This window comes from Acinetobacter sp. ACNIH3, from assembly GCF_002918965.1.
Lineage (GTDB): Bacteria > Pseudomonadota > Gammaproteobacteria > Pseudomonadales > Moraxellaceae > Acinetobacter > Acinetobacter schindleri.
The window spans coordinates 1-57,451 of the sequence record NZ_PQLP01000017.1 but is presented as its reverse complement, the minus strand read 5'-3'; the positions used below and the strand labels follow the sequence as shown (position 1 = coordinate 57,451).

General features: G+C 41.6%; 49 protein-coding genes and 5 pseudogenes. 20 read left to right on the top strand and 34 right to left on the bottom strand.

Translation table 11 applies throughout. The annotated features are described in order from the left end of the window. Positions 1-85 precede the first annotated feature (85 nt). Both C3420_RS09045 and C3420_RS09040 read right to left on the bottom strand, forming a co-directional pair. Entirely contained in the window at positions 86-628 is a 543-nt protein-coding gene (locus tag C3420_RS09045; protein WP_103801103.1) for a BapA/Bap/LapF family prefix-like domain-containing protein, read from the bottom strand. A gap of 536 nt (positions 629-1,164) precedes the next feature. Then, entirely contained in the window at positions 1,165-1,815 is a 651-nt protein-coding gene (locus C3420_RS09040) for an HAD-IA family hydrolase (protein ID WP_103801030.1), read from the bottom strand. Between the two features lie 93 nt (positions 1,816-1,908). Between C3420_RS09040 and C3420_RS09035 the strand changes: the two genes are divergently transcribed. Then, positions 1,909-2,679, top strand: a complete 771-nt coding sequence (locus C3420_RS09035) for a hydroxymethylpyrimidine/phosphomethylpyrimidine kinase (protein WP_103801031.1) — start codon at positions 1,909-1,911, stop codon at positions 2,677-2,679. 130 nt (positions 2,680-2,809) lie between these two features. On the opposite strand, the gene C3420_RS09030 is transcribed toward C3420_RS09035, so the two are convergent. From C3420_RS09030 to acnD, 15 genes and pseudogenes are all read right to left on the bottom strand, one after another. Next, a complete protein-coding gene (locus C3420_RS09030) occupies positions 2,810-3,259 on the bottom strand; it encodes a YybH family protein (protein ID WP_103801032.1) in 450 nt (149 codons plus the stop codon). Positions 3,260-3,586: 327 nt separating this feature from the next. Next, complete coding sequence (locus C3420_RS09025; RefSeq protein WP_103801033.1) at positions 3,587-3,949, bottom strand: 5-carboxymethyl-2-hydroxymuconate Delta-isomerase; 363 nt, start codon at positions 3,947-3,949, stop codon at positions 3,587-3,589. 140 nt (positions 3,950-4,089) lie between these two features. After that, positions 4,090-4,428, bottom strand: a complete 339-nt coding sequence (locus C3420_RS09020) for a zinc ribbon domain-containing protein YjdM (protein WP_004814566.1) — start codon at positions 4,426-4,428, stop codon at positions 4,090-4,092. A gap of 234 nt (positions 4,429-4,662) precedes the next feature. Next, entirely contained in the window at positions 4,663-5,046 is a 384-nt protein-coding gene (locus C3420_RS09015; RefSeq protein WP_004814565.1) for a ribonuclease E inhibitor RraB, read from the bottom strand. 238 nt (positions 5,047-5,284) lie between these two features. After that, positions 5,285-6,220, bottom strand: a complete 936-nt coding sequence (locus C3420_RS09010; RefSeq protein ID WP_004891626.1) for a DUF4041 domain-containing protein — start codon at positions 6,218-6,220, stop codon at positions 5,285-5,287. Between the two features lie 597 nt (positions 6,221-6,817). Continuing rightward, the gene (locus tag C3420_RS09005; RefSeq protein ID WP_103800946.1) at positions 6,818-7,483 is read right to left on the bottom strand and encodes an RluA family pseudouridine synthase; all 666 of its coding nucleotides are present in this window, start codon (positions 7,481-7,483) and stop codon (positions 6,818-6,820) included. A gap of 165 nt (positions 7,484-7,648) precedes the next feature. Then, complete coding sequence (locus C3420_RS09000) at positions 7,649-8,362, bottom strand: SIMPL domain-containing protein (protein ID WP_103800947.1); 714 nt, start codon at positions 8,360-8,362, stop codon at positions 7,649-7,651. Between the two features lie 139 nt (positions 8,363-8,501). Then, on the bottom strand, positions 8,502-8,741 hold the full coding sequence (locus C3420_RS08995) for a DUF6868 family protein (protein ID WP_076754135.1): 240 nt from the start codon (positions 8,739-8,741) through the stop codon (positions 8,502-8,504). A gap of 524 nt (positions 8,742-9,265) precedes the next feature. After that, positions 9,266-9,523, bottom strand: a complete 258-nt coding sequence (locus C3420_RS08990) for a hypothetical protein (RefSeq protein WP_071320928.1) — start codon at positions 9,521-9,523, stop codon at positions 9,266-9,268. Positions 9,524-9,652: 129 nt separating this feature from the next. Continuing rightward, a complete protein-coding gene (locus C3420_RS08985; protein WP_103800948.1) occupies positions 9,653-10,351 on the bottom strand; it encodes a hypothetical protein in 699 nt (232 codons plus the stop codon). 144 nt (positions 10,352-10,495) lie between these two features. Then, positions 10,496-10,708, bottom strand: a pseudogene (locus C3420_RS08980) (hypothetical protein). Between the two features lie 187 nt (positions 10,709-10,895). Then, positions 10,896-11,474, bottom strand: coding sequence for a DUF4126 domain-containing protein (locus tag C3420_RS08975; RefSeq protein ID WP_103800949.1), 579 nt, complete (start codon positions 11,472-11,474; stop codon positions 10,896-10,898). Between the two features lie 125 nt (positions 11,475-11,599). Further along, complete coding sequence (locus tag C3420_RS08970; protein ID WP_004814545.1) at positions 11,600-11,743, bottom strand: zinc ribbon-containing protein; 144 nt, start codon at positions 11,741-11,743, stop codon at positions 11,600-11,602. Positions 11,744-11,846: 103 nt separating this feature from the next. Further along, positions 11,847-13,607 carry an ATP-dependent nuclease gene (locus C3420_RS08965; RefSeq protein WP_103800950.1) on the bottom strand — a complete coding sequence of 587 codons (1,761 nt, stop codon included), beginning with the start codon at positions 13,605-13,607 and terminating at the stop codon, positions 11,847-11,849. A 135-nt stretch (positions 13,608-13,742) separates the two neighbouring features. Further along, positions 13,743-16,349 carry a Fe/S-dependent 2-methylisocitrate dehydratase AcnD gene (gene acnD / locus C3420_RS08960; protein ID WP_103800951.1) on the bottom strand — a complete coding sequence of 869 codons (2,607 nt, stop codon included), beginning with the start codon at positions 16,347-16,349 and terminating at the stop codon, positions 13,743-13,745. A 781-nt stretch (positions 16,350-17,130) separates the two neighbouring features. Here acnD and C3420_RS17845 point away from each other — a divergent pair. Together C3420_RS17845 and C3420_RS08945 are read left to right on the top strand one after the other, a co-directional pair. Then, a pseudogene (locus C3420_RS17845) lies at positions 17,131-19,269 on the top strand (multicopper oxidase family protein). Positions 19,270-19,385: 116 nt separating this feature from the next. Beyond that, positions 19,386-20,111 carry a YgfZ/GcvT domain-containing protein gene (locus C3420_RS08945; RefSeq protein WP_103800558.1) on the top strand — a complete coding sequence of 242 codons (726 nt, stop codon included), beginning with the start codon at positions 19,386-19,388 and terminating at the stop codon, positions 20,109-20,111. A gap of 42 nt (positions 20,112-20,153) precedes the next feature. On the opposite strand, the gene C3420_RS08940 is transcribed toward C3420_RS08945, so the two are convergent. Then, positions 20,154-20,405, bottom strand: coding sequence for a hypothetical protein (locus tag C3420_RS08940; protein ID WP_004814532.1), 252 nt, complete (start codon positions 20,403-20,405; stop codon positions 20,154-20,156). Positions 20,406-20,632: 227 nt separating this feature from the next. Between C3420_RS08940 and C3420_RS08935 the strand changes: the two genes are divergently transcribed. Continuing rightward, on the top strand, positions 20,633-21,451 hold the full coding sequence (locus tag C3420_RS08935) for a tetratricopeptide repeat protein (RefSeq protein ID WP_103800557.1): 819 nt from the start codon (positions 20,633-20,635) through the stop codon (positions 21,449-21,451). 47 nt (positions 21,452-21,498) lie between these two features. On the opposite strand, the pseudogene C3420_RS08930 reads toward C3420_RS08935, so the two are convergent. From C3420_RS08930 to C3420_RS08920, 3 genes and pseudogenes are all read right to left on the bottom strand, one after another. After that, positions 21,499-22,433: pseudogene (locus C3420_RS08930) on the bottom strand (AEC family transporter). Between the two features lie 81 nt (positions 22,434-22,514). Further along, positions 22,515-23,639 (bottom strand): NADH:flavin oxidoreductase/NADH oxidase, encoded by a 1,125-nt coding sequence (locus tag C3420_RS08925; RefSeq protein WP_103800556.1) that lies wholly within the window; start codon positions 23,637-23,639, stop codon positions 22,515-22,517. 91 nt (positions 23,640-23,730) lie between these two features. After that, complete coding sequence (locus C3420_RS08920) at positions 23,731-24,993, bottom strand: carbohydrate porin (RefSeq protein ID WP_103800555.1); 1,263 nt, start codon at positions 24,991-24,993, stop codon at positions 23,731-23,733. Between the two features lie 381 nt (positions 24,994-25,374). Between C3420_RS08920 and mutM the strand changes: the two genes are divergently transcribed. Beyond that, positions 25,375-26,232 (top strand): bifunctional DNA-formamidopyrimidine glycosylase/DNA-(apurinic or apyrimidinic site) lyase, encoded by an 858-nt coding sequence (gene mutM, locus C3420_RS08915; protein ID WP_103800554.1) that lies wholly within the window; start codon positions 25,375-25,377, stop codon positions 26,230-26,232. Beyond that, a complete protein-coding gene (locus tag C3420_RS08910; RefSeq protein WP_103800553.1) occupies positions 26,232-26,516 on the top strand; it encodes a peptidylprolyl isomerase in 285 nt (94 codons plus the stop codon). Before mutM ends, C3420_RS08910 begins: the two co-directional genes overlap by 1 nt. Before the next feature lie 112 nt (positions 26,517-26,628). Here the strand turns inward: C3420_RS08910 and mscL are convergent, their stop codons facing one another. Next, a complete protein-coding gene (mscL, locus tag C3420_RS08905) occupies positions 26,629-27,066 on the bottom strand; it encodes a large conductance mechanosensitive channel protein MscL (RefSeq protein WP_103800552.1) in 438 nt (145 codons plus the stop codon). A gap of 173 nt (positions 27,067-27,239) precedes the next feature. Continuing rightward, the gene (typA, locus tag C3420_RS08900) at positions 27,240-29,075 is read right to left on the bottom strand and encodes a translational GTPase TypA (RefSeq protein ID WP_004814517.1); all 1,836 of its coding nucleotides are present in this window, start codon (positions 29,073-29,075) and stop codon (positions 27,240-27,242) included. 162 nt (positions 29,076-29,237) lie between these two features. Here typA and C3420_RS08895 point away from each other — a divergent pair, with 162 nt between their 5' ends. From C3420_RS08895 to C3420_RS08885, 3 genes are all read left to right on the top strand, one after another. After that, positions 29,238-30,608 carry a uracil-xanthine permease family protein gene (locus C3420_RS08895; RefSeq protein ID WP_103800551.1) on the top strand — a complete coding sequence of 457 codons (1,371 nt, stop codon included), beginning with the start codon at positions 29,238-29,240 and terminating at the stop codon, positions 30,606-30,608. A gap of 65 nt (positions 30,609-30,673) precedes the next feature. Continuing rightward, positions 30,674-31,708 (top strand): methyltransferase, encoded by a 1,035-nt coding sequence (locus C3420_RS08890; protein ID WP_103800550.1) that lies wholly within the window; start codon positions 30,674-30,676, stop codon positions 31,706-31,708. Beyond that, positions 31,708-33,171, top strand: a complete 1,464-nt coding sequence (locus C3420_RS08885; protein WP_103800549.1) for an amino acid permease — start codon at positions 31,708-31,710, stop codon at positions 33,169-33,171. Before C3420_RS08890 ends, C3420_RS08885 begins: the two co-directional genes overlap by 1 nt. Before the next feature lie 50 nt (positions 33,172-33,221). Here C3420_RS08885 and C3420_RS08880 read toward each other — a convergent pair. From C3420_RS08880 to omp38, 3 genes and pseudogenes are all read right to left on the bottom strand, one after another. Next, positions 33,222-34,373, bottom strand: a pseudogene (locus C3420_RS08880) (IS4-like element ISAbe18 family transposase). 122 nt (positions 34,374-34,495) lie between these two features. Further along, on the bottom strand, positions 34,496-35,029 hold the full coding sequence (locus C3420_RS08875) for a cysteine peptidase family C39 domain-containing protein (protein WP_008304505.1): 534 nt from the start codon (positions 35,027-35,029) through the stop codon (positions 34,496-34,498). Between the two features lie 108 nt (positions 35,030-35,137). Then, complete coding sequence (omp38, locus tag C3420_RS08870) at positions 35,138-36,187, bottom strand: outer membrane protein Omp38 (RefSeq protein ID WP_004814506.1); 1,050 nt, start codon at positions 36,185-36,187, stop codon at positions 35,138-35,140. A gap of 372 nt (positions 36,188-36,559) precedes the next feature. Here omp38 and C3420_RS08865 point away from each other — a divergent pair, with 372 nt between their 5' ends. From C3420_RS08865 to C3420_RS08855, 3 genes are all read left to right on the top strand, one after another. Beyond that, positions 36,560-37,081, top strand: coding sequence for a GspH/FimT family pseudopilin (locus C3420_RS08865; RefSeq protein ID WP_103800548.1), 522 nt, complete (start codon positions 36,560-36,562; stop codon positions 37,079-37,081). Positions 37,082-37,192: 111 nt separating this feature from the next. Then, positions 37,193-38,368, top strand: a complete 1,176-nt coding sequence (locus tag C3420_RS08860) for a thiolase family protein (RefSeq protein WP_004891575.1) — start codon at positions 37,193-37,195, stop codon at positions 38,366-38,368. Between the two features lie 262 nt (positions 38,369-38,630). Next, entirely contained in the window at positions 38,631-39,092 is a 462-nt protein-coding gene (locus C3420_RS08855) for a VOC family protein (protein WP_004814501.1), read from the top strand. A 43-nt stretch (positions 39,093-39,135) separates the two neighbouring features. On the opposite strand, the gene C3420_RS08850 is transcribed toward C3420_RS08855, so the two are convergent. The 3 genes from C3420_RS08850 to C3420_RS08840 form a co-directional block, all read right to left on the bottom strand. After that, on the bottom strand, positions 39,136-39,621 hold the full coding sequence (locus C3420_RS08850) for a DUF934 domain-containing protein (protein ID WP_004814500.1): 486 nt from the start codon (positions 39,619-39,621) through the stop codon (positions 39,136-39,138). Beyond that, positions 39,614-41,257, bottom strand: a complete 1,644-nt coding sequence (locus C3420_RS08845) for a nitrite/sulfite reductase (RefSeq protein WP_103800547.1) — start codon at positions 41,255-41,257, stop codon at positions 39,614-39,616. The genes C3420_RS08850 and C3420_RS08845 overlap by 8 nt, the downstream gene beginning before the upstream one ends. 256 nt (positions 41,258-41,513) lie before the next feature. Then, a complete protein-coding gene (locus C3420_RS08840) occupies positions 41,514-42,635 on the bottom strand; it encodes a CaiB/BaiF CoA transferase family protein (RefSeq protein ID WP_103800546.1) in 1,122 nt (373 codons plus the stop codon). 212 nt (positions 42,636-42,847) lie between these two features. Here C3420_RS08840 and C3420_RS08835 point away from each other — a divergent pair, with 212 nt between their 5' ends. The 4 genes from C3420_RS08835 to C3420_RS08820 all read left to right on the top strand — a co-directional run bounded on the left by C3420_RS08835 (position 42,848) and on the right by C3420_RS08820 (position 47,924). Next, a complete protein-coding gene (locus tag C3420_RS08835; RefSeq protein ID WP_004814497.1) occupies positions 42,848-43,858 on the top strand; it encodes an AraC family transcriptional regulator in 1,011 nt (336 codons plus the stop codon). Positions 43,859-44,079: 221 nt separating this feature from the next. After that, positions 44,080-45,285: an acetyl-CoA C-acetyltransferase gene (locus tag C3420_RS08830; RefSeq protein WP_004891565.1), complete on the top strand. Its 1,206-nt coding sequence runs from the start codon at positions 44,080-44,082 to the stop codon at positions 45,283-45,285. Between the two features lie 10 nt (positions 45,286-45,295). Then, positions 45,296-47,428, top strand: coding sequence for a 3-hydroxyacyl-CoA dehydrogenase NAD-binding domain-containing protein (locus tag C3420_RS08825; protein WP_004891563.1), 2,133 nt, complete (start codon positions 45,296-45,298; stop codon positions 47,426-47,428). Positions 47,429-47,582: 154 nt separating this feature from the next. Next, positions 47,583-47,924 carry a hypothetical protein gene (locus C3420_RS08820; RefSeq protein WP_103800545.1) on the top strand — a complete coding sequence of 114 codons (342 nt, stop codon included), beginning with the start codon at positions 47,583-47,585 and terminating at the stop codon, positions 47,922-47,924. A 60-nt stretch (positions 47,925-47,984) separates the two neighbouring features. Here the strand turns inward: C3420_RS08820 and C3420_RS08815 are convergent, their stop codons facing one another. Then, entirely contained in the window at positions 47,985-48,416 is a 432-nt protein-coding gene (locus tag C3420_RS08815) for a GNAT family N-acetyltransferase (RefSeq protein WP_004891559.1), read from the bottom strand. Beyond that, on the bottom strand, positions 48,410-49,630 hold the full coding sequence (locus C3420_RS08810; RefSeq protein ID WP_103800544.1) for a class I SAM-dependent methyltransferase: 1,221 nt from the start codon (positions 49,628-49,630) through the stop codon (positions 48,410-48,412). The genes C3420_RS08815 and C3420_RS08810 overlap by 7 nt, the downstream gene beginning before the upstream one ends. Before the next feature lie 101 nt (positions 49,631-49,731). Between C3420_RS08810 and trhA the strand changes: the two genes are divergently transcribed. The 3 genes from trhA (at position 49,732) to C3420_RS08795 (ending at position 52,410) form a co-directional block, all read left to right on the top strand. After that, positions 49,732-50,376: a PAQR family membrane homeostasis protein TrhA gene (trhA, locus tag C3420_RS08805; protein WP_004814489.1), complete on the top strand. Its 645-nt coding sequence runs from the start codon at positions 49,732-49,734 to the stop codon at positions 50,374-50,376. 142 nt (positions 50,377-50,518) lie between these two features. Beyond that, positions 50,519-51,826, top strand: a complete 1,308-nt coding sequence (locus C3420_RS08800; RefSeq protein ID WP_004891555.1) for an MFS transporter — start codon at positions 50,519-50,521, stop codon at positions 51,824-51,826. 143 nt (positions 51,827-51,969) lie between these two features. Continuing rightward, positions 51,970-52,410, top strand: a complete 441-nt coding sequence (locus tag C3420_RS08795) for a hypothetical protein (protein ID WP_004891552.1) — start codon at positions 51,970-51,972, stop codon at positions 52,408-52,410. 22 nt (positions 52,411-52,432) lie between these two features. Here C3420_RS08795 and C3420_RS08790 read toward each other — a convergent pair whose 3' ends face one another. After that, positions 52,433-53,443, bottom strand: coding sequence for a metallophosphoesterase (locus C3420_RS08790; protein ID WP_004891549.1), 1,011 nt, complete (start codon positions 53,441-53,443; stop codon positions 52,433-52,435). Between the two features lie 101 nt (positions 53,444-53,544). On the opposite strand from C3420_RS08790, the gene C3420_RS08785 reads away from it, so the two are divergent. Further along, positions 53,545-55,179, top strand: a complete 1,635-nt coding sequence (locus C3420_RS08785; RefSeq protein WP_372510698.1) for a phospholipase D family protein — start codon at positions 53,545-53,547, stop codon at positions 55,177-55,179. A gap of 83 nt (positions 55,180-55,262) precedes the next feature. Here the strand turns inward: C3420_RS08785 and C3420_RS08780 are convergent, their stop codons facing one another. Together C3420_RS08780 and C3420_RS08775 are read right to left on the bottom strand one after the other, a co-directional pair. Further along, on the bottom strand, positions 55,263-57,206 hold the full coding sequence (locus tag C3420_RS08780) for a hypothetical protein (RefSeq protein ID WP_103800559.1): 1,944 nt from the start codon (positions 57,204-57,206) through the stop codon (positions 55,263-55,265). Between the two features lie 39 nt (positions 57,207-57,245). Continuing rightward, positions 57,246-57,451, bottom strand: a pseudogene (locus C3420_RS08775) (IS5/IS1182 family transposase); the annotation flags it as partial.

Below are 57,451 nucleotides of genomic sequence, written 5' to 3'. Positions count from 1 at the left end.
AGATTCATGCACGTGTGGCAGTATTAAATAAATTTATGGAATTAGGCCGAGCTCATACCCAAGTTGTCACTTAAATTTAAACAACTTAGGAAAGCTCTATCTTTAAAATCTTTATGCAACAAAGCCCTTGTATAGTAATACCATCAAAACTTGTAACTTCAGGTGCATTGGGTGGGATTCTGTCTATATTTCCTCCTGAAGATGATCCACCCGAACCACCCGATCCACCTACCGCTGCTGCAATTCCCCCAACAGCTAATGCTCCACCAATCCAAGGCAGTAAGTCAGTTGCCCCTCCTCCAAGGAGGGCCTCCTCAGTGATCGGGTTGTATTTAACTAGTAATTGACCTGAACTGTCGGTAAATTCTGCCCAGTACAGCTCGCCATTATTCCCTTCAAAAACAAGTAAACTTTCATTCACCGCGGGGTCGAAATAATTTTCTACAACAATTTTTTCACCGTTTTTAAGTGTGATAACTGCCGCATTTCCTTCTCTTAAAATATTGGCAACATCCTCTATTTTGACGCCAATTTTAACTACGGAATTTTGATTTAATATAACCGAATCGGCATTTAAACTTTGAATAATTTGTCCATTATTCTTAGCCAATATGTCAATGCTAGCCATGAGAGAAACTCCTGAATATTCTTATGATGAGTCGTGCCGTTTATAATTTCCAACCAGCTCTTCATAGCAGGAGTAAATCCAAGTTAAAACCATAAAATAAGTAAGATTTTATTATTATTATGTAGTAATTTTAAATTGAAGTTTAATTTTATTAATTAATATGATTTAAGCTATTGATTTATATTTATATACAATTTATTGATGAATTATATTAGAAAATTTATATTAATTTTATTATTATGTATTTCAATGATTTATATTAAATTATAAGCTTTTATATCTAGTTAATTGTATATTTGTAAATTAATTACACTTAACAACAAATAAGTTACTTGATTTAACACATGAATTACAAATTTATAAACAGGTTATTAATCCACTATTTAATAGCTTAAATTTAATATAATAAGTTTATAATTTAATTTACTCTTTATATAAATATGTTAATTAAATAACTGAAAAATAATCTCGATTCATAAAATATAAATCGAAATTATTTTAAATATCTAAAGCGAAGAAATTTTAAAATATAAAAATTATTTACCTAGACAATCAAAAATTTCATTAAAGCGTTGAATCTGAAATTTGGGCTCAGCTTGAGCAAATTCTTCTGGCGAACCATAGCCATAAGTAACTGCAATAGTTTCTATCCCATTATGTCTAGCACCAAAAATGTCATGCTCACGATCTCCAACCATAATACAAGTAGCTGGATCTAACTGCTCTTGCTGCAAGAGGTATTCGATCAGGTCACCTTTGTTGGTACGATCACCATTTAGCTCACTGCCATAAATGCCTTCAAAATATTGATCTAGCTCAAAGTGTTCAAGAATCTGTCGTGCATAAACGGTGGGTTTAGCAGTCGCAAGAAATAGTCGATATCCACGGCGTTTGAGTTCAGCTAAAGTTTCAGCTACCTCAGGAAAGACTTTATTTTCATACAGTCCAGTGACTGCAAAACGTTCCCGATAGGCTTCTAGTGCCTGCTCTGCCAGCACGTGATTGCTTGCAACGTTCAGAATTTTAGCGAGTGAGGCTTTAAGCGGTGGTCCAATAATCCAGTCAATATTGGTATCGGGACTAATAGGATGACCAATTTTTTCCAAGCCATAACGTGCTGAAGTAGTAATCCCTACTTTAGGATCAGTTAAGGTTCCATCCAGATCAATCAGGATATTCTGAATCACCACAGTCCTCCGGTTACTTCGATACAAATGGGTATCGAGTGTTCATGAAATTTTGCCTATACTAACGCAAATCTAGAGTTTAAGGACATCGTTTTGCGCCCTACCGTACTATGCTTTTCAGGTTTGGATCCTTCAGGTGGAGCAGGCCTCCAGGCTGATATTGAAGCTATTGGCCAAAGCGGGGCTCATGCTGCAATAGCCTGTACCGCCCTTACCATTCAGAACTCTCAACAGGTATTTGGCTTTGAAGCGACATCAAAAAGCCTGCTGCTTGCACAAGCTCATGCGGTAGTCGGTGACTTGCCCATCTGTGGTGTCAAATCCGGCATGCTTGGTACTACCGACAATATTGCAGCCCTAGCCGAGTTTCTTGCTGAGCATCCTGAATATTTTTATGTGCTTGATCCGGTACTTGTCGCGAACAGTGGTGGCTCATTGGGAGATCAGGCAACCTTGGTCAAGGCTTTTACCCAATTGATCCCTCATGCAACTATTATTACACCGAACACAGTGGAATTGCGTGCACTGACAGGTGAGCAGGATCTGGAACTTGCGACACAAAAACTGTTTGCCATGGGTGCCAAAGCTATACTGGTTAAAGGTGGTCATGAAGATACTCCTGATTATATCCAGAACAGTTTATATATTCAGGGTGAACTGGGGAACCAGACCCGTTGTGCTCGTCTGGAGGGTGAATATCATGGTTCAGGCTGTTCACTGGCCAGTTTCATTGCCGGTCGTTTAGCATTAGGCGATCAGCTCAAGACCGCCGTGCAGCATGCTGAAACCTGGTTATTCGGTGTATTAAAAAATGCTGAAACCCCTATACCTAATGGACAGAAAATTCCAAAACGCTTTGGTTAATACTCATTCTGCAAATAAAAAGAGCCTAAATCATTCAGGTTCTTTTTTTTATTGGAATTCAACTGAACATTGCCCTATAGTAGAGAACTTAAATAGCGAATGAATTCATATAAATAATGTCATTATAGATTTAAATGGTTAGCTCTAATACTTTCATGCTATGTGTTTCAATCTCTACCGGTACCGAAATATGCTGATGCACCATTTTCCATTGCCCTTGTTCCTTTTTCAAACATAAGCTAGTACGACACCATTTCACGGATGGAAGCCATTTTACTTTTTCAGCACTTGCTGGTGTAAGTTTGAAATAACCATGAATCAAAGCTAAATGAGGCTCTACGTGGATTGTCACATCATGCCGCTGTATGGTCACTCCATGCAGCATATAAGGCTTGTAAAGATTCCATTTCTGTTCATAAGCTTCCAGACCATGAACTTCTGTACTTAAATCAAAAAACCTGACATCTGATACACACAACTTAAGCACATTCTGAATATCCAAGCCTGTTATTGCACTATCCCATTCATGTAATAAATCAACTATTTCTCTACCTAAAGATGCGTCCCCGAATATTTTCATCTCTATTCTCTTATATTTTTTAAATGGTTAAATAATCACTGCAATCTGCCCCGACAGAAGGGCATAGATTTTTTTTAGAATTACAGCAAAAAAACCTTAGCTAGTTAAAATCATCAAATATATTAAAAGCCCCATAAAGTTCATTTTTTAAAGATCATTTTATTGTTAGCTAAACACCTTTCATAAAACTTGAAAAGGAGTCCGGTTAATTTAAGCTTATTTAAGTTATTTTTCACTGTTTGCTAGATTTTAGTTTTGTCACAACATAACAATTCCGAAAAACAATACTTATAATTCCAACAACATACAAGTATTGTTAAACTAAAGTTAAATAAAGGCTTTACTATAACAGTCCTTTGGCATTTCTATGATTTCTACACAGAGCTGTATTGTCAAACCCTGCTGGGCTGGTACATGCTGTCGCAGCACTGCTAAGACACACTGGGAAATTGCCTGTTTCAATTCAGGACTACGCCCCGACAATAAGGATACTTTTGCATGCACATAGGCCTGAGTGGTATTCAAATCCAGTCCAATCACATAATTCTGCTGACAAATTGCCCGGCTTTTTAAATCATTCGGATCCTGAATATAATTTGCAGTATATAAGGCCTGGTGAATCCCGAGCAGCATCGGCTTGACCTCCAGATTCTGGATATTATCTGAATATTCAATATGAAGATGAGGCATGAGGTTTTATTTACTCAGTATTTTTTCTTGATTATGCCCCGTATGAAATAAAATGTAAGCCAAGGCAGGTGATGACGGCTTATTTTTTAAACCGCCATTCTGGTTCAAACTTTAATAGATTAAAACAGATCAGGACTGGATTATGCTTTTTTCACATATTCAGACTTGAGCTTCATTGCACCAATACCCTCAATTTTACAGTCAATATCATGACCATCTGCTGCATCTGGCAACAGGCGAATACTTTTTACTTTAGTTCCGACTTTCACCACAGATGATGAACCTTTAATTTTCAGGTCTTTGATCACTGTTACGCTATCACCATCAGCAAGAACATTACCATTGGCATCCTTAATGATTAGCTGCTCTTCTGTATCTTCACCCTCTTTCCATTCATGCGAACATTCAGGACAAATCAGTAAATCCCCATCTTCGTAGGTGTATTCAGACTGGCATTTTGGACAATGGGGTAGACTCATAAGAACCTCAAAAATAAAAATAAAAATAAAAATAAGAAATGAATAAATTAAAAAATCATTATAGCATTTTATACCTTATATTTTATATGGATTTAATTTCTACAATTCCTCTATTCGTTTTAAATAATATCAGTTTGAATTATTCATTAATAAACTATTGATTCACCATAAGAAAAAGCCCAGACGGGCTGGGCTTATACTCTTCATTCTGTGTTATAAAAATTTTGTTTAGCTTTAACTGGTCAAAGGCGTATCATCATCGTCGATGTCGTCATATACATAAGCCATACAGCCCCAACCATCATAAACGCCACCAAATTCACTCGCGATTTTGGTAAACCATTGCTCCAGATCAACAATATCTTCGTAGCTCGGTTCCATATAAACGAAAATCGTGATCACCCACTCGAGTGTATCGCTTTCTTCATCCTGGAACAGGCTGATTTTCTGTTCTTCTTTTAATAGATGCAAAGCACAGCGATCAGCCTGAGATTCTTCATTAAATGCAATCGAAAATTCAATTTCATGTGCTTCAGTCAGATCATCGCCATCCTGAAACATCTGCCAGAGTACATTGCCATTTTCATCATCCGGGAACTGCTGATAATCACGTGACATAGGGCTGTCCTTATTATGCTGCCGTTTTATTATACAAATTAGATTAGCTGATTTTTATACAGGATACGATAGGAAAAATAATATTTTTTACAGTTTTTAAATGACTGATTTTATATATCAAATCGAATTTTTATTTTTAAAGTATCTCTTTAGCTTTTAACTGGTAGAGATACTTTGCTGCTTATTTTGGAGATATTTTCATCCCCATTTTACACCTAATTTTTTTTGACTAAGTGGCTTAAGCCAGGTGAAGAACTTTTCCTGGTGTTTTCTTTAATTCCAGAAGCAAGGCTGCAAACTTGAGTTCTTGCAAACGTAAATCCAGATACGATTGCTGAATACGGGCCTGACTTAAATCCTGTCCTTTATGATTAATTAAATAAAAATCATCTTGTAGTGCCTGTAGCATCTGTCCCAGATTATCTGCAGTTAAACGAGACAGATACAGGTCGGCACGGCTGTTAAAGGCCAGACTGATCATATCCATGGTGGTATTACGGCGATCTTCATCGACATAGTTGCATTGCGCAACTTTTTTGTCTCGAATCGCCTGCTCAATCTGCTCACGAATATCCTGTAAATGTCTTGCAGTATCTTGCTCCTGATAACCCTCTATTAATTCAGTCAAAACATCTTTAGCTGCTAGCGAGAATCCATACTGATAACCATGAATTTTATGCTCTAAGGCAGTAACCACATCCTGCAAGCGATATTCTTCTTGTGCCTGTTTATAATAACGTTGCAGTTTTTCCCGTGCCTGCTGATCCACCTTTTGAATTGCCTTGGTCTGATAATCCTCTATAAATGCTTTCACCCGTTCGATATAGCCTTTAATGTCATCCACCATGATTGAAGCATCAACCTTGGTCATTTCTACAAAATTTTCAGCCTGTAAGGTACGGTTAATGACATATTGTTCAATTTCGCAGATCTCCTGGTATTTCTTATATTTTTCTAAAGTCGTGCGTAAACTACTGATCTGCACGCGTAGCTGAGACAACTCGTACTCACTATCTTCTACCTGTTGTTCATAATCTGTCAGTTTATGACGTGCATGATCCAGATTGTTTTGTAAAACATCGAGGTTTCCACGCAGGGATTTTAATTTGTTTAGTGTGACTGCAAGTACGCCAGATAGTATCCCCACCAGAACGAATAAAATAATACTTGACATCGTCCGTGCCCTAATTAAAAAAATACAATAAGAAAAATGCTTTAAATCAAATCAAAGAACTTATGAAAGATTCTTAGTTTGCACTGATTTTCTCAAAAATCCTATTACTAGAATTAGGTATAAATATTTAATAATATTGATATTTTTGTTGAATTTTACTGTTTTATCTCTTGAAATCTTGCCAGAATAAAAATATTAAAACTTTAATTATGAATTAACTTATAAGATAGACAGTAAGTTATTGAATTTAATTACATAAATATTATATTTCTTATTTTTTATAAAAATTACAAAATAATGTTATTTAATAACATATATTTAAATTTACCAAATTTTGATCTTTTTTAAAATTCAATTTTCCTCATAAGACAGTATTAAGATAGGTAAACTTATAAATTTACATAGTTCAACAAAGCACATAACTATATTTAAACTAATGCTTTTTAGATCAAAAAATAAGTAAATTTAGAGAATTAAAGAAAAATATGAAATATTTTCTCACACTTTATACAACGCAATAGATGAGTAAAGTGTTCTGCATTCATTCCACAAACTCAAATATTAATTAATAAAACATAGAGTTGAAAGTAGACAATATTAAAAAGGCACACTACCGTAAATTTCTACCGGTTGATCACTTAAGGGCTGGGTAAATGCAAGATAACTGGCATGCAGGGCCATGCGTTGCAACGGACTGCGCAGTGGTTCAGGGTGATAGATTTTATCGCCAGTAATCGGATGACCAATATGCATCATATGCACACGCAGTTGATGCGAACGCCCGGTAATCGGCGTTAATAAGACACGGCTAATATCTTGTGCCACATCATAATCCAACACTTGATACAGGGTTTTAGAGGGCTTGCCCAGTTCCGTATGTACCATCTGACGTGGCCGATTTTCCCAGTCAGTGATGAGTGGGGCATTGACTTCCCCTTCACCGACCAGTTTGCCTTGTACCAAAGCGATGTAATGCTTATTCACCGTACGCGCCTGAAACATTTTACTGACTGCTACTTCTGCATCACGATGCTTGGCAAACATCAGAATTCCGGAAGTAGCCATATCCAGGCGATGGGTAATTCGTGCTTCCGGAAATTGCTCGCACACACGTAAATAAGCGCTGTCATGATGCTCTGGCAGACGACCCGGCACCGACAACAACCCTGCCGGCTTTTCAATCACCACCAGATCATCATCTTCATAGAGAATTTTGAGTGGATCTTGAGGTGGGCAGTAAACAAAGTTATCGTTTAGTGGCATGGCGCAATTGCATGGGGAGAAAGATGCGCAAAATAACAATGTCAATCCAGTGTGTCAATCTGAACGTTTACAGGAAGTTGATTTAAGGAAATTATACTCAGTTTGTGACTTGGCCAGCCGGGTTCAAGCTGCTCAGATCGTACTGCTTAATTGCTTCCGGTCAATTTAATCTGCCAGATAGTAATCGACTGTAGATACGACACGAACTTTTTTAAGATAGGGTGTATTACTATCGCGATCTTCAATACTGAACAGACCCTGATTAGCAGTTTTGATTTTTCCTAGACGGCTTTGTGAATCAGCTGCAAATTTTTCTGCCACGCTCCGAGCATTTTGTGTGGCCTGTTCAATCATCGCTGGTTTAATGTCATTCAAGCCAGTAAACAGATACTCAGTTCGTTGTCCAGAATCATCACCACCAAAGGCAATGCCCTTTTTACCCAGTTCTGCTAAACGGGTTTGTGCTGCCCGTACTGCATCAATATTATGGGTATACACGGTAATCGTTTGATGTGCCGTATAACGCAGGGCGACATTGGCATCTCCGCCATACTGCTGTGCATATTTATCTGTGGTGACGGGTGCTCCCGTGGTAATTTCTTCGGCTTTAAAGCCTTCACCTTTCAGGAACGTCTGGATTTGCTGGATTTGTAGTTCCATCATGTCATAAAGCTGAGTCAAATCCTGACTGGCCGAACTAAAACGAATCGGCCAGACCGCGACATTTGCCCTAACTTCACGTTCAGACAGGCCTTTGACCGAAACAATTCGTTCATACTGTTTGATCTTGACGGCACTGTTCCCCAGAATCCATCCCGCTATAATCATTCCTAAGCCGATGAGTGCACCTAAAATCAGGGCGGGTTTAAACTGATTCATTTGCCTGAGCTCCTTTTTAGCGATGTTGTTGTTTTTAGTTGGACAATTTTAATAATTTGAACTAGGTCTTTGAGATTACTATTCGACCACAGGTTAAAATCACGTTAATGAAAGATTCAAATCTATTATTTCTCTATATTTACATCAGATATAAAGCCAATAAAGGCACTAGATTAAATAGAAAAATACCAATCTTATAGAGTGCCATACCCGCATAATGAATGGCATCAAAGGTTGAATCTGATAGCTTGAACCATTTTCCATGCAACTGTTTGACCCAGTCGCGGGCAAAGACAATGATCAGGAACCAGAATATTAATATGCTGTAATTAACGAACAATGCATACAGTAAAAATTGCCGCCAGAAATCAAGTTCCATCGCGATTCCCCTAAAGGATACGGTTCAATTTCTAGACTAGCATAAATTGAATGAATAAAAAGAAATGGCGGATATAACACTGTTAAGGGGATTTGAATAGAAGAGTTATTTTTATATTTTCTAATGGGTTTTACTGGAGAATTTTTAGGGTGTTGGGAAAACTCGCGATGGTTTACTTCAACTATCAATCTTTGTAAGAATTGATCTTATAGCCTACAAACTTGTGGTTCATAGCGTCCTAAGCCGGATCAAGACCTTTTGGGTAAGTACTGCTCTCGCGTTTTGCGCCGCTCACAGCATGCTACTCTTTCCGATCCCGTCACACCCTTGAGACATATATTAGCCTTGAGCGTACGGAATTAATTTCCTATGTTTTTATCATTTTTTTAATTTTTGAAAAATTATTCCGATTTAAAAGACAATTCAGAGAAATAAATCTCATTGGCTCATTTTTATGACGTTTTATTTTAAAAAAATGAGCTTTATTGGAATTTTATTTACCCCTTTTCTCCTTTTTTTTCACTTTAAAAAGTTCCCTGCAACCATTGTGCAGTAAACCACCAGCCACTCATGGCACACATCCCGGACATGATAATTGCCAGTACTTTATTCATTTTGCTTAATTCAGATGTCAGTACTTTCAGATTGATCAGATAAGCCAGCGCAAAATAGATCAGCCCAATTGCACCACAAAAAGGCACAAATATGAGCGACCAGGCCGCACAGACATGTGCAGAAAGCGGTAGTTTCGGGGATTCAGAAACGTGGTTGGTCATATCCATACTCATTTGCCCTCTTTATCGTGCATAAAAGTGCACTAAATTAAGTCAAAGCTCTGCGATTAGATGAAGCTTTGCATCCTCGTATTAAATAAATTGCAAAATGTGCGCCAATTTCAGGCAGTTAGATATTTAAAATGTGAGTTGATCAAAGTCTTTAATTTTAGATAAGTAAATAGGTGCCTGTTTATGCACTGAATGCGTTTCTTTATATTTGGGTCTGCGCTCCGGATCCGTGATTAAATTTTTACTATAAATTTTCTTGCCAGTCAGCAGATTAAAGCTGGTTTTCGACTCAAGCAAAGGACCATGATGAGAAAACTGGTCATAGCCAATCAGTCGCATATCCAGATTCTGAAGACGGAATTTATAGCTCCAATAGCCATAACGTCCATGCTGATACGTAAGCTGCAGTAGTCCTTTGTTAATTTCAGGCACCAGTTCAGGTGGATAGTACACCCCACCATCTTCCTGATCCGAGCTGAAACAGTTCAGGTTTTGCAGAAACTGTTTATAAGTGTTCTTGTCCTTTTGCCCCAAAAGAACAATGATACCTCGGCGGTTCCGGTCTAAGGTTCCACGATATTCATCTTTAATTAAAGCTTTAGGATCTGTAGCTTTGACAATCAGTACAGCATCCGGCACACCATCTTTATTCAAGTCACCTTTTACTACTTCAAAGAAAGAATAGTTTTTAGGGACATAGGCTTGAAAAGTTTTTTGATCTTGTTGTGACTGGCGCTGTTGGGGCTTTAAAGCTTGTTGCGCTACGGCTGCATTCGAGATCAATATGGTTGCACTGAAAAAAACTGCAAGTTTTGCTATTTTCATTTTCCTGATCTCATATGTATAGGCACATGTTGCTTATTATTTTTAACATAGAAAGATGAAAGCTGAAACAAAATGACCCTACACAATGGCAGGGTCAAAAATCTCAACATCATATTCATTTTTAATTACTGATTGATTCATGAGTTATGGCTTGCAGCATTTTTCACAACCGGTCACTTTCTCTCTAGGCCAGTTCATGCGCGCACGCTTATACGCCAGTTCATAATTGGCAAACTAACCAATCAGAATCTGAGCATTAGGATCAGGCAAGTCTTCACACCCCATCGTTGAATTATGGATCAGATGTGCACCATTGTCTGTCGTATGCTCATCAATCACAAACTTGATCATATCCATGCAAACTCCCCATATTCTTTTTTATAAAGGTAGGGATTAAAACCATAATAAAAGTATGTATTTATTAATCCCATACTAAAATTATGCCTTTGATAAGTAAAAATCAATCACTTTTTAGAGTTTTTTTAGTCCTTTCACATGAACTTACTATTTAGTTTTAGATTTATAAAACAGTGACTTAGAGGATTTATGCTATACCAGGATCAGCTTTATTTTTCTTGATCTGTTTAAACCAGCGTACGAACCAGATGGCAGCAATGATTAATACCACTACCAATATTACAGGTGCCAAGAAGGATAAAATTGAAATCAAGATCGCACTGACCCACTCCCCCGTAGAAATGACCGGATTTCCTACTCCACCGGTGGTGGTAGTTGATAAACCTCGCAAAGCCACCGTACCAAATTGTACTGCTCCGGCGGTGCTTCCACCTACAATTAATGCGGTTGCCCAAGCTATAAACTGCGACATTTCCCCACTACTTACTGCCATCGTAGATACGGTTCCAGCAATGACAGCTGCGGGGGTAGCAATAATATCAAGGATATTATCCACCCAGGGAATATAGTAAGCGATGATTTCACATAAGGTCGCGATGCTCAGTGTCAAACAAACCGAGGGTAAAGCCAGCCAGCCGAAGCCCTGGATCGGTTCAAACCAGTTCAGATTACAAGCGATACTCATGACCAGCAAAGGTGCGAATATACGGAAGCCACACGCTGCACTGAGTCCAATACCAATACATAAACCTAGGATCGTTTCCATACTGCACTCCAAACCTGTTTGTGGCGATTTGTGATTTTTTTATAAACCTAAAATAGCAAAAAGCCCTATGGGGTAATAGGGCTTTTATTTAAAACAGGTTTTTCTGTTTTATTTTTTGCTGTAGCTTAGGCAACCTTATCGTTATATTGGGTGCCTTGGCATTTGGTACACGGTGGTAAGCGGTCTGTACCAATTTCTAAGTAAACGCGATGTCCGCATTGAACACAAAAATAGAAACCTGTTCCCGGTTTAGAGCCAGCAATAACCATCTTTGTTCTCCGTTGTTTTAGAAAATGGTGAAACTAGTATAACTCTCTGGTGATGAATGTCTATTGTCCATTTTTGTAAATGATGGTGGCATTTGGGCGAAGATCAGCTTTGTAATGTACACCACGTTGCAAACTGTTTAATTACTAAAGGATCAGCAACAACATCCTCAAGTTCTTTATCCTGTAAATTTTTTCTAAATCTATACCATTCACCTGTTTGCTTAGCTTCTAAACAAAGATGCGGTTCAATAGCTCCTAATTTCCATAGCCAAATGGATTGAGTTTTAAAATGGTTTATTAAACTCTCAATAGGTTCGAGCGCTTGCTCATCTTGAGCCAACAATTCATATACTTGTGCACTCTTGTATCCATTCCCTCCTGTGGGATAACGACCTTGTAAGCTGAAACCATGTATAGGTTGTAATTTTCCAATAATTTCTAAACACTTTTCAATACATGGATGCCCACTCTCTATTAACTGAAACTTATGCGCTGTAAAAGCAAAATCTAAATCCGCCAATGCTTTAACAGGTATGTTCATTTCTTTTAATATCTTAATCATCCCAGGAATATTTTGTGAGCCAGTCGCTACCACGAGAGCTAACTTCAATTCACCTAGCGATTTACCCGTCACCTTTTTAATTAAATTTGGTAAAACATGTTTTTCTGTATCACCTTCGGCAATCAATACACTATCAGAAAATAATATTTGCCCTAAATTATAAGTTTCAAATAACAAGCGTGCTTGCGCCTCATTACTATTTAGAACTTTTATAATAGCCTCATTCAAACGAACTTCAACACGAGTACCTCTATTGTTTTTACGGACTATATTTGTATAAGGAATATCCTCTTGCTCAATCATAAAAGGGGAATGTGTTGTAAATATTACTTGATAACCTTTTTTAGATAAGGATTTGAGGGACGCTCTTAATAACTCAATTGCTTGTGGATGCAAAAATAATTCAGGCTCATCTATCAATAGCAAATTAGTTTTCCCATCTTTAGAAACATCTTTAGTTATTTCTGATAAATGACGTATTAGCGTCATCTGAATTGCTCTCTGTGCACCATGTCCCATATCGTTAAAATCTGTCACACGATCGCTACTATCCTCTGTTACTTTTAATCTACCTTGTTTAAATAGATCACTTATATCAGGTGTAGGTATATCGATATTTAATTTCAAACCGGGGAAAAAATCTGCTACCTTTTGACTAATTTCAATATCAAACTCTTCAAACTCTTTTAATCGTTCACTACCACTTAAATTTAATTTAGAACCAATTTCAGCTAGAGCACTATTTACTACGTCTACATTCGTTTCAACAATTTGCTTTTGCAAAATTGCAATTAACTTTCCTATAGTATTTCCAGCTTTGACCTTGAAAACATCTTCTGCTGAATCCTCCATTGAATTAATGAAGGTTGGTTCAGGAAAAAGCGTGGTTATAGCTTGTGGTAATCCATTAGGATTATTCCATTGATCATTATCTGAATTTGGTTTCTGAACTTCCATTTGAACCGCATTTCTACCTGTTCCTGGCTTTTTCTGTAGAAATCTAATTCTAGTAGAATTATTTTCAATATAAGGAACAAGACTTTCGCGCTGGGCTTCTGATAAATGACCTAATGCATTACCGTCCAATCCCTGCACCAAAGCAATTATCTCTAACTGTTCATCTTTATTATAAAAACTTGATTGCTCTTGCGCTTTACCCCTAACTAAAATATCAATACACTTTAAAATGTTAGATTTTCCAGCATTGTTATAACCGACTAATGCTGTAAAAGGTTCTAATTTCAATTGTGTATCTATACATGATTTGAAATTTTTTATAGTTATCTCACTTATTCTATGCATTTTTATTTTCCCCAAATTTAAAAAACGCCCCAATGAACATTAGAGCGTTTTTTAAACAAATTCAATAACTTTAATCCACCCCAACCTTCCTTTGAAAAAGGAGGGTTGGGGTGGATTAAAAAGAAGTAACTTAAATCAAGCCACATTCCCTTCCAAGAAATCCTGCGCAAAGCGTTGTAATACCCCTCCTGCTTCATACACAGATACTTCTTCTTCGGTATCCAGACGACAGGTCACAGGCACTTCAATCGTCTGTTCCTTACCATCTTCAGTTGCACGCTCAATCACAAGTGTCAAAGTCGAACGTGGTGCAATATTACCAATCACGCTATACAGCTCAGTACCATCCAGCTTTAAAGTCTTGCGGTCTGTACCCGGTTTAAACTCAAGTGGAAGAACCCCCATACCGACCAGATTGGTACGGTGAATACGCTCAAAACCTTCCGCCACAATAGCTTCTACACCTGCCAAACGCACACCTTTGGCTGCCCAGTCACGACTTGAACCCTGACCGTAGTCTTTACCAGCAATCACGATCAAAGGCTGCTTGCGGTTCATGTAGGTTTCAATCGCTTCCCACATCCGCATCACTTCGCCTTCCGGCTCCACACGCGCTTTAGAACCCTGCTTGATGGTGCCATCAGAACGGACCACCATTTCGTTATACAGCTTTGGATTCGCCAGGGTTGCACGCTGTGCAGTCAGGTGATCGCCACGGTGCGTCGCATAAGAGTTAAAGTCTTCCTCGGGCACACCCATTTTTGCTAAGTATTCACCCGCTGCTGAATCACGCACAATCGCATTTGAAGGTGATAAATGGTCAGTGGTAATGTTATCGCCAAGAATAGCCAGTGGACGCATGTTGGTGAGTGTACGCGGTGCAGCTAGTGCACCTTCCCAATATGGTGGACGGCGAATATAGGTACTTTGCGGACGCCAGTCATACAGCGGACTCGCTGCCTTCTCGCGCTCGCCCAGATCAAACATCGGGATATAAACTTTATTAAATTGCTCCGGCTTGACTGACTCTTTTACCAAAGCATCAATTTCTTCATCAGATGGCCAGATGTCTTTTAGATATATCGGATTGCCATCTTTGTCTGTGCCTAGTGCATCTTTTTCGATATCAAAACGAATCGTACCGGCAATTGCATAAGCCACGACTAATGGTGGAGATGCCAAGAAAGCCTGTTTTGCATAAGGATGAATACGACCATCGAAGTTACGGTTCCCTGAAAGTACCGCAGTCGCGTATAAATCACGGTCAATAATTTCTTGCTGAATCTTTGGATCAAGCGCACCTGACATGCCGTTACAGGTCGTACATGCATACGCTACGATACCAAAGCCCAGTTTTTCCAGATCTTCAAGTACACCTGCTTCTTCCAAGTACAGCGCAGCTGCTTTAGAACCAGGTGCAAAAGATGATTTCACCCATGGCTTACGCACTAAACCAAGCTCATTGGCTTTACGTGCCAATAAACCTGCTGCAACAGTATTACGTGGGTTGGAAGTATTGGTACATGAAGTGATTGCCGCGATGATGATCGCACCATCTGGCATCAGGCCATCGGTACGGTTTTCTACTACCCCGGCAATGCCTTTCTCTTTCAGGTCAGCAGTTGAAACACGCGCATGCGGATTCGATGGACCTGCAATATTACGCGTCACTGTAGATAAGTCGAAACGAAGTACACGTGGATATTCTGCTTGTGTCATTTCCGATGACCACAGACCAATTTCCTTGGCATAGCTTTCAACCAGTTTGACCTGTTCTGATTCACGACCTGTCAGGGTCAGATAATCAATGGTGTTTTGATCAATATAGAACATGGCAGCCGTTGCACCATATTCAGGCGTCATATTGGAGATGGTCGCACGATCCCCCACTGACATGCTGTCCGCACCTTCACCAAAGAATTCTAAATACGCACCCACAACACGTTCCTTACGTAGGAATTCAGTTAAGGCCAAAACGATATCTGTTGCGGTAATGCCCGGTTGACGCTGTCCAACTAACTCTACGCCGATAATATCTGGCAGACGCATCCAAGATGCACGGCCCAGCATCACGTTCTCAGCTTCCAGGCCACCAACACCCACCGAAATTACACCCAATGCATCAGTATGTGGCGTATGCGAATCTGTACCAACACAAGTGTCCGGGAATGCAACACCGTCACGGTTCTGAATCACCGGTGACATTTTTTCCAGATTGATCTGGTGCATGATGCCGTTACCGGCTGGAATCACATCAACATTTTCAAAAGCCGTTTTGGTCCATTCAATAAAATGGAAACGGTCTTCATTACGACGGTCTTCCACTTCGCGGTTTTTACGGAATGCATCCGGATCAAAGCCGCCATACTCCACCGCCAGCGAGTGGTCGACAATCAGCTGGGTTGGCACCACCGGATTAACTTTGGAGGGGTCACCGCCCTGATCGGCAATCGCATCACGCAGACCGGCAAGATCGACCAGTGCCGTTTGCCCCAAAATGTCATGACACACCACACGTGCCGGATACCAAGGAAAATCATGTTCCTGCTTACGCTCAATTAACTGACGCAGTGACTGTTCCAGAATGGCAGGATCACAACGGCGTACCAACTGCTCTGCCAGCACTTTGGAGGTATAGGGAAGTTTGGCATATGCGCCTGGCTGAATATCTTCAACGGCCTGACGCACGTCGTAATATTCCAGCTGGGTACCTTGCAGCGGTTTACGGTAGTTGTTGTTCATAGCTTACCTGCCTCTTGAATCGTTCTTCTGTACTGCATACTTGTTGTAGATGTTTCACATCGTTTTGCAGGCATAGTACACTGTGGAAAAGCCATTTCCCAAATCTTTTATATTTCATAAACTTATATATAAAAAACAGCGTTTTTGAAATAAATGGATACATATTCTTTAAAAGAATGGCTCTAAATCCTTATTTTCTAGAAAAAAACCGGGCAAATCCTTCTTATTCTTTAGTATGAGAATAGCCTTGTAGCTCAAAAAATAGACTTATTTAAGATTAACGGTATCTTTTATTTTTTCATTTAAAGGCAAAAGACGATTTTTAGATGAACTGAGTTTCTGGGTAAAAATAGCACTAGTTGAATAGATAATTTTTTGACTCTTTTTCATCTTTGGCAAAGTCCTTAGCCTGACAATAAACCATAGCATCAATAAAATTTTCCAGGTTTATTTCTATCTCTTTTTAGTTTTTAGGAAAATGTAATATGCGCTTGGTACCTGAGAACCTGTAAAGCAAGTGAGTCAGATTAAAATCCCTAACTTTTTTAAGATTTTTTTACAGTCGATGACTTCTTGCAAATTACTTTAAATATCATAATTAATTCAAAAACTTAATACTTCTTTTGGGTAGCTTATTACTTGAATAGTTTTGACCTTTCCCTGTCATCTATCTGTATATCCCAATTTGGTGATATTCACCCTTAAAACATTTCAGTACATCTAAGCGGTAAGTACTTCATAACAACAACACACAACATAAAAATTAATAAAGGTGAAGAACATGTTACAGATCGCCATTATTGGGATCATTACTGTATTAGTGGCAGTTTTGGCTTCCAGCTGGATTGGAGGGAAAAAGCCCTCCGATCCATACAATCCGACTAAACCTACTCCTACCCACCCCACTAAACCGGATCATCCTTCTCCCCCTTCCCCTCCCGCCTCTGGTAAATCGGAGTCACTCATTAATAATCCACCCTTGCTGCAGAAAGGTGCTAAAGGCAAATACGAACTGGTTGCGGCATATAAGACCAATAAGATTTATAACCCGAGGCAATTGCAATGGGATCAATTACTGGTTCGGGGTTACTTGACTAAAGCCAGTTTATTGAACAAGCAGGAAGCACGTGAAACCGGAATTGTAGATGAACTGGTTGGTCCACAGATTCGGGTCAAACAGGGTGAAACCTTGTCGATTAATTTAAATAATCAGCTGCCCGATGAAACGCCTGAAAGCTGTGAAAATATTCTCGATCCGAATGAACCCCATTGTTTTAATACCACCAACCTACATACACATGGTTTCTGGGTCAGCCCTCAGGGAAATAGTGACAATGTCTTCCTGAAAATTGCCCCGCAGGCGAATCTTGACTATCAATATAAGATTGAACCCAATCATCCTGCGGGCACTTACTGGTACCATGCCCATTTACATGGCTCGACCGCAATTCAGGTATCTAGTGGGATGGCTGGTCCGCTCATTGTGGAAGGAAGCCGTGTACCTAAAGTGAAAAATGGCAAGGTGACGTCTACAGGTGATCTCGACATTTTATGGAAAGATAAAGCTAAGAATAATGATGCAAATGAAAAAATCCTGGTCTTCCAGTAAATTCAATATGACTGTACTGACACTGAAGGCCAATCTCTAAACAGCAATGATTGTAAAGGGGCCGGTATAGGCACGATGGAAAACTATGCCGGTCTGAATAGCTTCAACTCTTGGGGGTTAAATAACTACTACACTTCAATTAATGGCAAAGTATTAGGCGAAATTCAGGTCAATCAAAATGAATTTAACCGCTGGCGTATGATTCATGGAGGGGTGCGGGACACTATTGGCTTAATCATTAAAGAATTACCTGGCTCCAGTCAATATACTGCCAAACAAACGGTGGATACCTGTCTTTCCTATCAGGGGGATATTCTCATTCCCGCCTCAAAAGTTGCTTTCGATCAACTGACCAGCCTGCCAGTTCACACGATTGCCCAAGACGGTTTAACGATGACCCAGGCTCAGACCCGTACCCTTTCCGTGTTCCAGCCAGGTTATCGTCACGATGCCATGCTCAGCTTTCCCTCCACCAATAAATACTGCATCTTTGATTCAAGATTAAATATTGATGATGAAATCAATACCAGAACTTCCGGTGAAATCACCCCACAGTTATCTCCTAACAGTGGGCTAAATGCACAGCTGCTGGGCTGGGTAAATGTCAAATCCACCAAGTTGAAGGCGCAAACTGCTGCTCAGTTTTTAAAAGATCAGGCACAGAAAATCGGCTTAAGCAAGGAGATTCAGGCGCAATTAGCACAACTTAATCTGTCTGCCTTTACTGATCATCCCTCATTGATGACCAGAGAAATAGATAACCTGATTCGAGACAGACCGAAACAACGCTCTACTTTCGATGCCTCTTTTGGTCCAAATGGTAAATTCGGTTATCGTTATGCTGATCATCCAGGCATTTATAGTTTTGGAGAAACCTTCACTGGAGAAAGTGTGGTCAATGGCAAATATGTGCGCAAACTAGAAATAGGTAAAGTCGATGAATGGGTACTGACCAGCGCAAATCTGGGACATCCTTTCCATATCCATGTCAATCCGTTCCAGATTGTTAAAATTTTAAACCCGGATAAAAAGGACGTAAGTGAAGCAATATCTGAACCTGCAACCACGCCCAATGAGCTGGATGATGTCCAGTACCGAGGTTTAAAAGGACAATTCAAGGATACCATTTTTGTTAAACCGGGATATGAAGTGATTGTTCGAAGTCATTACAAGAAATTCGAAGGTGACTTTGTACAGCATTGTCATATTCTCGATCATGAAGATCAGGGCATGATGGAATATGTACGAATCTGTGGCGGCAAATTTGACTGTAATGCCGATTTACCAGGTTCACATGACCATCATCATTAACTCTCGCTTTTAATTAAAAGCCTGCATCTGATATTGCGGGCTTTTTTATTTGCCTAGAGATAATGCTTGCTGCACAATAGCTTGATTGATTTTTAGTATTCAAACTGAGGCTGATCATGGCAACATCTCCTGCTTTTACCTTATTTACGCTGAATGGAGTAGATGCGCAAAAATTCCTGCAAGGTCAAGTGACTTTAAATACTGAAGCCTTGGCTGAAAACCAGACGCGCTATACCGCAATCTGTAGTTTAAAAGGACGCATTCTATTTGGTTTATGGCTGAAAAAAATTAACGCTGAAAGCTTTGAAATTGTTGTGACTGCTGATCAGGCCGAAGACTTTGCCAAGCACATCCGCAAGTTTGGCGCTTTCTCCAAAATGAAGTTAGAAGAAGTAGGTTCAGCTTATCCAGTTACTGTAGGTATTCATAGCGAATTTGGTCCTGAAGCAACGGATACTCAAGCTTGGGAAATGAATGCAATTGAATCAGGTCAGGCATGGATTCAGGCAGCAACCGCAGAACAATTCCAGCCACAAGAACTGCGCCTGCATCAGCGTGAAGGCATCCACTATGACAAGGGGTGTTACCTCGGTCAGGAAGTCATTGCCCGTTTATGGTTCAAAGCCAAACCGAAACACTGGTTGCATCTGGTACAAGGTACAGGTGCAGCACCTGCTATCGCAAGCAAACTGAATAATGATGTAGAAGTCGTAAATAGCGTTAATATTGATAGCGGATTTAAAGCACTCGTGGTTGCCAAACCGGAAGCGATTACTGAATTAGGTTTGACTGTACTCGACCTGCCTGAAGCACTCAGTGGTGATGTCGCTCGTCCACAATAAGAAAATCACTTTAAAAAAAATCCTCCTATATGGAGGATTTTTTTAAAGATTAAAATCATGGAACAATTTGTTCATGTCTTTAATCACATAATCTTTAAAATGAAAAGCGCGTGCATGTTTCGCATCGAAGCGTGCAGTTTTACCTTCATGCTCAAAAATATATACACGGTCTTCATTGCTGACTAAAAAGTTTTGACCCAATCGCATGAGTAATGCATCGAACTTATCCTCATCAGCGATACTGTCATCCTTACTGATTTGATCATATGCACGTTTAATGCCTTTAATAAACATTGTTTCACCCTACTTCATGGCTCAAACGCGGATTTAATCAGAGATTCATAGAATTTCAAAGTTTTGTGGTAAAAATAGTCTTCATCTTCTCTTCATCACTCTCTATTATATTTGTATTTCGTGACAATTAGGATATTTACAAAGTATGAAATCATTTTATGATGTAGCTGTAATAATTTAAAAAACACCACGGAATCAGGTGTTGAATACAACAAGGTCCAGGAACCATGAAAAAAATAATATTTGCTGCGATGCTCGCAGTTTCAACTCAATATGCACTTGCCAATGCAAATACCAAAGCTGAAGCAGTTGATCCTCAATTTGCCAAGGTTGAAGCCCTAGTCAAAGCCAATGACTTTAAGGGTGCTCACACTTTACTAAATGAGTTAGCACAGAAAGGAAATGCTCAAGCACTGTATAACTTAGGCTATTTAACACAGACTGGTCAGGGGACCATAAAGAACGAGAAAAAAGCGGTACAACTGTATGAACAGTCAGCAAGCAAAGGCTACCCGGTTGCCAACTATGTCCTCGGTAAAAATTATGCAGGCGGCACAATGGGGCTGAAACAGGATCTGACCAAAGCCAAACAATATCTAGAACGCGCATCTAGTGCCGGTTTTGATGATGCTACTGTGGATCTGGCAGTGTTACTTTTTGCTGAAGGAAAACCTGCTTCTGATCAGCAAGCACTGAAAAAACTTCAACCACTGATTAAAAAAGATAATTTCCAGGCGATTCATGCCAAAGCCCTGTATGACATCAGCATGGGCTTTAAAAATAAGGATGAAAAACCGATTCAGCAAGGTTTAAGCTCGATTCAGGAGCTTGCCAAGAAAGGCTATATCCCTGCCCTGATGGCAGTCGCTAACATGTTTGCCAATGGTAATATCGTGCCGCAAAACCTGCCTGAAGCGAAGAAAATCTTTAGTGCCTTGGCTCAGGAAAATATTCCACAGGCCAAAGAGTCTCTGGCGGCAGTAGAGAAAATGATTGCTGAACAAAGCAAGAAACCAGCTCAACCAACGGCGCAAAAGAAAAGCTAACCTAAGCTATAAAAAGCCCCTGATTCGGGGCTTTTTTATTGGAATGTTTAACTGAGAAAATAGCCAGACTGAGTCAGGATGACTGCCACCACAATAAAGCCCATTAAGGTACTGAGTACCAATGGCGGTAAAGCTTTTTCCTGTACCCCATAATGCTGGGCAAAAATCCCAAAAGCGATTGGCATTGGCAATGCCGCCAGCAATGTGCCGATAAAAAGCATCTCACGACTGACATCAAAAGCCGATAATAAACTGAAAATCAGCAATGGCATGACGATGACTTTCATGGCTGTCAGGAACCAGCTAAAGGCCGTCAGTGAGCTGAGATTCATGCCAATCAGGCTACCACCAATCACAAATAAGGCCAGTGGCGATGCGGTTTTCCCTAACATTTTTAAGGTAGAGCTAAGTAATTCTGGTAGTTGAATATCTAGAACTATGCACAAAATACCCAGCATAATCGAAAGAATCACCGGATTTTTCAAGATCCGTAGCAATGTTCCAGTCAATATACTTTTACCAGCTGTACCGGGGGCTTGCAGGCCTCGCTCAGCCAGAATCAGCATCAAGGTCACGATCAGCAGATTTTCTACAATAAGAGTCAATGAAAGATAAATTGCTGAATGTGAACCAATCAATAAAGTCAGTATCGCCGTGCCGATAAACCCGGTATTGGACATGGACCCCCCATGGCCAGCACACCGGACTCAGTGAGAGAAGCCTTGAAGAAATAGCGGCAGCAGAAAAATACCACGCCATAGAGCAGCAAAGAACCGCCTGCATAGGCAATAAAATACTGTGGACTCCAGATATCGCTGAGATGTTTACTTGCCAAGGCTTGTAACAGAAAAGCTGGCAAGGAAATCTTCATTACAAACTGGCTCATCGCCGTAATCAGCGAGGGGGTGATAAATTGGGTTCGTGCAGCAATATAACCTAAAAATACGACGGCACAAATTGGAAATAGAATAGTGAATAACATTAATTTTCTGCAGTTTTACTGCATTGTTCCTTAATATGTTCATCCCTGAACGATTAACTTCCACTCATTTAACAAGCAGTTTTATTTGTCCGCTGAAGAGAAAGGCTTAAGCAGATCTCGCAAACCATGTGGCTGGCAACGCAAATACTGAGGCGTCACCTCTACGGTTTCACCGAGTGTCGCAGCTGCATGCCATGGCCAGCGTGGATCATACAAAATGCCACGCGCAAGCGCGATAGCATCTGCCTGTCCATATTGCAGAATTCCTTCTGCCTGCATCGCTTCCGTAATCAAACCGACCGCAATCACTGGAATATTGACCGCCTTTTTAATCGCTTCCGCAAAAGGAACCTGATAATTCGGATGCACATCAATTTTCTGGTCTACATGTAGACCTGCACTCGAAACGTGGATATAGACAGCACCCGATGCTTCCAGCGCTTTAGAAAGTTCAACAGCAGCCTCAATGTTCCAACTTTCAACATCTTTCATCCAGTCGGTTGCAGAAATACGCACGCCAATTGGATAGCCTTCAGGAACCGCAGCTTTCATCGCTTTAAAGACCTCTAAAGTCAGACGAATCCGGTTTTCAAATGAACCGCCATATTGATCCTGGCGCTGATTCGACAGAGGTGACATAAATTGATGCAGCAAATAGCCATGCGCAGCATGAAGCTCAATCAGCTCGAAGCCTGCTTCAATCGCTCGCTTGGCACTGGCAGCAAAGTCCTGAATTACTTGTTGGATTTCCTCAAGACTTAAGGCTTTTGGTGGGTGCTCATGTGCCTGAAAAGGAATATCACTGGCAGAGACAGTCTGCCAGCCCAAAGGCTGATCTGGTGCAATTTGCCCCTTGCCTTCCCAGGGTTTATCTGTGGAGGCTTTACGCCCAGCATGTGCCAGCTGAATCGCAAAAGGCATTGGCGAAAGAGATCGCACCTTCTCCAGTAAGGTTTTGATCTGTGCTGTCTGGCTATCATTCCACAATCCCAGATCTGCATAGCTAATCCGGCCTTGTGGCTGTACCGCAGTCGCTTCCACAATACATAAACCGGCACCAGACAAAGCATAATTGGCCCATTGCTGCTCATGCCAATAGGTGATTTCACCCTGCTCTGTTGCAGAGTACTGGCACATCGGAGCGATTACGATTTTGTTATCAAGTTGCAATGATCCAAATTGCACGGGCTGAAATAGTAATGTCACGCGGTGTTTCCTCTTCTTATTGGCTGATTGATATTCAAAATAAAAACAGGCTCTCAAGAGCCTGTTTAGTTATAGCGTGAACAATCCAACTTTAGAAGATCACTCGTGTAGTTAAACCTAGTACTAATGCATTATCTACTTGATTGCTAGACCCTGGATTTACTACATATTGCAGGTTTGGACGTAACATTAACCACTTTGTTGCGTTATAGCTGTAGTTGAGTTCGATATTGTATTCAGCGCTAGCATCAAATGCTGGACGTGAATCTGCAAAACGGTCATTCACATGCACACTATTCACTGCCAGACCTAAAATGTCATTTGGCTGGCTATCCGCTAAACCAATATATTTCACACCAATTTGTTGTGAATTATCCACTTTATTGGTATCACGGTCATGCCAGGTAAAATTGGCAAATGAATGTAAACCCTGACGGCCACTACCTGTCGATGTTAACTGTTGCTCTATTGCTAACCACCCTGCAAAGGTACGGTTTTTTCCTTCACCTGTTGCGATGTCTTTTTGGTTAGCAATATCATCAGCCGTGTTATACATACCACCAATACGGTAGCTACCCGGTAAACCGTTCACAAAAGATTTTGGAGTCCAGACCACCTCTGCCGGAATGGTTACGCCATCCGCATGATCCGTATTCAGACTCCAGCCTTGACCTTCAGCCTTGCCATTACCATTGTCCGGGTTAAATTCATAAACTCCTACTTGAACTGCAACTTCAGGATTCACCTGTTGTTTAACGCGTGCCCCCCATTGAGATACCGGGGTATTCATCCAGATATTACCCTGCCATTTACCCATCTGTGCAGCGCAGAATGCTGTACTGGCAAAATCACAAGCCATGACATTAAAGTCCATACCCAGACCTAAGCGACCTGCTTTAATACTCAATCCTTGGTCTTTGAAGGTCTTCTCAATTGACAGTTCGCTTAAACGACTGTCCTGGTTACCACGACCAAAAGTACCTTGAACATTGGCCATGTGAGGAGCATTTCCTTGTAAATCACGCACTGAAGTACTTTGGCCTTGACGTGCGGTAGCGACTGCACGAACAGTTACACCATCCCAGCCTGCCAGTTTTTCCATATCTAACTGGGTACCTAACCATAACTGTGCAGAAGTTAATGGATCTGCTCCTTCATTACGGCCACCCTCTGCCAGATAAGCCGTATCTGTCAGTATATTTGCCTCAAACTTAATACCTTGCTGGGCAAGTTCTGTACGCTTCCCATCCCAGTCCCCTAACAGGTACTGCCCTTGAGGGTCAAATGCAGATTCAGCTTGAGCTGAAGTCATGGCTACCATGAATGGCAGTAAAGCTAGACTTAACTTTTTCATATAAAACCTAAACATACGGAGAGAGTAAAGGCAGCCTGAGACTTGCCCTGTATGACTTGATACAGAACGTTACATAACTTTTCACTTAAATACACAGCATTTTTTTTATTATTGGTAAAACTTTAAGTTATAAGAAATAATATTTTATATAAAATTTAATTTATATAATGTATATTTTTCAGGTATTTAATTACTTAATAAGATCTAAAATCCGTTTCTCTTTAAACCTAACAGTAAAAATACACCTGATATTAAAGTGTATTTTTTAAACAATTGTTAAAATAAATTTCCATCTTCAATTTTCAGTTCTCTTTTAAACAGGACTTGCATTCAACTATAAAACGCCCAATATTAGCCTCATGATATTAGCTGCTAAATGTTATGCCTGAATTACCAGAAGTTGAAACCACCAAAACCAGTCTCCTGCCTCTCCTTGATCAGAAAGTTCTATACGTGGAGGTGCGTCAGTCAAGCTTACGCTGGCCGATTCCTGAGGATATTGCTCGTCTGCAAGGACAGCGCCTGATTCAACTGACACGTCGTTCCAAATATATTCTGGCGCAATTTGAACAGGATACGATGCTATGGCATTTAGGCATGTCAGGCAGTTTTCGCTTATGTGAAGCCAGTGAAGAATTGCGTAAGCATGATCATCTGATTATTCAGTTTGAAGATATCCAGCTGCGCTATCATGACCCACGCCGTTTCGGCTGCATCCTGTGGTTAGATGCACAGTCTCAAAGCAAGCTGATTGATATACTTGGGCCAGAGCCACTCAGTGATAGTTTTAATGCTGAATATCTATTTGAAAAATTAAAAAATAAAAATGTTGGCACCAAAGTTGCAATTATGGATAACCATGTTGTCGTGGGTGTAGGCAATATTTATGCAACCGAAAGCCTATTCAATATGGGCATTCATCCTGCACAACCTGCCTCTACCTTGAGTTTTGAGCAGATTGAAAAGCTGGTCATTGAAATTAAGCGTATTTTAAAACAGGCGATTGATCTGGGTGGCTCAACCTTACGCGACTATACCAATGCCATGGGAGAAAATGGCTATTTCCAGCAAACGCTGCTGGCTTATGGCCGTGCCGGGGAAATGTGTGTGAACTGTGAAACCACGCTGGAAAATATCAAGTTGGGACAACGTGCATCTGTCTACTGTCCTGAATGCCAGCCGCTAAAGAAGGTAAAGCTTTCTAGCAAACGTGTAGCAGCTGTACGAGGTAAAAACTAATGAAGACTGCAATCGTCCGTCATATTCTGGTCAAAGATAAAGAAACTGCCGAACAGCTCAAGAAAAAGATTCTAGCAGACGCAGATTTTGCCAAGATCGCTAAACAATATTCGACCTGTAATTCAGCTAAACGTGGTGGTGAACTGGGTGAAGTGAAAAAAGGTCAGCTGGTCCCAGTGATTGATAAACTGGTTTTTACTGCTGCAGAACGTGTTTTGCATGGACCAGTGAAAAGTCAGTTTGGTTTTCATTTGCTAGAAATCAAGTTCCGAATGGATTTTTAATCCTCCTAAATCCCTCTATAAGTAAAGGGGAACTTCTCCTCCCTTTAGGAAAGAGATTGGAAGGAATTAAATAAAAAACGGCGCCTTAAGCGCCGTTTTTAATCCAGGAAGCTTAAGCTTCAGGTCGTTTTTTTAACTCATCACGAATTTCACGTAATAATGCAACATCTTCCGGTGTTGCTGCTGGCTCTGGGTCTACCTCTTGTTTACGACGCAGTTTGTTCATTAGTTTTACTAAACAGAATACAACCCATGCCAATAACAGGAAGTTAATTAGAATCGTCAGGAAATTACCATAAGCAAGAACATTCAGCCCCGCTGCCTGTGCAGCAGCCAGGTTGCTTATATTGTTTGGATTATCTCCTAATACAACAAACCAGTTGGAATAGTCGACATCCCCACCTAGAATCCAGCTCACTAAAGGCATGATGACGTCTTTTACCATCGAGTCAATAATCTTACCGAAGGCGCCACCAATGATCACACCGACTGCGAGATCCATGACATTGCCCTTAACCGCAAATTCCTTAAATTCTTGAATAATACTCATAAAGTCACCTGTTTCTTATACAATTTTCAATTTTGCGATAGATTATACAGGAGTTATATATTTCTATTTAAGCCTAATTGATCAGGTTTATGTAATCTTGTCCAACCTTATCTAGATATATAAAAAAACCGCTGAACAATGTCAGCGGTTTTTTAAACTATTAGTAATCGAACTTATTTAGCACGGTTACGCTTACGTTCGTTTTCAGTCAGGTAACGCTTACGGATACGGATTGACTTTGGTGTTACTTCAACAAGCTCGTCATCTTCAATGAATTCAAGCGCTTGTTCTAGCGTGTATTCAATTGCAGGAACGAGTGTTAACGCATCATCAGTACCAGAGGCACGTACGTTGGTTAACTGTTTTGCTTTAGTTGGGTTAACAACCATGTCATCAGAACGTGAGTTAATACCCACGATCATGCCTTCATAAACTTCTAACTGTGGTTTAGCGAATAGACGACCACGGTCTTGCAGCGTAAACAATGCATAGCCCAAGCAAGTACCTTGAACCATAGAAATCAGTACACCGTTTTGACGTTTCGCAACAGTACCTTGTTTCATTGGACCATAATGCGAGAAGCTAGACGTCATAATACCCGTACCAGAAGTCATGGTCAGGAATTCTGAACGGAAACCGATCAAACCACGTGAAGGTACAGTTGCTTCAATACGGATACGGCCTTTACCGTCAACTTCCATATTGGTCATTTCGCCTTTACGGTGACCCATTTGCTCCATTACAGCGCCTTGGTGCTGTTCTTCAACGTCAAACGTTACGTTTTCATATGGCTCTTGTTTTTCACCATCAATTTCTTTGATGATAACTTGTGGACGAGATACGCCCATTTCAAAGCCTTCACGACGCATGTTTTCAATTAAAACTGAAAGGTGAAGCTCACCACGACCAGATACTTTGAAACGGTCTGGACTGTCAGTGTCTTCAACACGAAGTGCTACGTTGTGGATCAATTCGCGGTCAAGACGTTCACGGATATTACGTGAAGTTACAAATTTACCTTCTTTACCAGCAAACGGTGAGTTGTTGACCTGGAAGGTCATAGACACTGTAGGCTCGTCTACAGAAAGTGCTGGAAGTGCTTCAACTGCTTTCGGATCACAGATTGTGTCAGAAATGTTGAGTGCATCAATACCAGTGATACAAACGATGTCGCCTGCTTGAGCAGATTCAACATCAACACGCTCTAAACCATGGTAACCCATGATTTTCAAGATACGGCCGTTACGAGTGTTACCTTCTTTGTCGATCACAGTCACAGGCGTGTTTAATTTCACTGAACCGCGTTGGATACGACCAACACCGATTACACCTACGAAGCTGTTATAGTCAAGTGAAGACACTTGCATTTGGAATGGACCATCAACGTCAACTGCTGGTGGTTCAACAATGTCTACGATTGTTTGGAACAACGGCGTCATATCGTCAGCAAGTTCTTCAGGAGAAGGACCCGCTACACCACGAAGACCAGATGCATATACAACCGGGAAGTCTAACTGTTCGTCAGTACCGCCTAAGTTATCGAATAAATCGAATACTTGGTCAATTACCCAGTCAGGACGTGCGCTTGGCTTGTCGACTTTGTTGATAATGACAATTGGTTTTAAACCACGTGCGAACGCTTTTTGCGTTACGAAACGAGTTTGTGGCATTGGACCTTCTTGTGAGTCTACAAGAAGCAATACGCAGTCCACCATAGAAAGAACACGTTCAACTTCACCACCGAAGTCGGCGTGTCCCGGGGTGTCCACGATGTTAATGCGATATTCTGTGTTAGTACGTGCATCAGTCCATTTGATTGCAGTGTTTTTTGCAAGAATGGTAATACCACGTTCACTTTCAATAGCGCCAGAATCCATGACACGCTCGATCTCACCCGCGCGATCACCGAGAGCACCTGATTGTTGCAAAAGTTTGTCTACAAGAGTGGTTTTACCATGATCGACGTGCGCAATAATGGCGATGTTACGGAGAGTTTTAATATCTGACATGTAAATTCGATACGTATTAAATTTGAGGGCAAATTATACAGAAAAATACAAAGTTTTGACAGTGACAGTTTGTTGACTTCGTCAATTTTTTTTCCAATGCCTTTTGTAATGACGTGTAACTCGATTAGAATAGCGCCACCCAGCCTTAATTTGCATTGACACATGTCTGTTTTTAATCAATCTCCTCCTTCCAAAGATCAACTTGACCTCGTGTACGGCCTTGAAGATCGCCCTAAACCATTTATCGCATTTCTAGCAGCATTCCAGCATTTATTGGCCATTATTGTCCCAATTGTGACCCCTGGCCTGCTCATTTGTCTGGCACTAGGTGTCTCTAAAGAAGACACTAACATGATTTTATCCATGTCATTGGTAATTTCAGGGATCGCGACTTTTTTACAATCCAAGAAAGTGGGTCCCTTTGGTGCAGGCTTGCTGATTGTTCAGGGTACAAGTTTCAACTTTATTGGCCCAATCATTGGGATCGGTTCGGCGATGGTTGCTGCCGGTACACCCGTAGAAGCTGTCATGGCTTCGATCTTTGGTGTGGTAATTGCAGGTTCATTTATTGAAATGGGCGTATCGCAAATCCTGCCATGGATTAAAAAGCTGATCACACCTTTAGTAACAGGGATTGTGGTTTTACTGATTGGTCTGACTTTAATTAAAGAAGGCCTAATCAGCATGGGTGGTGGTTATCAGGCCATGAATGATAAAACCTTTGCTAATGCTGACAACCTGATCATGTCATGTACAGTTCTGGCACTGATTATTTTACTGAATCGTGTGCGCATTACCTGGGTAAAAAGTTCGGCAATTCTGATCGCACTGGTTGTCGGTTATATTCTTGCTGGCTTTATGGGTCACCTGAACTTTGAAGGCTTAAAAGATGCTCCACTGGTTCAGATCCCGACACCAATGCATTTTGGATTAAGCTTCTCTTGGAGCTTATTCATTCCAATGGCGTTTATTTATTTGGTGACTTCGCTAGAAGCGATTGGTGACATTACTGCAACATCTAAACTCTCTAACCAGCCAGTCGATGGCCCGACCTGGATGAAGCGTATTAAAGGTGGCGTGTTAGTGAATGGGGCGAACTCTTTACTTGCGGGTTTATTCAATACATTCCCAAGTTCTGTATTTGCACAAAATAACGGTGTGATTCAATTGACTGGTGTAGCGAGCCGTTATGTCGGCATCTGGATTGCAGCACTTTTAGTCATTCTGGGTTTACTTCCAGCAGTGGCTGGCGTGATTCAGGCGGTTCCTCAAGCTGTGCTTGGCGGCGCAGTGATGGTGATGTTTGGTGCAGTCGCTGCCTCTGGTATTAACATTCTGTCTGGTATTCACCTGGACCGTCGTGCTCTACTGATCATTGCCATTTCTCTTGCATTAGGTTTGGGTGTGGCGCAGGTTCCACAGATTCTGGAACATCTTCCTGAATTATTCCGTAATATCTTTAGTTCTGGTGTTGCGACCGGCGGTATTGCGGCCTTGATTCTAAATATTGTACTTCCTGAAACAAAGAAGTAAGTTCATGTCTAGAAAACACTGTCTGAGTTGAACTTGGACAGTGTTTTTCTATTGGAGAGATTCCTATGGATGCTAAAAGCGAAGTCTTATTAAGACAATATGATTATTTGTCGGGTCGTGTACTGCTGATTAATCCTCCAACGGATCATCTGCTGGCTGAATTTGATCAATCCATTCAGGCTGCAGTGTGGACATGGAATTATAATGACTACCTGTATTTTCAGGCCCAGCAAGCCAATGTACATTTTGGTGCAGAATTTCCTGAAGGTGAATTTGATCAGGCTGTAATCTTTGTTCCAAAATCCAGAGAATTACTTAATTACCTGATTCACAATGTAGCGGTTTACCTAAAACAAGGCAGCCAGGTATTTTTGGTAGGTGAGAAAAAAGGTGGCGTGGAACGCGCGGCAAAACAGCTGCAACCCTATGGTAAAAGCCTCAAACTCGATAGCGCACGACATTGCCAATTATGGCAATTGACACTAGACTGCAACGTCGAGAAAAGAGCATTAGCTGACTGGGCACAAACCTATAGCGTCTCCACTCCCAAAGGCGATTTACAGATTTGTGCACTCCCTGGTGTATTTAGCCAGAATCATCTGGATGTCGGTACAGCAGTTTTCCTGCCCTACCTGTCTGAAGTGACTTCAGGTAAAATTGCCGACTTTGGCTGTGGTGCCGGCGTCATTAGTGCCTATCTTGCCAAGCTCAATCCGAACAATCGTATCTTTGCCTTAGATGTAGATGCTTTTGCATTAGCCTCTACTAAAATGACTTTTGAGAAAAATCAGCTTGAGCCTGAGCAACTTGAAATTAAGGCAGTGAGCGGGATTGAAGATGCACCATTATTTTTGCACGCCATCGTCAGTAATCCACCCTTCCATCAAGGCATTCAGACCAACTATGATGCCAGTGAAAATCTGTGCAAGACTTCACGTCGTCATCTCAAATCTGGTGGTGAATTATGGATTGTGGCGAACCGCTTTTTAAATTACCCGATTTTAATTGAGCAAAGTTTTGGCCAGTGCACAGTCAAAACTGATCAACAAGGCTTCAAGGTGCTTTTCGCCAGCACTCAAAAAAATGTTAAGGAATCATGATGAGCGAAACCCAAAACAGCACACAGCTGCAGCGTAAGCTAAGTGCTCGTCATCTGAATATGATCGCCATCGGTGGATCAATTGGTACAGGTTTGTTCCTGGCGTCAGGTGCAACCATTGCCAATGCCGGACCAGGTGGTGCATTACTTGCGTATGCGCTCATTGGTGTCATGATTTACTTCCTGATGACCAGCTTGGGGGAGCTTGCAACCCATAATCCGACTTCAGGTGCTTTCTTTACCTACGGTACTAAATATGTCGAAGGCGGTTTTGGTTTCGCTTTAGGCTGGAACTACTGGTATAACTGGGCAATCACCGTAGCCTTTGAGCTGGTCGCAGTCCAGTTCATCATGAAATTCTGGTTTCCGGATATTCCTGGTTTTTACTGGAGTGCCCTGTTCCTGGCGGTGGTCTTCGGGATTAATGCACTGACGGTAAAAGGCTTTGGTGAATCTGAATTTTTCTTCTCCTTAATCAAAGTGCTGGCGATTATTGCGTTTATCATCATTGGTATCTTCATGATTGCAAAAATCATGTTAACTCCTGAGGTTGCTACATTTGCCAACTGGACCAAAGGTGAAGCACCATTTGTGGGTGGTTTATCTGCTCTGATTGGGGTGGCAATGATTGCCGGATTCTCCTTCCAGGGGACTGAAATGGTTGGTGTTGCTGCAGGTGAATCTAAAGATCCACAGAAAACCATTCCAGTAGCAATCAAGCAAATTTTCTGGCGTATCCTGTTATTCTATATTGTGTGTATTTTCATTATTGGCACCCTGATTGCTTATGATGACCCACGTCTTTTACAGGCAGCGTCTAGTGAAGATATTGCGCTTTCGCCTTTCACTTTGCTATATGAACAAGCTGGTTTCGCCTTTGCTGCCAGTGTGATGAATGCGGTGATTTTAACTGCAATTCTGTCTGCGGGTAACTCGGGCATGTACTCCTCTACCCGTATGCTGTTTGATATGGCACGTAAAGGCAGTGCACCAAAATTGTTTGGTCGTCTGGATGCGCGCGGTGTGCCAATGAATGCACTATATGCCACCACTGCAATCGCAGCCTTATGTTTTCTGACAACATTTATTGGTGAACAGGAAGTATTTAACTGGCTACTGAATATGTCTGGTATGTGTGGATTTATTGTATGGTTGGGTATTGCAATATCTCATTATCGTTTCCGTAAAGGATATCTGGCTCAAGGTTATAAACTTGAGGATCTGGCGTATCGCGCCAAGTTCTTCCCGTTTGCGCCATGGTTTGCTTTTGTGCTGTGTGCGATTGTGGTCCTGGGGCAAAACTATCAGGCAGTACTGAATGGTGAATGGCTTGCAGTACTTTCTACTTACATTGGTATTTTCTTATTCTTGGCGATCTGGTTAGGTTATAAATGGAAACACAATACCAGACTCATTTCTTATAAAGAGATGGATGTTCGGCCGATGAAGATAGATCATGAATAATTTTTGATCTGAAAAAGCAGCCATTCAGGCCATTGCTGTCCCACAATTTTTCACAAGAGGAAGCTCAAATGAGCTTCCTCTTGTTTTATGGGTATTTTATCGGGTGAAAATAAAGCTTTTAAAGTTCTTCTTTCAAACAAGTTCACTTGAATTATTCTGAGTAAACGTTGAACTGTCCAACCTGTTTTTCCTAAATGTTGAGCGAAACTCACCAATAAATAGGCGATCATCGCAATCCAGATTTGTGTCTGAATTGCGTTCCTGCTGCGGCCTAGAAACGCTTTTAATTTGAGATTCTGCTTAATCGCCTTAAAGAACAGCTCAACTTTCCAACGATCTTTATAAATCGCCGCAATGGTGGAGGCGGCTAAATGAAAGTTATTGCTGAGAAAGCTAAAGTGCTTGCCACTTTGCTGATCTCTATATTCAATTCTTCTTAACACTGGGGCTTTTCTTTTTAGGGCATGTGCGCTATTCAGCTGAATGGTTTCATCTTTTAGAATACCTTTGGATTCAAGCACTGGATGTTGCTGGATCACCTGATACACAGATTTAGGCCTAAAACGTGTGACAAATCCAATGTTTTGAGCAGTCAGATTTGCATACCATTGGTAATCGACATAGCCTTTATCAAAAACTACAATGCTGCCAGCAGGAAACTGGAATTAGCGGCCTTGTACCATGTCATTTTCTTTGCCATTTTCAACTGCAACAAACTCAGGAATATCATTGCTGTGATTCAATCCTATACTGAGTTTCATGCTGGCTTTTGAGTCGTGAACTTTGGCCCATTCACATAAGGAAAGCGACAGGTCAATATGACTGGCATCCAAGGAATACAAGGGATTCTTAAAGCGAAATTTATGAGCTACTTTTGAGTGTTCATAGTATTTAAGCAACTTGTAAAATAGCTGTTGATACAAGGCAGCAGGCTGCTGCTCATTGATTCGTGCCAGCGTGCTTCGGGGAATAGACTTTGCTCCGAGATGACTTAGCTTTTCCTGTTGGCACTCCAAATTGGATTGAATATCTCTCAGACTTTGCCTACAAGAGAATTGAGACATCAATATGGCAATAAACTGATCCCACCGGGAAGCCGCTCTAAATTTCTGTCCAACATGGTGTACTTTAGCAAGTTGTTCAAAATCCTGTCGCACAACAGGTTTAATTAGCTCATGAAATACGGTATTCTGATGGGACAAAACCTGAATCCTGGTCGTTAAAGTGTTTGTTTGCACTCATATTTTAACTGTTAGGACTCAGGTTTTTTTATTTAAAGCAAACTATGGGACAGCAGTGCCATTCAGGCTGCTTTTTTATTGTATTAACTGTGGCGCATAACAAAATTCCGATCATCAATGATAATAGTTTGCTGACAAATCCCCTCTACTCGACGCTGCTGTTCAAACACCTCTTTCGGCATGGACTCAAAACTGTCAAAGAAGCTGATTTCACTTTTATTGATTTCGTACACCAAAGAATGATTCCCTACTCCCTCCAGGGTGTCATAGAACACAATCACAAAACGACCAGCTTCTACATTTTCCTGAATGTCTGCATAAGACAATGGCTGTTCTATAACCGGGATTTGTAAACGAGATGCTTGTTGATAGAACTCAATTTCAATTGGCTGTTTATCTGGGTCATGTTCAGTATAAAAATGAACATCCAAACCCAGTGTTTTTAAAGCAACTGCAAGCGCAATACTGGAGGTTCCCATTTCAGGATCATGGCGTGTGAGCTGTACCAGATCCGGAATATGCAGATCTATACCATAGTGATGAAAAATCATCCAGATCGCATAGAGGCCACTATTGGCCTCCAGATTTTGTAAATCTTCAGGAAGTTCCACACTCATGCTCAGACTCAAAAACAGGTTTAGGGCTATGCAGTGTAGTCAAATCAGGGCAATAAAAAAAGCGACTCATAAGAGAGTCGCTTTTTTTAATCAGTGTTCAATAATGAATTATTGAGCAGCTGGTTGTTCAGCTAGTACAGTACGGCTACCAGAAATAGTCGCGAATACACGACGGTTCATAGCACGACCTTCTTTAGTGTTGTTGTCAGCAATCGGTTGATCCCAAGCGAAACCTTGAGTAGACAAACGAGAAGCATCAACGTTGTATTCGTTAACTAGTGAAGATTTCACAGAGTTAGCACGAGCAAGAGATAAACGTTCGTTCAGTGCACGTGGACCAGTGTTGTCAGTGTGACCTTCGATACGAGCAGTTGCGTTTGGATATTCAACCAATTTTTCAGCAACTTTCGCGATTTCTGGTTTGTACTGATCTTTGATGTTAGATTTGTTTGTATCAAAGAATACACGAAGTTCCATGTTCAGGTCTTCAGTCAACTCTTGTGGAGCTGGAGCAACTGGAGCAACTGGTTCAACTGGAGCAACTTCTACGACTGGCGCAGCAGGTTTCAAGTGGCCACCAAGAACTACGTTTAAACCAGCAAGCGCTGTGTAGTTCCAGAAATCTTCGTCAATGTTATAAGTTGCACGAGCTTCTGTACGTAGAGACAGAGCATCGTTTAAACGCCAGAAAGCACCTAGACCAGCATTACCTAAAGTACCTTCGTCATCTTTAAGACGCGCATCACCATCTAAATCATATTCATACTTGTAGTGACCAGCACCTAAAAGTACGTATGGTTTGATTTTGCTGTCATAGTTTTTAGTGATCAGATCAGAAGTAACGTAGAAGTTACCATTGATTTGAGTTTGCTTATACTCACCGTAAGAAGCTTCGCTGTCTTCGATATCACCTTTCACTTGGTTATATTCAGCTTCAAAGCCTAACCATGGAGTCAGTTCAACACCAAGCGCAGCACCTACGAATAGGTCGTCTTGAAGCTCAGGAGTTTCACCATATAGATGATCTTCATAGCTGTTGTTGTGTTTTGTATCTTGCCAAGTATAACCAACCAGTAATGGAGTAACAGTTACGCCTGCGTTTGCAGCAGCGAAAGGAGCAGCTACAAGCATTGCTAAAGCAATACGACTCATTTTCATGGATTTATCCTCCAGAGATAACAAATTGTTGTTCAAGCTCAAGCCTAAATTGGCTTTCCTGAGATAGGCTTCTTTTACCCCAGTTTTATTTTTAAGCTATTCACAGGGAATCATACAAACACTGAATAAATTTTCCAAGTGCTTGATTAATCTAATCAAGTAAATTATTGACAAAATTACTTACAATTTCCGTTGTAATTCGGTAAATTTTTACTCAATTTTTTATTGTGAATACCTTATTGTCTCTTACCTAATTTTAACAGCTTTCTCCTATTTCAAGTACAAAAATACTAGGTAAATAAAAAAAAGCATTAAAAAACGCCTAATTAATAGCATGTTTCAAATAAAAATAATATATAAATAGGTTAAACCATGTATATAAAAAGAAATAATGCGTTCACAATTGTGGAGCTTATTGTTGTTATTTCCACTCTTGCAATACTTACAACCCTAGCAGTTCCTCTGTTTCAAGAATATCAGTCAAAACAAGAAGCTAACAGTATTTATCAGAAGATTACAGCAGTGAATCGCTATGCACGCAGTCAATCGGCAGTATTACGGCAGAATATTGTGATTTGTCCCACATTAAATCTATCGACCTGTCAAACAAATCAGTGGAGCAATGCCTGGCTGGTATTTGTCGATCAAAATAAAAATAGACAGGTTGATGCCGGCGAAACCGTACTGCATGTTGATCATCTAAGGCTCAAATATGGACAGCTGGATTGGAGAGGTGCTTTAAGTATCCCAAGTGTCAACTATCAAGCTCAAACCAATTTACCTATCGGCTCCAATGGCAGCTTTTACTACTGTTCTTTTCAGCATTCCCATTATTATAAAATTGTACTTAGCAAAATGGGGCATCTGCGTAAAGAGAATCTGAGTACATGCTGAGAAAACTGCCCGGTTTATGATTCAATTTTTTTGAGGCTTTAATCTTGCAGTTTTTTCAATATACTGCTTAGGTCGAGAATAAAAGACTAAAACTCATATGGAGATACAACAATGACTGACATCGTAATTGTCAATGGTGCACGTACAGCCATGGGTGGCTTCCAAGGCAGCTTATCAGGTGTGACTGCGCCTGAACTAGGTGCTGTCACGATCAAAGAAGCCATTGCACGTGCAGGTTTACAACCAACAGACATCGAAGAAGTCATTATGGGTTGTGTTCTTCCTGCCGGTTTAAAACAGGGTCCTGCCCGTCAGGCAATGCGTAAGGCTGGTCTTCCAGACAGCACAGGTGCTGTAACTATTAATAAGCTTTGTGGTTCAGGCATGAAAGCAGTGATGCAAGCTGCTGACATGATCAAGGCCGGTTCTGCAACTTATGTAGTTGCTGGTGGAATGGAATCGATGACCAATGCGCCCTATGTATTACCTAAAGCACGTGGCGGCTTCCGTATGGGCCATGGTGAAATTAAAGACCATATGTTCCTGGACGGTTTAGAAGATGCAGAAACTGGTCGCCTAATGGGTTCTTTTGCCCAAGATATGGCAAATACCAAAGGTTATACGCGTGAACAGATGGATGATTTCGCTATCCGTTCATTAAAACGTGCACAAACTGCGGTCAATGAAGGCTACTTTGCAGATGAAATTGTGCCAGTCACTGTTTCCACCCGTAAAGGTGATGTAGTGGTTGATAAAGACGAACAGCCATTCAATGCCAATATTGATAAAATCCCAACATTACGTCCTGCTTTTGCTAAAGATGGTACCATTACTGCAGCAAATGCCAGCTCTATTTCTGATGGTGCCTCTGCATTGGTTTTAACTTCTGCTGACAATGCAGCAGCTCAAGATTTAAACCCATTAGCAAAAATTGTTGCCTATGCGTCAAACTCTCAGCATCCATCCGAGTTTACAATTGCTCCAGTTGGTGCTATTCAGAAAGTACTGGATAAAGCAGGCTGGACAGCTGAAGAAGTAGATCTTTGGGAAATTAATGAAGCCTTTGCCATGGTCACCATGTGTCCAATGGATGAGTTCAAGCTTGATCCTGAAAAAGTCAATATTAATGGTGGTGCTTGTGCACTAGGTCACCCAGTGGGTTCTACAGGTTCTCGTATTATCCTGACTTTGATCCATGCTTTAAAGCGCACTGGCGGCAAGAAAGGTGTTGCAGCTCTATGTATCGGTGGTGGTGAAGCAACTGCAGTCGCGATTGAGCTAATCTAATTTTCAAAAAGTCAAACGACTGAAGAGGGCTTTTAAAGCCCTCTTTTTTTATTAATCCAAAATCTGGCCTTAATGATGTCTACTAAAGCATTACTCGAACAATCATTTAAAACCGGGTCTTAAACTAAAAATTATTTTTGTCTTGATTATCCTATCAATAGAAGAATTCCCTTACTTACATTTTCATAAAGCTTCTTTATCAATCAGACACGTTGCAAAGAGTAAATTAGAGAGAATCAAAACAAGAAAAAAGGAAACCTCCATGCGATTTAATCACTATCTCAACTTCCAAGGTGAAACTGAAGCCGCTTTTACTTTTTATCGTTCAGTGTTTGGTGGTGAATTTTCTAATTTGAGCCGTTATGGCGATATGCCCGGACAGGAAGGCATTGACCTCTCCGATACGGATAGAAGCCAGATTTTGCATATTTCACTTCCTATCAATGAATATACTGAATTAATGGGATCAGATATTAATGAAAAGCTAGACAGTCCTAGCTCCCCTACTTTTACCAAAGGGACCAATCACTATATTGCAATTATTTTAAGTGCTAGTGAACAAGCCGAAGCTCAACGACTGTTTGAGGCTTTATCTGCCAAGGGTCAAATTGAAATGCCTTTGGAAAAAACTTTTTGGGGCGCACTTTACGGTGCCTGTACCGATCAGTTTGGTGTGCAGTGGATGATTAACTGTCTATTAGAAGAACGTAGTCCAAATTTCTAGAAATAAAAAAGCCTCCATTTGGAGGCTTTTAACTGAAGACGGATTAAGCTCCAGTCTGATAGTTCGGTTTTGGCACAGCTGTGGATGCTTGGTACGGATTGCTAAAGTCATTTAAACCTGCTGCCGCTTCCTGAATATCTTTACCTTCTTTAATCACGAAAGTATCGAAACCCGAACGCTTCATATAGTTCAGTACGTCTTTAAATACATCACCTGTTGCACGCAGCTCGCCCTGAAAACCCTGGCGACGAAGAAGTGCTGCAAATGAATAACCACGGCCATCATTAAAACCGGCAAACTCGATAAAGATTGCATCCAACTGATCAAGTGGAAATTCATTGGTTTCAGGAGAAGCATCTACCGTTAAGTACAGTGCTTTTTTACCCGGAACATTGGCGATTTGTTCTAACTGTTCAACAGTCAGAACCACATCACCTTGTGGCAATACGCCATCTTCACCAATTAACTGATAAGTATTGTCTGCAATCGTGCCATCTTTAGAGAGCACTTGTAGTGCGGTATTAAGCATATGCACGCTCCTTGAATGGTTGGATGCCAACACGACGATAGGTATCGATAAATTCTTCACCTTCCTGACGCAGGTCAAGATAAGTATTCAGGATTTCTTCGATGATATCCGGCACTACTTCAGCAGCAAATGATGGACCAAGAATGTCACCAATCGATGCATCATGGTCTGCATTACCACCTAAAGTAATTTGGTAGAATTCAGCACCTTTTTTGTCTACACCCAAAATACCGATATTACCGACGTGGTGATGACCACAGGCATTCATACAACCTGAAATATTCAGGTCGATTTTGCCAAGGTTATAAATCGTATCCAGATCATCGAAACGACGTGAAATTGCTTCAGAAATCGGAATTGATTTTGCATTTGCCAATGAACAGAAGTCACCGCCCGGGCAGCAAATGATGTCCGTCAAGAAGCCGATGTGAGCGCGTGCCAGATTGTTTTGTTCCAGGATCGTCCACAATTCGAACAGGTCTTTTTGTGGGACATCAACAAGGGCAATATTTTGCTCATGAGTCGTGCGTAATTCACCAAAAGTGTACTTGTCTGCAAGATCTGCAATCAGGTTCATCTCTTCAGTGGTTACATCACCAGGAGCCACACCTGCACGTTTCAGTGAAATCGTAACGATACGATAGCCTTTCACTTTGTGCGCATTGGTATTGATATTGAACCATTGCTTGAATTTCGGATGCGCCGCGAACTGTTCAGAGAAATCTTCATCTGCATAATCTTGATAAGCAAATGGCGTGAAGTTCTCATCCATTTTTGCCAAGGTTTCAGCATCGATTTTCAATGTTTTAATGGTATGTGCAAATTCCGCTTCTACTTTCTCAGCAAATACTTCAGGTGTCAGTGCTTTTACTAAGATTTTGATACGCGCTTTATATTTGTTGTCACGACGACCATGCAAGTTGTATACACGAAGTACAGCTTCAAGGTATGCAATCAGGTCTTCACGTGGAAGGAAGTCACGGATAAAGCTACCAATAATTGGTGTACGGCCTAGACCACCACCGACTTTGATTTTATAGCCCATCTCACCCGCTTCATTTTTTACGATATATACACCGATATCGTGGAATGAAGTTGCTGCACGGTCGATCTCTTCCAGTGCTGAAACAGCAATCTTGAACTTACGTGGCAAGAAAGCAAATTCCGGGTGGAAAGTAGACCATTGACGGATCAATTCACATGTTGGACGCGGATCTGCAATCTCGCCTGCAACGACACCAGCATATTGGTCAGTCGTCGTATTACGGATACAGTTACCTGATGTCTGAATCGCATGCATTTGTACTGATGCCAATTCTTGCAGCATATCTGGCACATTTTCCAGTGCAGGCCAGTTGAACTGGAAGTTTTGACGTGTTGATACGTGTGCATAACCACGGTCATATTCTTTTGCCAGTTCCGCAATTTTACGTAACTGTTTAGAGTTCATCAGACCATACGGTACTGCTACACGCAGCATTGGCGCATAACGTTGTACATATAGGCCATTTTGAAGGCGGAGCGGACGGTATTCATCTTCCGTCAATTTGCCCGCTAAATAACGTTCCGTCTGGTCACGGAACTGTGCAACACGTTCATTAATCAGTTGCTGATCGAAATCAGTATATAAATACATGGCGTACAGCTAGTAGTTTCTATTATATCGTCGGCAAGGATAACGAGATTAAAACTATCAATAAAATGCTTTTTATACATATTTCATAGCGATTTTATTGATAAGCCTACCAGAAATTCAGTGATTTAAAGGATTTGTCGAGCAAAACTCCTTTTCAACGAATAATGATTTATTTTTTAAATCTTTAGCATTTATTTTCATATAAAAGCAGCTCACCTCTACTGATCAATAAATAATCATTAAAAGATCCAAAAACTTACCACTGTTCAGATTCGCCTAGTGCCTGTCCCATAAAATCATAGCGTGAGCTGGAACGGGAAAATTTGATTGGACAGGCCAGCTGTGGCTCAGTCTCCTGCTCCCCTGCTTTGACTGGAACATGCACCACCCAGCCCCGCTCTTGTGCCAGTTGTGAAGTTAAGGCTTCATCAAGGTGTAATACCGGCTCCACACACACATCTAAAGCAGCAAATATAGTCTGCCACTCATTCAGAGTTTTACTGCGAATTTTCTCTTGAATCGCTGCCTTCACTTCTTTCTGGTCTTGAGCATCTAAGGATGAACCTTTTTCTAACAGAACTGGCAACTGCAATGCCTGTGCCAAACCCTGCATAAATTGGGGCTCTAAACTGCCAATAGAAAGATAACGACCGTCTTGGGTTTGATAATAGTCATAAAAAGCCCCCCCATTAAGATGACCGGACTCAGGCTGGGCATGCACATCTGCTGCCAGACTGGCGGCGGCTGCCATATTATTTAAGGTCACCGCACAATCGGTCATGGAAATATCAATATACTGTCCCATTCCGCTACGCTGGCGCTCAATCACCGCTGCCAGGATAGCGATAATCGCATGCATGGAACCGCCAGCAACATCAGCGACCTGAATACCTAAAGCCGGTGGACCACCCTGAACCCGACCGCTATGTCCGGCAATTCCGGATAAGGCCAAGTAGTTAATATCATGCCCGGCCTTATCTTTATAAGAACCAGTTTGCCCATAGCCAGTAATGGAACAATAAATAAGTCGCGGATTGATTTCAGCCAAGGTGGCGTAATCCAGTCCCAAACGTTGCATTACGCCGGGACGGAACTGTTCAACCACGATGTCATAGTCCGAAATCCTGGTTTTGATCTGTTCGATACAGTCACGATTTTTAAGATCCAGCGTGATAGATTGTTTGTTACGATTCAAATAATTGTGTGCAGTTGCCTGTCCATGTGCGTATGGTGGCACTAATCGCAATAGGTCAGGACGTGTTGGTGATTCAATATGCACAACCTCGGCACCGAGGTCTGCCAAGTACATGGTGGCAAAAGGACCAGGTAAAAGTGTAGAAAAATCGAGGACTTTCAATCCTTTTAATGCATAGGACATTAGAATAATTACTCTATTTATGATGGTTTTTTATGCATATTAGAAACATAAACACACAAAAACAATGTCATGTTCAGCCATTTACCTTGATCATTTCGGCAATTTAATATGTAACAAATGGCAAATCCGATTTTGTAAATTGCCATTGATTTATTATTTGTTGTCAATTAGGTCAAGCATTAGTGAACATCAAAGAGACTGAAGGATTAAACATGAGTCGCGATACGATCAGTATCCATTTCGTTAACGCTGCACTCTACGGCGTGAAGCGTCTCGGCATGGACGTCGATACGTTATTGTCTCATGTTGGTATTGAAGCTGAACTTCTGCATCAGCCTAAGGCCCGTATCTCGCCAGAACAATATACCCGTTTTATTAAAATGCTGTGGATGGTGACACAGGACGAGCATGTCGGCTTTGACAAACAGCCTCGCCGTCTGGGCACATTTGCAATCATGTGTCAGCTGATCATCCATGCTAAAACTTTAGGTGATGCGCTGGAACTTTCTTCCCAGTTCTACAAGCTGTTTGGCGATGACTGGGCGGTGACACTGGAACGTGACAAGCATGAAGCACGTTTAGTCCCTCAAATTCCGAAAGAGATGGACCCGGATCATTTCATCACTGAAAGCATGCTAATGATCTGGCATGGTCTGGCTTCGTGGTTGATTGAACGCCGCCTTCCATTGGAACGTGTACATTTCAGCTATCCACGTCCAAATCATGCGGATGAGTATGACGCATTATTTTTTGCACCCGTGATGCAGTTTGACGCGCCACGTACTGAAATTACTTTTGCAGCGGATTATCTCGATTTACCCATCCGTCAGAATGAAGAAACCTTGGAAGAGTTCCTGAAAGCTGCACCTGCTCAACTGTTGGTAAAATTCAAAAATACCAACTCTCTAACCTCCCGTATTCGTGATGTACTGAAGAGCCAGATCGGCGAAGAAATGCCGACGCTGAATGATGTCGCTTCCATGCTATATCTATCTCCACAAACTTTACGTCGTCGTCTGGCTGCTGAAGGCAAGAGTTATCAAGGCGTTAAAGATGCACTGCGTCGAGATGCTGCCATCCACCTCTTGTTAAATCCAGATTTAACCCTGGAAGATGTCGCGCAGCAAGTTGGTTTTAGTGAAACCAGCACCTTCCATCGTGCTTTCAAAAAATGGACCGGTGTAACACCAGGTTTATATCGCCAATTACATGGTTACCATTAAGCCACATTCTCTTCATATTCAATATTAGCTCTTTTGCTAATCTCAGTTCATGCCCAAGCTCCAGACTTGGGCATTTTTTCGTCTGATCTTTTTCTTGAATCATCGCCATTGACCAGATTGCTCAAATGACCTGGTCCGTTCTCGTCATTGCGCTTAGTTAAAGAATCATTACACTCAAAATGATTAGAACAAATCTTATTCATTCAAAAAAGGGAAATTGTATGAGCGAGGCCTATATCATCGATGCCATTCGCACACCACGTGGCAAGGGAAAAAAGGATGGATCCTTGTATGAAGTCAAACCGATCAGTTTACTCACTACCCTGCTCAATGAACTGAAAGAGCGTCATTCCTTAGATACCTCCAAGGTTGATGACATTGTCTTGGGCTGTGTCACTCCGATTGGTGACCAAGGTGCTGATATTGCCAAAACTGCAGCAATTGCAGCGGGTTGGGATAACGATGTGGCTGGTGTACAGATTAACCGTTTCTGCGCTTCTGGTCTGGAAGCAGTCAATATGGCCGCACAAAAAGTCCGTTCAGGTTGGGAGGATTTAGTGGTTGCGGGTGGAGTCGAATCCATGTCCCGCGTACCGATGGGTTCGGATGGCGGCCCTTGGGCGCTCGATCCTGAAACCAATATGGCTTGTGATTTTATTCCACAAGGCATTGGTGCCGACCTGATCGCGACCATTGATGGTTATAGCCGTGATGATGTAGATAGTTTTGCAGAACAGTCCCAGAAAAAAGCGGCAACAGCTCAGGCCAGTGGTCATTTTGATAAATCGATTGTGCCAGTTAAAGATAAAGCTGGTGTGGTGATTCTGGATAAAGATGAGTTCATTAAACCCAATACGACAATTGAAACACTCAGCAAACTCAACCCAAGCTTTGCCACCATGGGACAGATGGGCTTTGATGCAATTGCCCTGCAAAAATATCCAGAAGTCGGTACAGTCAATCATGTGCACCATGCGGGAAATTCTTCTGGCATCGTGGATGGTGCTGCCTTGGTCCTGCTTGCTTCAGAACAGGCTGTTAAAGAGCAGAACCTGAAACCGCGTGCCAAAGTCTTGTCAACGGCTCTGGTGGGCGCTGATCCAACCATTATGCTCACCGGCCCTGCCCCGGCTGCACGTAAAGCTTTGGCTAAAGCTGGTCTCAGCATTGATGATATTGACCTGTTTGAGGTCAATGAAGCCTTCGCCGCAGTCGTTATGCGCTTTATTAAAGAACTCAACGTTGATCCAGCCAAAGTCAATGTTAACGGTGGCGCCATTGCCATGGGACATCCACTGGGTGCAACCGGTGCCATGATTCTCGGTACTTTGTTAGATGAGCTGGAACGCCAGGGTAAAAAACGTGGATTAGCAACTTTATGCGTCGGTGGCGGCATGGGTATTGCCACTATTATTGAACTGGTTTAAGGAGAGAACCATGAGCGCCATTCAATTTGAAAAAACAGCGGACAATATTGTTGTTCTGACTTTTGACTCTCCAAACCAGTCTGCTAACACCATGAATGCCGACTTTCGCACTGCACTTAGCGAAGTTGTCGATAGGCTTAAAGTAGATGATGAAATTTCCGGAATTATTTTCCGTTCAGCCAAAAAGACTTTTTTCGCTGGCGGTGATCTGGATGAACTGATTCAAGCTACACCAGAACATGCCACTGAATTCTTCAACATGATTGAAGAGATGAAAGTACAGCTGCGCTATATCGAAACCCGTGGTATTCCGGTGGTTGCAGCCTTGAACGGCACCGCTCTTGGCGGTGGCTGGGAAATTGCCCTGTGTGCCCACCACCGGATTGCCTTGAATGATCCAAAAAGCAAATTTGGTTTACCTGAAGTGACTTTAGGTCTGCTACCCGGTGGTGGCGGCATAGTCCGCACTGTTCGTTTGCTGGGTTTGCAAACCGCTCTTCCTTTATTGATGGAAGGTAAGCAGCTCGGTGTAGAAAAAGCTAAAGCATTGGGCTTGATTCATGACACGGCTGATAGCCCTGATGAGCTGCTGGAAAAAGCAGTTGTATGCATTAAAGCCCATCCTAAATCCGTACAACCTTTTGATGAAAAAGGCTACAAGATTCCAGGCGGCTCACCATCCACGCCAGCAGTGGCACAAATGCTGGCAATTGCTCCTGCGATGCTACGTGATAAAACCAAAGCTTGTTATCCAGCACCTGAAGCGATTATGTCTGCAGCAGTTGAAGGTGCGCAGGTCGATGTCGATACAGCCCTCCGTATTGAATCCCGTTATTTCACCTATCTGGCGACCGGTCAGATATCGAAAAACATGATCGGCACCTTCTGGCATGGCATGAACAGTATTAAATCCGGGGTTCATCGCCCAAAAGATTGTGCCAAATGGCAAGCCAAGAAAGTTGGGATTTTGGGTGCAGGGATGATGGGCGCTGGAATTGCTTATGTCACCGCCAGCAGAGGTATTCAGGTCGTTCTAAAAGATATCTCGATCGAAGCTGCTGAAAAAGGCAAAGCCTATAGCCAGAAACTGCTGGACAAGAAAGTCAGTCAAGGTCGACTTACAGCTGGACAGCGCGAACAGATTTTAAATCTGATTCATCCCACTGCAAACACAGAAGATTTGACGGGCTGTGACCTGATCATCGAAGCGGTCTTTGAAAATCAGGAACTGAAAGCTCAGGTGATTCAGGAAGCAGAACAATATCTGGCTGCCGACGGCGTAATGGCATCAAATACTTCGACCTTACCAATTAGCAATCTGGCACAGGCAAGTAAGGATCAAGATAAATTTATCGGTCTGCATTTCTTTAGTCCGGTGGATAAAATGCAGCTGGTAGAAATCATCAGGGGGCAAAATACCTTAGACGAAACCCTCGCCAAAGCTTTTGATTTCGTGCAGCAGATCGGCAAGTTGCCAATCGTCGTGAATGACAGTCGTGGTTTCTTTACTAGCCGTGTCTTTGGTACTTTTGTACAAGAAGGTTTGCGTCTGCTGTCAGAAGGTGTGCATCCAGCACGTATTGAAATGGCTGCTTTAAAAGCTGGTATGCCCGTTGGTCCATTGGCAGTTCAGGATGAAGTGTCCTTAACCCTGACCGAGCATGTTAGCAATGAAACGCGCAAGGTACTTCAGGCAGAAGGTAAAGAACGTCAGGCCTCACCTGCCGATGCAGTCATTCAAACCATGATTCACCAGTTTAATCGCAAAGGAAAGGCAGCTGGCGCGGGCTTTTATGACTATCCTGAAGGTGGGAAAAAACAACTCTGGTCAGGCCTCAGTCACTGGAATAAAAATACCGAGATTTCTGAGCAGGAGATGATTGAACGCTTCCTGTTTGTACAGGCACTGGATACCGTACGTTGCCTGGAAGAAGGCGTGTTGCAGTCAACTGCAGAAGGAAATATTGGCTCGATCTTTGGCATTGGCTTCCCTGCCTGGACCGGTGGTGCAGTGCAGTATTTAAATCAGTATGGACTGGCGAAGGCCTTGGCACGTGCCAATGTACTGGAAAAAAAATATGGTGAACGCTTTAAAGCACCGGCACTGTTAAAAAATAAGGTTTCTGCTGCTGAAACTTTCTAATCTAATTCGCACAGAATAAAGAGGAGCGTTCAGCTCCTCTTTTTATAAGTCTACTGAAAAAATGATCATATTTTACAGTGCAAATCCAGTCTGCTTTTCAGCCAATCTATGTTATAAAGTAACATAGATTCTATATCCTCTTTGGGTTCATACCATGTCTGATCAAAATACTCCTGAAAATTCGCCTTGGGGTTGGAGAGCACTGATTATCTTCTGCATAATTGGTGGTATATTCATGTTTATCTTCTGGTTAGCTGTCAGCAATGAACCGGACTACATGCCAAGCCAGCAGAAGAAACAGGATACCCAGCAACACGCATTTAAAAATGCCCCAACCATGTCAGAAGAAGCCATTGCCAAAGCTCAGGCAGATCGTGAAGCACGTGCAGCAGCTCAACAAGGTACTGAACCGCAATCAACAGCTGCTGAAGAACAGCATATGTCAGCAGATGAACATGCCCATATGGATACCGAACATGGTGCACATGGTCATTAAGATCTTACGATAAAAAAAGCGAGGTTCATGCCTCGCTTTTTTATATCTGAAAATGAATCTTTAAAGTTGTAAATACATATCGATATGTGGAATTCCACAGTCTAGATATTCATCACCCTGTAGCTGAAAACCCAAAACCTGATAAAAGCCGATAGCGTGGACTTGAGAGGAAAGTTTGATAAACTGCCGTCCTTCAGCGCATGCATAGTCAATCACTGCCTGCATTAACTGCTGACCGATCTTGAAACCACGCGCTGATTTCAGTACTGCAACACGACCGATACTATTACTTGTTAATAGTCGGGCTGTGGCAACCGGTTGATCATGCAGATAAGCCACAAAATGGGTGCACAGCTTATCTTCTGCATCCCATTCATCTTCCGATGCAATATGCTGTTCCTGAATAAACACAGCTTCGCGAATCAGTCTGGCTGCGGCAGCCAGCTCGGCCCAAGTGCCTGCAACAATTTTTAGCTCAGCATGATTTAGCATTTACAACCAATCCCCTGTTGATCCCATTCATCCTTGAGCAATAATTCAAGGGAGTGTTTCTGAATCCCATACATCTCTTTCAAAGCCTGAATCTGATTCAGCACGTCCTGATCCGGTTCCTGATCGTCCTTGCGCTTCACCGCCAGAATCATTTTGTTTTTACTGGTATGCTCAAGCGCAACAAATTCGAATACTTTAGTTTCATAACCATAGGCTTTCAGCAACAAGGCACGAATAGTATCTGTCAGCATTTCTGCCTGCTGGCCCGCATGAATCCCGAATTGCAGCATTGGACTCAAAACTTTTGGCGCCTGTAACTGTGGGCGTAGTTCCTTGTGACAACATGGGGCACACATGATGATCTGCGCATTCAGACGAATGCCGGTATGAATGGCAAAATCCGTGGCCACATCACAAGCATGTAAGGCAATCATCACATCCAGATGCTCAGGCTCATAGGTGCGCACATCACCCTGGAAGAAATCGAGCTGGTTAAACTGGGATTGGTCTGCCACCTTCTGACAAAACTCGACCATTTTCGGATTCAGTTCTACACCCGTCACCCACGGTGTCTGTCCATGCTTTTGCATATAGTCATACAAGGCACAAGTCAGATAGCCCTTACCTGAACCAAAATCTACTACCTGCAGACCTTCCTGAGAGGCTTTAATCTGCGAAAGCGCATTCGAGAAAATTTCCACAAACTTGTTAATCTGTTTCCACTTGCGCGCCATGCTCGGAATGACCTGACCTTGCTGATCAGTAATGCCGAGATGCTGCAGAAACACACTGTCCTGATCCACATAACGCTGCTTGACCCGGTCATGGCCCTGTTCAGCAGTTTTGGATTTAACGACAGGTTGAGTTTTGCTGCGGGTCAGCATGATTTTTTTCTTGTTTTTTTTCAGCTGCAATTCTTCGGCTGTAGTGATCAGATTGGCCTGCTTGCAACAGGCTAGTAATTCAGTGACCTGAGACAAAGCCTCAGTTAAAGGATAATTTTTAGTGACGTCCTGGGTTTTATATCTGTACAGACAACTCAGTACTTTTTGCTCATTCAGCCAAATGACGCGCAAAGTCATTTTCTCCAGTTGTTCCAGTTCGCCCTTATACTGACTTAAAATCAGGCGATCAAATTGATCTGTTTCAATGGCTTGCTGGAAAGTATCCAGAAATTGCTGTTCTTGAACCGAGAAAGAAGCCAAAATGGACATAAAAGAAACCTGAAATGAATTGCCATTAAAGTGTAAATGTTCTTACCCTAAAAGCAAAATTGAATTACTATACATTTGTATATTTAAGAAGAATGATAACTATGTCAAATGCACCATTGCTTCAGGATTATGATGCTGTCGAAGAGCGCATCAACTACATCAGTCACGGTGTAGGTGCTGCCTTGTCAGTAATTGCCGGTATTTTACTGGTGATTAAAGGCTCTTATCTTAGTACGGGTCAATGGATTGGCTTATGGGTTTATGCACTGAGCATGATTGTACTTTTTTCTGCATCCATGCTGTATCACATGGCCACAACTGCAGACCGACGTTATTTCTATAAAAAAATTGACCATACTGCGATCTATTATCTGATTGCCGGTACTTATACCCCCTTTCTGGCAATTGCCATTCCAACGGCCAAAGCCCAGTATTTGTTGATTGCTTTATGGATCATTGCTGTCCTTGGAACACTATTCAAGTTCATTTTCATTCATCGTTTTCAGAAACTTTCCCTGTTTGCTTATCTCGCAATGGGCTGGCTTGCACTGTTAGTTATTGATGATATGCAAAAATATTTATCAGTACAATCTTTAACCTTTCTCATCATTGGGGGACTTGCTTATACGGTGGGTGCATTGTTTTATGCATTAAAAAGAGTAAGATATACGCACGCTATCTGGCACATTTTTGTATTGATAGGCGCAGGATCACATTTTCTGTCTATCTATCTTTACGTGATTTAATCCTCTCATTCTCCATTTCAGTGACCCTGAGCGAGTTGAATTGAGAAGATTGCAGTTGTTTTTTTAAGAAATTACGCCTTTTTTAAAAAGATTACGCTTTTAAAACTAAGTTCTTTTATTTTTAGTAAGTGTAAGGTCATTCATGGCGTCGTCAAATTCTGCTGCTCAGCCAGCACAAAACTCAAAATTCCGCGTTTTAACAGCGAGTTTAGTAGGCACTACAATCGAGTTCTTCGATTTCTATATTTATGCCACTGCCGCTGTCATTATTTTCCCTTATTTGTTCTTCCCGGCAAGTACAGACCCAATGACCGCAACGATCCAGTCACTTGCGACTTTCGCAATTGCCTTTATTGCGCGTCCGATCGGTGCGGCATTGTTTGGTCACCTCGGCGACAGAATTGGTCGTAAAGCTACTCTGGTCGCTGCCTTGCTGACCATGGGACTGTCTACTGTAGCGATTGGCCTACTGCCAACTTATGCTCAAATTGGTATTGTAGCGCCTTTGCTTTTGGCATTATGCCGTTTAGGTCAGGGCCTTGGTCTGGGTGGTGAATGGTCAGGTGCGGTCTTACTTGCAACTGAAAATGCACCTGAAGGTAAACGTGCCTGGTATGGTATGTTCCCGCAACTGGGTGCACCAATTGGCTTTATCCTGGCAACTGGCTCATTCTTGACGCTCGGTGCATTGATGTCTGAAGCTGACTTCATGGCTTGGGGCTGGCGTATTCCATTCATTTCAAGTGCGCTTCTTGTTATTGTAGGTCTTTGGATTCGTTTAAAACTACATGAAACACCTGCATTCCAGAACGTTTTGGACAAGCAAAAAGAAGTAAACGTACCTTTTGTTCAAGTATTTAAAAAACATTCTAAAATGTTAGTACTGGGTACAATTGCAGCTATCTGTACCTTTGTTGTATTTTACTTAACAACTGTCTTTGCGCTGCAATGGGGTACTAAGCAGCTAGGCTATTCACGTGAAGAATTTCTTCAGTTGCAATTAGTTGCAACGCTATGCTTTGCTGCATTCATTCCATTATCTGCTGTATTCGCAGAAAAGTTCGGTCGTAAAGCGACTTCAATCGGTGTATGTATCGTTTCTGCGATCTTCGGTATCTTCTTTGCCGACATGCTTGAATCAGGCAGTACAGTTATCGTATTCCTGTTCCTGTGTATCGGACTTGCGATCATGGGCTTAACTTATGGCCCAATTGGTACCGTATTGTCTGAAATCTTCCCGACTTCAGTACGTTATACAGGTTCCGCTTTGACCTTCAACTTGGCAGGCATCTTCGGTGCATCTTTTGCGCCTTTAATCGCAACCAAGCTGGCAACACAATATGGTTTATCTGCCGTGGGTTATTACCTGACAGCAGCCTCTATCCTGTCACTGTTGGCATTCCTGCTGATTCGTGAAACCAAGAATGATGATGTAAACAATCAGATCTAATTCTAGGATTACCCTCTAAAAAGCCAGTGTGAATGCACTGGCTTTTTTATTTCCGAAATTTGGTGTGCAACAAAAAACTGCTATTTCTCCTCCTCTATTTACGGAACAATACAGAAACGGATTCATAACGAAAAGGATAAGATATGCAGGATCCAATCGAATATTTGACCGAAGACCAGCTGGTTCATATTGTGGTCTTACTGGAAGAAGATAAGAAAACCGAAGCCATCCAATATATTGTTCAACATACGCCATTAGACCAACAGCAGGCGCTTGAAGTGATTGCCGCGATCGTGATGGAGCATGATGCTGCCTTACAGGTACAGACACAAGGCGCAAGATTTAGTGATGATGTCACCATTAATCCACAGCTGAAGACTGAAGCGCTAACCGACTCTATTGCAGTCTCCATCCCTGCAAGTGCTACACAAGATCATGCTACCCGCCCACCCATTCCAGAGTCGACCCAAGAGTTACAGGAAAAAGTCGCTGAACCGGTCACTGCAAAAAATGGACCGCATCTGATCTGGATCATTGCAGGTATTATTCTTCTGATTCTGCTAATTATCTGGATGGTTGGCTAGATACTGAAATCCGCCAAATCATTTATATCAACTCAATGATATCGATGGTGGGTGGTACACGAAAACGGAAAGGTACACCCACCAGACCTGTTCCGACAGTGACAAATACATCGGCATGTTCATGTCGATATAAGCCGCGCTTATGTCCGAGAATTGACACCCGTTTCATCACATAGTCCGTCAACCACGGTAATTCCACTTGCCCGCCATGCGTATGTCCAGAAAGCATCAATGGCCGGCTTGGCAATTTCGGCACCATGTCTACCGTATCCGGGTTATGTGACAGGATCACCCAGGGCTTATCTTGCGGCAACTCTGGCAAGAACCGCATATCCGCTTTACCCGCCCAGAGATCACCAATACCCACCAGGCGAAATTCATCAAATTCAACAATTTGCCCTTCAATATCTATAACATTATTGCTTACTAGAGCAGTATGTAATAACTCTTGAATGGGCGGTCCCGGGTACTGCTCATCATGGTTACCATTCACAGAATATACCGGTGCCTGAATTTCCTGCAGAATGGCGAGTTCTTGGGTCAGGGTATCTTCCGGTTCATAGGTCCAGTCACCTGCGACCACTACCAAATCAGGCTGCTGCTGATTTAATTTATGTACAATTTGTTTTAGCTGACGTTCATGACCAGAAAATAAACCAATATGCAAATCCGCAATTAAAGCAATACGAACAGGTTGCCGCATTTTTTTATCAGTATTAATCTGATAACGAGTAGTCTTGATCTGGATTAAATGCGGCTCAATAAAACGTGCATAACACAGTACCCCACTGAGCAGACAGATAAATACTGCCTCATGAATGGAATAATATCCATTAAAACCGCCATAAATACTAAAGAAAAATAAAGGAATCAGTAGATAAGATAGATAATAAGCGAGCAGATGGGTAAAGGCTTTAAAGGGATGAATCGTCTGGGTATGTGACTGACTGATCCACGCCTGCGATATACACCACAGCGCCAAAATCGCCATTCCGATATAGAAATATAAGATCACGGAATCGATATTCCCCATAATTTCGCCTTGTCCAGTTCTTTAGTACATTCTCTGCTCTGTATTTATCTTTTCACAGCTGGCAATTATACTCAAACCTAATTTATCACGCTTAGATTCATATGACGAATGCTCCCCGCTCCAAGGCTGACCAGCCCATGGTCACTTCCCGACGTAATACTCCATATAAATCTGCTGTTTTACTGGGTTTGAGCCTTGTTCTGGGGATCCCTGCCTGCAGCACGCTTCCTCCGCAGGTAGAACGACCTTCACATACTGCCTTTGAAACTGATACTTCACAGACTTCCCTGGCTAAAATTGTTCAACCTTTACGTGATCAATATCTAGGTTTGACTGGATATCATGTTCTCTATGATCCACTTGAAGCACTTGCAGCCCGTATGCAACTGATTCATAAGGCCGAGCAGACTTTAGATCTGCAATATTATATTTGGGACAATGACCGGATTGGCGCACTGGCCTTAAATGGCATTATTCAGGCCGCCGACCGTGGAGTAAAGGTCCGCCTCCTGATTGATGACAACAATGCCAAGAAGATGGAAGGCATTTATCTGGCATTGGATCAGCATCAAAATATCGATGTTCGCTTATATAATCCCTATCGCTTCCGCCAGCATCGTGCCATGGATATGGTACTGGATTTGAAACGTATCAATCGTCGTATGCACAACAAGAGCTTTATTGCAGATAATCAGATTGCCTTGATTGGCGGACGTAATATGAGTAATCAGTATTACAATGTAAGTGATGCCTATCAATTTTCCGATGTAGATGTGTTGCTGGTTGGTGCTGCCTCAGATGAGATTATCCATTCCTTTGATGAATACTGGAATGATGACTATGCCTATCCAGTGCGGAATATTGTTAATCCACGTCACCATAGCCTACGCTTTGAAAGCCTTAAACAGCAGCTAAAAGCACATCAGGATGACCCACGAGTACAAAACTACCTCGACTTAGCTAACAGGTCTAAGGCTTTTGATAAATGGCTTGATCATAATATCCAGCTGGATTGGGTTGAAGCAGAAGTAGTCAAAGACCCGCCTACCAAGATCAAGTCCAAGGCAAAAAAAGAAGAACACCTGAATTTCCAGTTGTTACAGCATCTGGAAAAACCTGAACAAAGTGTAGATATTGTCTCTGCTTATTTTGTACCAGAAAAAGAAGGTGCAGAACGGCTCAAAAGTCTGGCTCAAAAAGATATAAAGATTCGAGTACTCACCAATTCTTATAAAGCCAATGACGTTCCTGTTGTGCATGCTTTTTATTCTAAGTACCGTAAAGATTTACTGGAACATGATGTACAGTTGTACGAATTTCTAGCGGCGCCAGATGCAGCAAACCTGAATGCCAATACCAAGGAAATTGCTGACAAGGCTAAAGTGAGCTTGAAAGGTCTGAGTCGTTCCAGTTTACACGCAAAACTGATGGCCTTAGATGAGAAACAGGTATTTATTGGTTCTTTTAACTTTGACCCGCGTTCAGCCTATCTAAATACAGAGATTGGTGTATTACTCAATAGCCCTTCCTTAGCACAAGCTGTGCATAAAACCATGGATCAGAACTTAAGTAAATATGCTTATAAGCTGGTATTAGATGCCAATCAGAATATCAACTGGAAGATCCAGCAACCGAATGGTGAAATTAAAACTTTGACCAAAGAACCGAAAATGAAATGGCATCAAAAAGCCCTATTAAAGTTTGTGTCTTGGCTTCCGCTTGAAGGGTTCATGTAACAACATGGCCCGTCTGGAAAAATAGCTGAACCAAATAATAAAAAACCAGTCGATGCGACTGGTTTTTTATTGAATTTTTTATATTAGGATTTCGCTTTTACTTTATAGCATTCAGCAGCGGTCAGGCTAACTGTACCTCCTGCAAGTTTGGATAATCTCTTAACACTTTCATCAGAAGGATTCTGTTTACCATAAACTTGGCTAAAGCTAGCAAAGCTATTTGCCCATTTTACCGTATTCCCTTCAGAGTCTGTCAAACTGATCGTCGGTTTAGGAGTATTCGTACCGTCACCTGTTACTCTCACATTAAATAAATCAGTCAAATTCACTAATGCTCCCCCTACCACTATGGATTCGGAAGAACCATCAGTTGAGGTCTTGATGGTGGAATTCATACCAATGAGAGCACCGTTCAAATCGCCTAATTCCTCATTAGCGAAAACCATACGAATAGAAAGTGTATTGTCTGTTTTCTTTCTCACAGCTGCAGGTACAAAGGCACGTGAAACGGTTCCAATACGATATTGTTGTACTGTTTCTACCGCATCCGTATCCTCAGAATCCTCGACCAAATAGGTTGTTTGCATTGTAGATGGATTGTATTCAGCACTACATTCATCAACTTTTGCTGTAGCAGGTTTAATATTCGTACGAATATCACCATTTTCATCAATCACAATGCCCAAATTAATTATTCTGTTTGAATCATTTGTTAAGGTAAATTTTAAATTTCCATAAAGCGGGAAAAAATAATTTTCTTGATTTCTTACATTATTTTGAGTCGTGAAAACCCTTCGGTCCAAATGTGTGATTGGATAGATTTTATAAAGATCCATCGTACCAGCAAAATTCAGTGTTCCCCCGGTTTGCTGCCACAGACCTAGCTCACGTTTTTCACTCTCATTTAAGTTATAACTCACACTCTTACCGGTCAAAACCTTATAAAAACGCTCTTTACCAGCAATCATATAATCATTATATAAGCGACCTTGTTCAATCTTGAGTTTCTCGGTAGTAGAGTCACCTACTCTGAATAGATAACCTGGTGTATTGGTAATTTGTTTTGTTTCCGGGTCAATCCATGAATTTTGGGCATCAGCAGTCATTTGTACAGGTTTAATACTACGAATTAAATGAGCATTCAGTCCACCTATCGTGGTGAAATCACCAGGATTCTGGGTTGTGCTTTCTATTTTGCCTTTCCACTGTAAGCCACTGCCGAAAGTCATCCCCTGACGGTCAGTCATCAATATAAAATGACCCAAGATATGTGTCAGGTCAGTATCTGTTAGCGAGCATTCTCGGTTAAGATTACTGCATCCTACTAACCCTTCTGAACCGGTAACATAACTACCTAAGGATTCAGTAGAAAACAGGGAAAATTCTGGCTGATAAACAGCAGCATTTGAAATATTTAATAATGCTTGAAGTACCTGTTCGGCCTGTTCTTTAGTAATCGTTGTTGGTCCCAACCATTTTTTCAGTAAGGCATCAAAATCCTGATCAGATAAAGTCTTGATTTTTTCAACAGTAATATCTTCATCTAATTGATCAAGTCCAGCTCGAATATCTTCATTTATCGCAACAGGATAGATTTCCGTTGCTGATCGTAATTGATCAGTATTTAAACCCATGGCTTGAATTAACTGGACTAAGCGAATAGCAATATCATATTGAGACAGATCACCTGCTGAGTTGGTGTTACGGATGCCCTCAGCGATATCCAATAAATTCATACGTGGATAATGAGATTTAGATGTAACATTACCAATCCTATTCATTGAGAATGAACCCAGATCTACACGTCTTTCATCTTTACCTAGAATATAGAAAGTAATTGACTGGCCTACTTTACAGGCACCTGTTGCCACACCCTTATCTACATCATATGTGGTGACAAATGTTTGCTTTGTATCATCACCACAATGGAAATCTAAAGTTTGCAATGGATAATCTAAAGCAAATTCAATACAACCCGAATTTGTGCCAATACAGGCCCCATTGACTGTACTACGGCTTTGTTGCACAAAGATTTGAAATGCAAAGCGCCCCTAATTGAGCCAAATTTAAGGCGTAACTTGGGTAAGTGGGCGACCTAATTCCGTAAATCTGTTAAGGACTGCTACACGTGCATGGATCTCATTCACTTGGCTACCAAAACTCCTTGCGCTGAGTTTATCTCCTAATAATTTAATGCAGTGCATCTTAGTTTCAACCAAACTTCGCCGATGATAGCCTGACCATTTTTTCCATAGTGTCCTGCCTAAACGTT

Bases quoted from the DNA above. Each gene is read 5' to 3' on its own strand.
- C3420_RS08860 (WP_004891575.1), top strand. From the start codon at position 37,193: ATGACTGACATCGTAATTGTCAATGGTGCACGTACAGCCATGGGTGGC.
- C3420_RS09045 (WP_103801103.1), bottom strand. From the start codon at position 628: ATGGCTAGCATTGACATATTGGCTAAGAATAATGGACAAATTATTCAA.
- C3420_RS08840 (WP_103800546.1), bottom strand. From the start codon at position 42,635: ATGTCCTATGCATTAAAAGGATTGAAAGTCCTCGATTTTTCTACACTT.
- C3420_RS09030 (WP_103801032.1), bottom strand. From the start codon at position 3,259: ATGAAAATATTCGGGGACGCATCTTTAGGTAGAGAAATAGTTGATTTA.
- C3420_RS08975 (WP_103800949.1), bottom strand. From the start codon at position 11,474: ATGGAAACGATCCTAGGTTTATGTATTGGTATTGGACTCAGTGCAGCG.
- C3420_RS08970 (WP_004814545.1), bottom strand. From the start codon at position 11,743: ATGGTTATTGCTGGCTCTAAACCGGGAACAGGTTTCTATTTTTGTGTT.
- C3420_RS08855 (WP_004814501.1), top strand. From the start codon at position 38,631: ATGCGATTTAATCACTATCTCAACTTCCAAGGTGAAACTGAAGCCGCT.
- C3420_RS08810 (WP_103800544.1), bottom strand. From the start codon at position 49,630: ATGTCCATTTTGGCTTCTTTCTCGGTTCAAGAACAGCAATTTCTGGAT.
- C3420_RS09000 (WP_103800947.1), bottom strand. From the start codon at position 8,362: ATGAATCAGTTTAAACCCGCCCTGATTTTAGGTGCACTCATCGGCTTA.
- C3420_RS08885 (WP_103800549.1), top strand. From the start codon at position 31,708: ATGAGCGAAACCCAAAACAGCACACAGCTGCAGCGTAAGCTAAGTGCT.
- C3420_RS08835 (WP_004814497.1), top strand. From the start codon at position 42,848: ATGAGTCGCGATACGATCAGTATCCATTTCGTTAACGCTGCACTCTAC.
- C3420_RS08890 (WP_103800550.1), top strand. From the start codon at position 30,674: ATGGATGCTAAAAGCGAAGTCTTATTAAGACAATATGATTATTTGTCG.
- C3420_RS08845 (WP_103800547.1), bottom strand. From the start codon at position 41,257: ATGTATTTATATACTGATTTCGATCAGCAACTGATTAATGAACGTGTT.
- C3420_RS08995 (WP_076754135.1), bottom strand. From the start codon at position 8,741: ATGGAACTTGATTTCTGGCGGCAATTTTTACTGTATGCATTGTTCGTT.
- mscL (WP_103800552.1), bottom strand. From the start codon at position 27,066: ATGAGTATTATTCAAGAATTTAAGGAATTTGCGGTTAAGGGCAATGTC.
- C3420_RS08815 (WP_004891559.1), bottom strand. From the start codon at position 48,416: ATGCTAAATCATGCTGAGCTAAAAATTGTTGCAGGCACTTGGGCCGAG.
- C3420_RS08920 (WP_103800555.1), bottom strand. From the start codon at position 24,993: ATGAAAAAGTTAAGTCTAGCTTTACTGCCATTCATGGTAGCCATGACT.
- C3420_RS08800 (WP_004891555.1), top strand. From the start codon at position 50,519: ATGGCGTCGTCAAATTCTGCTGCTCAGCCAGCACAAAACTCAAAATTC.
- C3420_RS08895 (WP_103800551.1), top strand. From the start codon at position 29,238: ATGTCTGTTTTTAATCAATCTCCTCCTTCCAAAGATCAACTTGACCTC.
- C3420_RS08990 (WP_071320928.1), bottom strand. From the start codon at position 9,523: ATGGATATGACCAACCACGTTTCTGAATCCCCGAAACTACCGCTTTCT.
- C3420_RS09015 (WP_004814565.1), bottom strand. From the start codon at position 5,046: ATGTCACGTGATTATCAGCAGTTCCCGGATGATGAAAATGGCAATGTA.
- omp38 (WP_004814506.1), bottom strand. From the start codon at position 36,187: ATGAAAATGAGTCGTATTGCTTTAGCAATGCTTGTAGCTGCTCCTTTC.
- C3420_RS08820 (WP_103800545.1), top strand. From the start codon at position 47,583: ATGTCTGATCAAAATACTCCTGAAAATTCGCCTTGGGGTTGGAGAGCA.
- acnD (WP_103800951.1), bottom strand. From the start codon at position 16,349: ATGAACAACAACTACCGTAAACCGCTGCAAGGTACCCAGCTGGAATAT.
- C3420_RS08850 (WP_004814500.1), bottom strand. From the start codon at position 39,621: ATGCTTAATACCGCACTACAAGTGCTCTCTAAAGATGGCACGATTGCA.
- mutM (WP_103800554.1), top strand. From the start codon at position 25,375: ATGCCTGAATTACCAGAAGTTGAAACCACCAAAACCAGTCTCCTGCCT.
- typA (WP_004814517.1), bottom strand. From the start codon at position 29,075: ATGTCAGATATTAAAACTCTCCGTAACATCGCCATTATTGCGCACGTC.
- C3420_RS08830 (WP_004891565.1), top strand. From the start codon at position 44,080: ATGAGCGAGGCCTATATCATCGATGCCATTCGCACACCACGTGGCAAG.
- C3420_RS08825 (WP_004891563.1), top strand. From the start codon at position 45,296: ATGAGCGCCATTCAATTTGAAAAAACAGCGGACAATATTGTTGTTCTG.
- C3420_RS08865 (WP_103800548.1), top strand. From the start codon at position 36,560: ATGTATATAAAAAGAAATAATGCGTTCACAATTGTGGAGCTTATTGTT.
- C3420_RS08945 (WP_103800558.1), top strand. From the start codon at position 19,386: ATGGCAACATCTCCTGCTTTTACCTTATTTACGCTGAATGGAGTAGAT.
- C3420_RS08910 (WP_103800553.1), top strand. From the start codon at position 26,232: ATGAAGACTGCAATCGTCCGTCATATTCTGGTCAAAGATAAAGAAACT.
- C3420_RS08940 (WP_004814532.1), bottom strand. From the start codon at position 20,405: ATGTTTATTAAAGGCATTAAACGTGCATATGATCAAATCAGTAAGGAT.
- C3420_RS09025 (WP_103801033.1), bottom strand. From the start codon at position 3,949: ATGCCTCATCTTCATATTGAATATTCAGATAATATCCAGAATCTGGAG.
- C3420_RS08875 (WP_008304505.1), bottom strand. From the start codon at position 35,029: ATGAGTGTGGAACTTCCTGAAGATTTACAAAATCTGGAGGCCAATAGT.
- C3420_RS08935 (WP_103800557.1), top strand. From the start codon at position 20,633: ATGAAAAAAATAATATTTGCTGCGATGCTCGCAGTTTCAACTCAATAT.
- C3420_RS08795 (WP_004891552.1), top strand. From the start codon at position 51,970: ATGCAGGATCCAATCGAATATTTGACCGAAGACCAGCTGGTTCATATT.
- C3420_RS09005 (WP_103800946.1), bottom strand. From the start codon at position 7,483: ATGCCACTAAACGATAACTTTGTTTACTGCCCACCTCAAGATCCACTC.
- C3420_RS09020 (WP_004814566.1), bottom strand. From the start codon at position 4,428: ATGAGTCTACCCCATTGTCCAAAATGCCAGTCTGAATACACCTACGAA.
- C3420_RS08965 (WP_103800950.1), bottom strand. From the start codon at position 13,607: ATGCATAGAATAAGTGAGATAACTATAAAAAATTTCAAATCATGTATA.
- C3420_RS08790 (WP_004891549.1), bottom strand. From the start codon at position 53,443: ATGGGGAATATCGATTCCGTGATCTTATATTTCTATATCGGAATGGCG.
- trhA (WP_004814489.1), top strand. From the start codon at position 49,732: ATGTCAAATGCACCATTGCTTCAGGATTATGATGCTGTCGAAGAGCGC.
- C3420_RS09010 (WP_004891626.1), bottom strand. From the start codon at position 6,220: ATGTCAAGTATTATTTTATTCGTTCTGGTGGGGATACTATCTGGCGTA.
- C3420_RS08985 (WP_103800948.1), bottom strand. From the start codon at position 10,351: ATGAAAATAGCAAAACTTGCAGTTTTTTTCAGTGCAACCATATTGATC.
- C3420_RS08785 (WP_372510698.1), top strand. From the start codon at position 53,545: ATGACGAATGCTCCCCGCTCCAAGGCTGACCAGCCCATGGTCACTTCC.